The sequence below is a fragment of the Fodinibius sp. GM108 genome, assembly GCF_058386985.1.
In genome coordinates this window covers 1-57,671 of sequence record NZ_JBYEIR010000014.1, presented here as the reverse complement: position 1 = coordinate 57,671, position 57,671 = coordinate 1, and the positions used below count along the sequence as shown (strand labels likewise).

The 57,671-nt window shown below is 42.5% G+C and carries 46 protein-coding genes and 3 tRNA genes (1 of these 49 running past the window's edge); 23 read left to right on the top strand and 26 right to left on the bottom strand.

Translation table 11 applies throughout. The features are described from left to right. Together ACT3ID_RS18315 and ACT3ID_RS18310 are read left to right on the top strand one after the other, a co-directional pair. A protein-coding gene (locus ACT3ID_RS18315) for a TlpA family protein disulfide reductase (RefSeq protein ID WP_491543515.1) crosses the window boundary here: on the top strand, positions 1-1,424 show its 3' portion. 13 nt of this gene lie to the left of the window's left edge; only the last 1,424 of its 1,437 coding nucleotides appear in the window; the start codon falls outside the window, past its left edge; its stop codon occupies positions 1,422-1,424. A gap of 18 nt (positions 1,425-1,442) precedes the next feature. Next, on the top strand, positions 1,443-2,567 hold the full coding sequence (locus tag ACT3ID_RS18310) for a glycoside hydrolase family 3 protein (RefSeq protein ID WP_491543514.1): 1,125 nt from the start codon (positions 1,443-1,445) through the stop codon (positions 2,565-2,567). 154 nt (positions 2,568-2,721) lie between these two features. Here the strand turns inward: ACT3ID_RS18310 and ACT3ID_RS18305 are convergent, their stop codons facing one another. Both ACT3ID_RS18305 and ACT3ID_RS18300 read right to left on the bottom strand, forming a co-directional pair. After that, positions 2,722-5,490: an alpha/beta hydrolase family protein gene (locus ACT3ID_RS18305; protein ID WP_491543513.1), complete on the bottom strand. Its 2,769-nt coding sequence runs from the start codon at positions 5,488-5,490 to the stop codon at positions 2,722-2,724. A gap of 151 nt (positions 5,491-5,641) precedes the next feature. After that, the gene (locus tag ACT3ID_RS18300) at positions 5,642-6,532 is read right to left on the bottom strand and encodes a YihY/virulence factor BrkB family protein (RefSeq protein WP_491543512.1); all 891 of its coding nucleotides are present in this window, start codon (positions 6,530-6,532) and stop codon (positions 5,642-5,644) included. 128 nt (positions 6,533-6,660) lie between these two features. On the opposite strand from ACT3ID_RS18300, the gene ACT3ID_RS18295 reads away from it, so the two are divergent. The 3 genes from ACT3ID_RS18295 (at position 6,661) to ACT3ID_RS18285 (ending at position 9,771) form a co-directional block, all read left to right on the top strand. After that, positions 6,661-7,251, top strand: coding sequence for a DinB family protein (locus ACT3ID_RS18295; protein ID WP_491543511.1), 591 nt, complete (start codon positions 6,661-6,663; stop codon positions 7,249-7,251). 486 nt (positions 7,252-7,737) lie between these two features. Continuing rightward, positions 7,738-8,436, top strand: a complete 699-nt coding sequence (locus ACT3ID_RS18290) for a TetR/AcrR family transcriptional regulator (RefSeq protein WP_491543510.1) — start codon at positions 7,738-7,740, stop codon at positions 8,434-8,436. Positions 8,437-8,439: 3 nt separating this feature from the next. Continuing rightward, positions 8,440-9,771 carry an ABC1 kinase family protein gene (locus ACT3ID_RS18285; protein WP_491543509.1) on the top strand — a complete coding sequence of 444 codons (1,332 nt, stop codon included), beginning with the start codon at positions 8,440-8,442 and terminating at the stop codon, positions 9,769-9,771. Between the two features lie 299 nt (positions 9,772-10,070). Here the strand turns inward: ACT3ID_RS18285 and hflC are convergent, their stop codons facing one another. The 5 genes from hflC to ACT3ID_RS18260 all read right to left on the bottom strand — a co-directional run bounded on the left by hflC (position 10,071) and on the right by ACT3ID_RS18260 (position 16,701). Beyond that, positions 10,071-11,018 carry a protease modulator HflC gene (gene hflC, locus ACT3ID_RS18280; protein WP_491543508.1) on the bottom strand — a complete coding sequence of 316 codons (948 nt, stop codon included), beginning with the start codon at positions 11,016-11,018 and terminating at the stop codon, positions 10,071-10,073. A gap of 1 nt (position 11,019) precedes the next feature. Continuing rightward, complete coding sequence (gene hflK, locus ACT3ID_RS18275) at positions 11,020-12,042, bottom strand: FtsH protease activity modulator HflK (RefSeq protein WP_491543507.1); 1,023 nt, start codon at positions 12,040-12,042, stop codon at positions 11,020-11,022. Between the two features lie 58 nt (positions 12,043-12,100). Beyond that, positions 12,101-14,626 (bottom strand): PP2C family protein-serine/threonine phosphatase, encoded by a 2,526-nt coding sequence (locus ACT3ID_RS18270; protein ID WP_491543506.1) that lies wholly within the window; start codon positions 14,624-14,626, stop codon positions 12,101-12,103. An 866-nt stretch (positions 14,627-15,492) separates the two neighbouring features. Next, positions 15,493-15,954, bottom strand: a complete 462-nt coding sequence (locus ACT3ID_RS18265; protein ID WP_491543505.1) for a BrxA/BrxB family bacilliredoxin — start codon at positions 15,952-15,954, stop codon at positions 15,493-15,495. A 135-nt stretch (positions 15,955-16,089) separates the two neighbouring features. Beyond that, the gene (locus ACT3ID_RS18260) at positions 16,090-16,701 is read right to left on the bottom strand and encodes a superoxide dismutase (protein WP_491543504.1); all 612 of its coding nucleotides are present in this window, start codon (positions 16,699-16,701) and stop codon (positions 16,090-16,092) included. Positions 16,702-16,929: 228 nt separating this feature from the next. On the opposite strand from ACT3ID_RS18260, the gene sthA reads away from it, so the two are divergent. Continuing rightward, entirely contained in the window at positions 16,930-18,390 is a 1,461-nt protein-coding gene (gene sthA, locus ACT3ID_RS18255; protein WP_491543503.1) for a Si-specific NAD(P)(+) transhydrogenase, read from the top strand. Between the two features lie 396 nt (positions 18,391-18,786). Here sthA and ACT3ID_RS18250 read toward each other — a convergent pair whose 3' ends face one another. Both ACT3ID_RS18250 and aspS read right to left on the bottom strand, forming a co-directional pair. Beyond that, complete coding sequence (locus ACT3ID_RS18250) at positions 18,787-19,497, bottom strand: DUF429 domain-containing protein (RefSeq protein WP_491543502.1); 711 nt, start codon at positions 19,495-19,497, stop codon at positions 18,787-18,789. A 23-nt stretch (positions 19,498-19,520) separates the two neighbouring features. After that, positions 19,521-21,308: an aspartate--tRNA ligase gene (gene aspS, locus ACT3ID_RS18245; protein ID WP_491543501.1), complete on the bottom strand. Its 1,788-nt coding sequence runs from the start codon at positions 21,306-21,308 to the stop codon at positions 19,521-19,523. Positions 21,309-21,560: 252 nt separating this feature from the next. Here aspS and ACT3ID_RS18240 point away from each other — a divergent pair, with 252 nt between their 5' ends. Next, the gene (locus ACT3ID_RS18240; RefSeq protein ID WP_491543500.1) at positions 21,561-22,217 is read left to right on the top strand and encodes a response regulator transcription factor; all 657 of its coding nucleotides are present in this window, start codon (positions 21,561-21,563) and stop codon (positions 22,215-22,217) included. A gap of 253 nt (positions 22,218-22,470) precedes the next feature. Further along, positions 22,471-23,136 (top strand): M23 family metallopeptidase, encoded by a 666-nt coding sequence (locus tag ACT3ID_RS18235; RefSeq protein WP_491543499.1) that lies wholly within the window; start codon positions 22,471-22,473, stop codon positions 23,134-23,136. A gap of 212 nt (positions 23,137-23,348) precedes the next feature. Here the strand turns inward: ACT3ID_RS18235 and ACT3ID_RS18230 are convergent, their stop codons facing one another. From ACT3ID_RS18230 to ACT3ID_RS18220, 3 genes are all read right to left on the bottom strand, one after another. Further along, a complete protein-coding gene (locus ACT3ID_RS18230) occupies positions 23,349-24,503 on the bottom strand; it encodes a hypothetical protein (protein ID WP_491543498.1) in 1,155 nt (384 codons plus the stop codon). Further along, on the bottom strand, positions 24,496-24,993 hold the full coding sequence (locus ACT3ID_RS18225) for a hypothetical protein (RefSeq protein ID WP_491543497.1): 498 nt from the start codon (positions 24,991-24,993) through the stop codon (positions 24,496-24,498). Before ACT3ID_RS18225 ends, ACT3ID_RS18230 begins: the two co-directional genes overlap by 8 nt. A gap of 189 nt (positions 24,994-25,182) precedes the next feature. After that, positions 25,183-25,256: transfer RNA gene (locus ACT3ID_RS18220), tRNA-Met, on the bottom strand. Between the two features lie 202 nt (positions 25,257-25,458). Here ACT3ID_RS18220 and proS point away from each other — a divergent pair. The 6 genes from proS to ACT3ID_RS18190 all read left to right on the top strand — a co-directional run bounded on the left by proS (position 25,459) and on the right by ACT3ID_RS18190 (position 31,154). Then, on the top strand, positions 25,459-26,925 hold the full coding sequence (gene proS, locus ACT3ID_RS18215; RefSeq protein ID WP_491543496.1) for a proline--tRNA ligase: 1,467 nt from the start codon (positions 25,459-25,461) through the stop codon (positions 26,923-26,925). A 13-nt stretch (positions 26,926-26,938) separates the two neighbouring features. After that, positions 26,939-27,616 carry a hypothetical protein gene (locus ACT3ID_RS18210; RefSeq protein WP_491543495.1) on the top strand — a complete coding sequence of 226 codons (678 nt, stop codon included), beginning with the start codon at positions 26,939-26,941 and terminating at the stop codon, positions 27,614-27,616. Beyond that, complete coding sequence (locus ACT3ID_RS18205; protein WP_491543494.1) at positions 27,610-29,124, top strand: NAD(P)H-hydrate dehydratase; 1,515 nt, start codon at positions 27,610-27,612, stop codon at positions 29,122-29,124. The genes ACT3ID_RS18210 and ACT3ID_RS18205 overlap by 7 nt, the downstream gene beginning before the upstream one ends. Then, a complete protein-coding gene (locus ACT3ID_RS18200; RefSeq protein ID WP_491543493.1) occupies positions 29,121-29,540 on the top strand; it encodes a VanZ family protein in 420 nt (139 codons plus the stop codon). The genes ACT3ID_RS18205 and ACT3ID_RS18200 overlap by 4 nt, the downstream gene beginning before the upstream one ends. A gap of 122 nt (positions 29,541-29,662) precedes the next feature. Beyond that, the gene (locus ACT3ID_RS18195; protein ID WP_491543492.1) at positions 29,663-30,319 is read left to right on the top strand and encodes an energy transducer TonB; all 657 of its coding nucleotides are present in this window, start codon (positions 29,663-29,665) and stop codon (positions 30,317-30,319) included. Positions 30,320-30,500: 181 nt separating this feature from the next. Further along, positions 30,501-31,154: an energy transducer TonB gene (locus ACT3ID_RS18190; protein WP_491543491.1), complete on the top strand. Its 654-nt coding sequence runs from the start codon at positions 30,501-30,503 to the stop codon at positions 31,152-31,154. Positions 31,155-31,442: 288 nt separating this feature from the next. Here ACT3ID_RS18190 and ACT3ID_RS18185 read toward each other — a convergent pair whose 3' ends face one another. Together ACT3ID_RS18185 and ACT3ID_RS18180 are read right to left on the bottom strand one after the other, a co-directional pair. Further along, a complete protein-coding gene (locus ACT3ID_RS18185) occupies positions 31,443-31,871 on the bottom strand; it encodes an NUDIX hydrolase (protein ID WP_491543490.1) in 429 nt (142 codons plus the stop codon). Positions 31,872-31,873: 2 nt separating this feature from the next. Beyond that, on the bottom strand, positions 31,874-32,197 hold the full coding sequence (locus ACT3ID_RS18180) for a DUF1844 domain-containing protein (RefSeq protein WP_491543489.1): 324 nt from the start codon (positions 32,195-32,197) through the stop codon (positions 31,874-31,876). Positions 32,198-32,363: 166 nt separating this feature from the next. On the opposite strand from ACT3ID_RS18180, the gene ACT3ID_RS18175 reads away from it, so the two are divergent. Together ACT3ID_RS18175 and serC are read left to right on the top strand one after the other, a co-directional pair. Further along, on the top strand, positions 32,364-33,572 hold the full coding sequence (locus ACT3ID_RS18175) for a DUF1015 domain-containing protein (protein ID WP_491543488.1): 1,209 nt from the start codon (positions 32,364-32,366) through the stop codon (positions 33,570-33,572). Positions 33,573-33,598: 26 nt separating this feature from the next. Next, positions 33,599-34,678 carry a 3-phosphoserine/phosphohydroxythreonine transaminase gene (gene serC / locus ACT3ID_RS18170; protein WP_491543487.1) on the top strand — a complete coding sequence of 360 codons (1,080 nt, stop codon included), beginning with the start codon at positions 33,599-33,601 and terminating at the stop codon, positions 34,676-34,678. An 18-nt stretch (positions 34,679-34,696) separates the two neighbouring features. Here serC and ACT3ID_RS18165 read toward each other — a convergent pair whose 3' ends face one another. Continuing rightward, entirely contained in the window at positions 34,697-35,314 is a 618-nt protein-coding gene (locus ACT3ID_RS18165) for a rhomboid family intramembrane serine protease (protein WP_491543486.1), read from the bottom strand. Positions 35,315-35,443: 129 nt separating this feature from the next. Here ACT3ID_RS18165 and ACT3ID_RS18160 point away from each other — a divergent pair. The 3 genes from ACT3ID_RS18160 to ACT3ID_RS18150 all read left to right on the top strand — a co-directional run bounded on the left by ACT3ID_RS18160 (position 35,444) and on the right by ACT3ID_RS18150 (position 36,740). Beyond that, positions 35,444-35,515, top strand: a tRNA-Thr gene (locus ACT3ID_RS18160). Positions 35,516-35,556: 41 nt separating this feature from the next. Next, positions 35,557-35,979: a gamma-glutamylcyclotransferase family protein gene (locus ACT3ID_RS18155; RefSeq protein ID WP_491543485.1), complete on the top strand. Its 423-nt coding sequence runs from the start codon at positions 35,557-35,559 to the stop codon at positions 35,977-35,979. A 155-nt stretch (positions 35,980-36,134) separates the two neighbouring features. Beyond that, positions 36,135-36,740, top strand: a complete 606-nt coding sequence (locus ACT3ID_RS18150) for a septal ring lytic transglycosylase RlpA family protein (protein WP_491543484.1) — start codon at positions 36,135-36,137, stop codon at positions 36,738-36,740. A 69-nt stretch (positions 36,741-36,809) separates the two neighbouring features. On the opposite strand, the gene fsa is transcribed toward ACT3ID_RS18150, so the two are convergent. After that, positions 36,810-37,484 (bottom strand): fructose-6-phosphate aldolase, encoded by a 675-nt coding sequence (fsa, locus tag ACT3ID_RS18145; protein WP_491543483.1) that lies wholly within the window; start codon positions 37,482-37,484, stop codon positions 36,810-36,812. A 342-nt stretch (positions 37,485-37,826) separates the two neighbouring features. On the opposite strand from fsa, the gene ACT3ID_RS18140 reads away from it, so the two are divergent. The 4 genes from ACT3ID_RS18140 (at position 37,827) to ACT3ID_RS18125 (ending at position 45,803) form a co-directional block, all read left to right on the top strand. Beyond that, positions 37,827-38,969 carry an efflux RND transporter periplasmic adaptor subunit gene (locus ACT3ID_RS18140; RefSeq protein WP_491543482.1) on the top strand — a complete coding sequence of 381 codons (1,143 nt, stop codon included), beginning with the start codon at positions 37,827-37,829 and terminating at the stop codon, positions 38,967-38,969. Between the two features lie 17 nt (positions 38,970-38,986). Then, positions 38,987-42,259 (top strand): efflux RND transporter permease subunit, encoded by a 3,273-nt coding sequence (locus tag ACT3ID_RS18135; protein ID WP_491543481.1) that lies wholly within the window; start codon positions 38,987-38,989, stop codon positions 42,257-42,259. Positions 42,260-42,271: 12 nt separating this feature from the next. Further along, complete coding sequence (locus tag ACT3ID_RS18130) at positions 42,272-45,340, top strand: efflux RND transporter permease subunit (protein ID WP_491543480.1); 3,069 nt, start codon at positions 42,272-42,274, stop codon at positions 45,338-45,340. A 130-nt stretch (positions 45,341-45,470) separates the two neighbouring features. Next, positions 45,471-45,803, top strand: coding sequence for a YtxH domain-containing protein (locus tag ACT3ID_RS18125; RefSeq protein ID WP_491543479.1), 333 nt, complete (start codon positions 45,471-45,473; stop codon positions 45,801-45,803). Positions 45,804-46,075: 272 nt separating this feature from the next. Here ACT3ID_RS18125 and rpoC read toward each other — a convergent pair whose 3' ends face one another. From rpoC to ACT3ID_RS18075, 10 genes are all read right to left on the bottom strand, one after another. Continuing rightward, a complete protein-coding gene (gene rpoC, locus ACT3ID_RS18120) occupies positions 46,076-50,413 on the bottom strand; it encodes a DNA-directed RNA polymerase subunit beta' (protein ID WP_491543478.1) in 4,338 nt (1,445 codons plus the stop codon). 53 nt (positions 50,414-50,466) lie between these two features. Further along, on the bottom strand, positions 50,467-54,282 hold the full coding sequence (rpoB, locus tag ACT3ID_RS18115; RefSeq protein WP_491543477.1) for a DNA-directed RNA polymerase subunit beta: 3,816 nt from the start codon (positions 54,280-54,282) through the stop codon (positions 50,467-50,469). 181 nt (positions 54,283-54,463) lie between these two features. Continuing rightward, positions 54,464-54,835 carry a 50S ribosomal protein L7/L12 gene (gene rplL / locus ACT3ID_RS18110; protein WP_491543476.1) on the bottom strand — a complete coding sequence of 124 codons (372 nt, stop codon included), beginning with the start codon at positions 54,833-54,835 and terminating at the stop codon, positions 54,464-54,466. A gap of 54 nt (positions 54,836-54,889) precedes the next feature. Continuing rightward, positions 54,890-55,414 carry a 50S ribosomal protein L10 gene (rplJ, locus tag ACT3ID_RS18105; protein WP_491543475.1) on the bottom strand — a complete coding sequence of 175 codons (525 nt, stop codon included), beginning with the start codon at positions 55,412-55,414 and terminating at the stop codon, positions 54,890-54,892. A gap of 26 nt (positions 55,415-55,440) precedes the next feature. Then, on the bottom strand, positions 55,441-56,139 hold the full coding sequence (gene rplA, locus ACT3ID_RS18100) for a 50S ribosomal protein L1 (RefSeq protein ID WP_491543474.1): 699 nt from the start codon (positions 56,137-56,139) through the stop codon (positions 55,441-55,443). 15 nt (positions 56,140-56,154) lie between these two features. Then, entirely contained in the window at positions 56,155-56,586 is a 432-nt protein-coding gene (rplK, locus tag ACT3ID_RS18095; RefSeq protein ID WP_491543473.1) for a 50S ribosomal protein L11, read from the bottom strand. Between the two features lie 82 nt (positions 56,587-56,668). Next, complete coding sequence (nusG, locus tag ACT3ID_RS18090) at positions 56,669-57,235, bottom strand: transcription termination/antitermination protein NusG (RefSeq protein ID WP_491543472.1); 567 nt, start codon at positions 57,233-57,235, stop codon at positions 56,669-56,671. Next, complete coding sequence (gene secE, locus ACT3ID_RS18085) at positions 57,232-57,414, bottom strand: preprotein translocase subunit SecE (RefSeq protein ID WP_491543471.1); 183 nt, start codon at positions 57,412-57,414, stop codon at positions 57,232-57,234. Before secE ends, nusG begins: the two co-directional genes overlap by 4 nt. 23 nt (positions 57,415-57,437) lie before the next feature. After that, positions 57,438-57,510 (bottom strand) — tRNA-Trp (locus tag ACT3ID_RS18080). An 84-nt stretch (positions 57,511-57,594) separates the two neighbouring features. Further along, positions 57,595-57,671 (bottom strand): EF-Tu C-terminal domain-related protein (locus tag ACT3ID_RS18075; RefSeq protein WP_422447782.1); only part of this gene is annotated, 77 nt, incomplete at its 5' end.

Sequence of the window (57,671 nt, the reverse complement as noted above, 5' to 3'; positions counted from 1 at the left end):
GGCAATTACATCTATTGTTTCTTTTTCTTTTTATCTGGGGATGTAATCAAAATGATAATCTGCACATCACAGGTCAAATAGATTATGTTGGATCTGCTGATATCTATTTTTCAAAGCAGCCTGTCCACTATAAGTATGCCCCTAAAAAACATTTTTCGTTTAACCCCGATTCTGATGGCAATTTTGATCTCTCCATCCCAATTGATTCAACTCAACTTATAGATCTAAATGTTAATGATCAATCCTATCCTGTTGTAGCACAACCGGGAGAGGATATACAGATAACTATAACCCGCGCAAATTTTCCTGATTCTGTTACTATAAAAGGATATGCGGAATCATGGAATAAACGTTATACCTCTTACCGCAAAAAAATCGCATCCTTGCAGCAACAGATAGATGAAACGCTGTCAGATTTTCGTGATGGGGATGAAACCGATATCCCTTCTCTGTACAAAGAACGATATGAGATAGCCGGGGAACATTTTCAGGGTACACCGCTAAAGGCACTCTATTATAAAACCATTGGTGAATATCTCGTCAAACGGCTTGAAGAAATCAAATATCGTCGTGAAGACCCCAATTTTGATGCCTCCCAAACAAGAGAAAATATTCTTGATGAAGCCCGGGAGCTAAATTTTTTCTCCTTTGAATCGCTGCATGCCCAGCGCGCCGGTATCCGGGATTTTACTAACGCTTTTGCCAACACTTTTGGCGTTGCCGACAGTCTGGAAGAGGAATACGATCAAGAACTCACCCAATACGATGTTAAGCAGCTCGGCTATGACAAACTCGACTCTGTACGGACATCCGTGCTGCAACATATCGATGAACGAAAAGCCCTTGCATATTCCAAGATGCATCTAATTGCTGAACGCATCGGTGAAATGCCATTAGACATAGCTACGCCCAGTTACAAGCATTTCCTTGAAGAGTATGATGATTTCCCTGAATACACCTCTTTTTTGTCAACATTCTATGACCAAATTGAACGTGTTTCGCCGGGCAATCCAGCCATTCCCTTTTCGCTTCCCAACCAGAATGGAGAGATTGTAGAGATGGATGATTTTCGGGGCAGCTATGTACTTCTGGATTTTTGGGCAAGCTGGTGTATTCCGTGTCTTGATGAATTTCCACACATGAAAGAATTATATAACAAGTACTCACGCGATGAATTCGATATTGTTGCTATTTCTATTGAAGAAGACAGCCTGCGCTGGCGGCAGTCGCTGCAGCAATTTAATAATCCATGGCCACAACTGTATGGCGGAAATGGATTCCAGCAGGAAACGTTCGACGCATATGGAGGAGGCGGGATTCCATTCTACATACTTGTAGATCCCGAAGGCAATATTATTCGATATAATGATGCTCGTCCGTCATTTAATCTCCCAACTATTCTTGACAGCCTAATAACCCGATAACCCTTTTATATTCAATTCATGATTTCTAGATTACTAATTCTTCTTCTGCTCACTGGCGTATTATTTGCCGAAATCGCCTGCTCACAGGCAGAGTCTAATTCAAATAATGAGACTACACTCGATGAAAAAATTGGACAAATGCTTAAGATTGGCTTTCGCGGCATGGAAGTCGATGACACGAATCATATTGTCCGTGATATCCAACAATATCATTTGGGAGGTGTGGTGTTGTTTGATTACGATGTCCCACGCGATACCGCCTATCGCAATGTGAAATCACCCGAACAAGTTAAAACTCTGGTTCAGGATCTCAAGCAGTTATCAGAAATACCGCTTCTGGTTTCGATCGACCAGGAAGGAGGCCGTGTGGCTCGGCTCAAGTCCCGATATGGTTTCCCGGAGACTGTATCAGCGCAGTATCTTGGCAAACTCGATAATCCCGACAGCACACGCCACTATGCGAGGCAAACAGCAGAAACGCTGTCAGAATTAGGTATCAATGTAAACCTGGCTCCTGTTGTAGATATAAACGTTAATCCCGACAACCCAATTATCGGTGGCATTGAACGGAGTTTTTCTGGGAATCCTGAAACAGTGGTAAAGCATGCGAGCATCTACATTGAAACATTGCATGAGAAAAATATCATGACTGTGCTTAAACATTTTCCCGGACATGGAAGCTCCGAAAAAGATTCGCACCTTGGCGTTGTAGATGTAACCAAAACCTGGACCGAACAAGAGCTCCTGCCCTATCGTAACCTCATTGAATCAGGTTTAGCCGATGCTGTGATGACGGCTCATATTTTTAATACGAATATTGATCCTGAATATCCTGCCACCCTATCCAAGCCAACTATTACCGGTATTTTGCGCGATGACTTGAACTTTGATGGCGTAGTCATTTCTGATGATCTGATGATGGGTGCCATTCGCAAAGAGTACGGCCTTGAAACCGCTATCAAACAAGCACTGCTTGCAGGCGTGGATATTCTCTCTTTTGGAAATAATTCAATCTACGATGCAGATATCGTTCCCAAGGCGCACAAAATCATCAACGAATTAATTGACGATGGTGAAATTTCTCCAGAACGAATTGACCGCTCGTATCAGCGGATCATGGAATTTAAGGGCCGATTTAATTAGAATGATGCGTTATACGTAATGCGTGGTATGTTGTCCTGCCCTCGAATAGTTTGATTGCCCACACGGACCAAACTATATTAGGGATATTCACGTGATACGGGATCATTATTTGATTATGAATTACGTATCACGTATTACGCATCACTCATACAACCTATTCGCCTCGATATGGTACGCCATCGGTGATCCATTCCGGAGCTTCGGCTCCGCGCAGATAATGATCGAAATACTCCTTCATTTTTATGGCATAATCAAGACGGTTGCTGTATTCCTGCAGGTGGTGCGGCTCACCCCGATACTGTAGAAATATCGCATCTTTATCGAGCCGACGCATGGCTAAATACATTTCGATCCCTTGCTCCCACGGCACTGCCGTATCTTCGTCACCGAACATCATCAGGAGCGGTGTATTTATCCGATCCGCATAAAAGACCGGTGAATTTTCGAAATATCGTTCCGGGTACTCCCACAGGCTACCACCAATTCGGCTCTGAGTCTGCTCATACTGAAACTGCCGGGCCAGACCCGATCCCCATCGAATGCCGCTGTATGCACTCGTCATGTTCGATACGGGAGCTCCGGCAATGGCAGCATCAAAAATATCCGTCTGTGTTATCATAAAGGCGGTTTGATAGCCACTCCACGAGTGTCCGTGCAGCCCCAGCTTATCGGGATCGGCTATTCCCATCTCAATCAATTTCTGCACGCCTGGCACTAAACTTTTTGTGGATGTAAAACCGGGAGAACCAATTTCAAAGCGGATGTCGGGTAAAAATACCACATAATTGTCGCTCACCCACTGGGGCAGAGTGGGTCGGTCATCATTGGTAATGTTATTAAATTCATAGGCACGCTGTGAGAAGAAGCGATAGTAGTAAATCAGCACGGGATATTTCTTATCCGGATCGTAATTGTCAGGCTTAATGACCGCTCCCTGTATCGTACGTCCATCGTGCATGCTCTGCCAGTCGATCAATTCAGCTGTACCCCAGTTATAGGTATCATGCAAATCCAGATGGAGGTCGGTAATACGCTCAGTTTCTCCAAAGGTAATACCGTCGCTCACCCAAAAATTCGGATACTCGTCGTACTTTTCACGGCTGTAAATAAAGCGGTCCGCATCTTCTGCCTTGGCTATAAAATTATATTTGTGCTGGGTTTCCAGACGCTGCTCGGTGCCGTTCTCATCCAGCTTCAGATTATAAAAACCGTAGTATTTCTTTTTGTCGTAATAACCACGAACAAGCAATTCTTCATCCTCTCTGAATGTATCCCGTTCTCTGTCGGTGCGGATAATTCGGTAACTGATCTCCCGGTCACGACCATCTTCCGTCATATTTTCGGCGTTGCCATTTGCGGTTGAAAATTTCCAGATGTCATACTTGTCATATATCAGAATATTATCGTCACCAGTAGTCCATCCTGCTACAGAGTAACCCGGAACGTCGTACGGTCGATCATGATCTTCGTTATAGAACGGCACGTCCAGATCCTCAGTTAAATTTCGATAGACCTCATCCTCAACATTGTATAAGTGCCAATTTTTATCTTCATAAAAAACCACAAAATTTCCGCCGGGCGACAACTGAGCTCCGGACCGTAGTTTATCGGCAACTTTTTCTCGTTCCCCTGTTTGGAGATCCACTACATAATAGTCGCTGTAAAAACCATCCCAGGTCATCTCCTGCAGGTAGGGAACGCGAGAACTTCCCAGCACATAATCTTCATTTTGACTTATCGAAATGCCTGGCATTTCCCGATCAGCAAGCTGAACCCAGTGGTCACCTTCCACATGATATACAGCCCGATATGTCTGATTTTTTCTCCTGTTCCAGGTCTCCTTTTCATGAGTCTTAATCCGCGGGTCGTCGTAATGCCATACATCTGCCTCTTTTTCGGACAGAATCTGCTCGCGATCATAGATATCCATTTCGGCTTCTTCATTCTTTTCATCCTTGGAATCAAGATCCATCATCTCCTGCGGCATCAATCCAAAGAACAGCCGGTCTCCATCGTCGGTCCACTCGAGGTTAGTGTTTGTTCGAAGTGTCCATCCGTCATTAATATCGGCTGCAGATATTAGCTGAGAGGTTTCATCGCTATCGGCATCCCAAACCTGCAGGTTGGCATCCCCGGCCTCATATGCCGTATCCAAAGCCGCCTGAGTAAATGCCAGGCGCCGGTTGGTATCATCCCAGCTTATATTATCGAACAAGCTATTTTCCTCTGATAAAATTTCTTTTTGTTCGGACGGTCCATCCTCTAAATCGCGATAATAAAGTCCGTTCGAAGTACCACTTGAATCCACAACCGAATAAACCAGGTAGTTCGACGTACTGTCAAACTCCGCATCGGTGACAAAATTGATTTGATGCTCTTCGCCGGAATCCAAATTACGCAGTACAAACCCTGACCCGATATGGCTGTTATCGCTTTTCTTTTTGTCAATCTCTTCTGACGGATAAAAATGGATAGCCGCCCACTGTCCGTCGTTGGAAAATTTAAACGATCTCACGCTGTCTTTTTTGATACTGTTCCCACTGGATGTATTCAAGAGCGCAAGTCCCCGACGCAGATTATCATTTTCTGCTTTCAACTGATCTTTCAGTTTCGGTTGAAGATATGCGCCCATCCAGTCTCCGCTTCGGCTTATTTTGGGATTATCACCCAGCTCAATCGTATACTCAGTGCCATTATCAATGTGACGTACACGTACTTCACCGTCACCTCGATCAGGCCACACACTGTAGGCCAGCCACTCTCCGTTGGCTGATAATTCAGGATCATCAATGTCTTCCCACTTCATCACATCCTCAAAGGTAAGCTGTTGATTTTGGGCTTCAGCGGATAGCGGGAATGATAAAATTCCAAGGATGAGTATGGATAATAAATAAAAATATGAAATTCGATTGCTGAACTGCATAATTATGGTTGAGTTAATGTTTGAAGAAATTTCTTCACTGATTCATTGATAGCCCAGGTGTTAACGCCTGGGCTATCGAAAAAGTAACTATAAGCAAAAAAGTGGCAATAACCACAGTATGAACTATATTCTAATTCTATCAGAATCAGGCCTACTCCTCGTACCATTCATCTTTAAGGGTAGCATTCCAATAAGTATTGATTTTACCTCCGTACCGACTAGTATACACCTGCGTAAATATGGCACCTATAAGCACTACCTGCACATTGTAATACATCCAAATAAGAAAAATGACAAATGATCCGGCGGCCTTATAGGTCGGTTCCAGATCTGCCGCGCCGAAATACCAGTCCACAAGCGATTTACCAATCATTACTAAAATAGTAGTAACAAGAGCGCCTACTGCAAGATCACGTATGCGCACGTTTATATCGGGTAGTATTCTGAACATTGCAGAAAAAAAGGAAAAGGCAAGAATCATATTCAACAAGGTATTACCAGCCTGCATCAGAACAACATTTTTGTCTCCAATTAAGGAAACAAGTAAATTTTCCAATCCATATATCAGGCTTTCTGAAATAAGACCCGCAAGAAAAAGGAGGCTCAGGGAACCAATAAAAATCAATCCTTTTAACCGATCCCACAGAATAGACCAGATTGTACTTATTTGAAGATTCGTAACTCCCCAGATCTTGTTGAGAGTGCTTTTAATTTGAGCTAACAAAGTGGTAGCTCCAAATAAGAGCGTAATCACGGCAATGACCGTAGACCATAATCCCGAGGCACCCTGGCTCGTGGATTTAACCAGATCATCTATTGAATCGGTCAACTCGGGCCCTACAATACCTTCCATCGTTTGATGAAACTCTGCCTCTCCCATTTGCTCACCTAAAACAATACTGGTCACCCAGATTAAAATGATAACCAGCGGAGCAGTTGAAAATATAGCGTAAAAGGCAATAGCGGCTCCGTGCAAACCAAGGCTAAAGTTTGCTAATCGGTTATAGGTTTCTTTTAACAATTCTAGAATTTCGTTCCACATTTGTGACTAATCTCCGATGAAGTTATTGTATGGTAAAAATGCTGTGATTATTAAGTTACGGCATAACAAATTGAAAGCAATGAGCATTTTGTACCAGCTTATTTTTCTAATTTCATAAATCCTGAATCATGGAATCAAAATTCAGCTATCAATGGTATATCAATAAATTTAATGAAGCCAAAGATGAGGCCGAAAAATTCATTTTGTCGGTAGATGAAGCGGTATTTTTGCAGCCACCTGAGGAGGACCGTTGGAGTATTGCTGAGATCTACAGTCATTTAATTAATTATGGAGACCTGTATTATAGCAATTTATCTGAGGCAATTGACAACACCCAAAAAGATACCAGCAACTTGCAGCAATCATTTCAACCGCGTTGGCTCGTCAGAAAAATAGTGTCGTTTTTTGAACCGCCTTACAAAATGAAGTTAAAAACGGTCAAAGCTATGAAACCAGATCCCGTATCAGACTATGACCGCCTGGAATTACTGGATGAATACATAAATCTTCAAGATCGATTCATTACTCAATTGGAAAAAGCTCATCAGCGCCACATTGATCTAAGCAAAGCCAAAATGAGACATCCCATGATCTCTTTTATTAAAATGACGCTTACCGAATGCTTTGCCCTGGCCGAGGTCCACCAGCGCCGCCATCAATGGCAGGCAGTACAGACACTACAAGTGTTAAATACTCGGCGAGAACAAACCAATATCTGACGATGAAAACTACAGAGGGGGAAAACAGAGCTTCACAGAGATAACATACCTTCTGTGGTAACTCCGTGCAACTCTGCGGTTTAAACTAAACCCAATTTTTATTAACCACAGAGAAATCAGAGGAACTCTCACAGAGTTGTGCAGAGAGATCTTTTCTCTGGATCCTTAGGAGTAAAATCCTTCCGGGTCACAGAGTGATATGGCTACTGCTTTGTGCTTATACCCCTCGTCCGTCCAGTCGTCGGGGCCAACACTCCCCACGAGAAAAATTTTGGATACTTCGACTCTCCCTCCTTAATTCCACTCAAAAAAAATCGCGGAGCTATCCAGGAACTATCATCCTCTGTGAATACCTCCGTGCAACTCCACGGTTCATGTGTACGTAAATTTTTACTAATGGCCCGAGGGAATTTAATAGCACTTCGTGATTGTTTAATTACAAAACAGCGCGACTGTATAATCAGTTAATAACCAGATTCATTAATTATGGATACTTTCGATCCGGAAAAATTTGAAATCAAATTTGCAATTGCTGATGCCGCCACGGATCTGTATATCGAAGGTGGCGGACATTTCTGGATTAGAGATGCGGCCGAAAGAGTTGATATTGATCCTGCTGAGGTTTTTAACTATTTCCCAGATAAAAAGTCCATTCTGCAATTTTACTATGCTTCTCTCGTTATCCGATACGAAGCAATGGTCGATGAAATTGAAGGATTCGAATCATATACCCTCAGCGAAAAACTTTCGAATTTTGCTTATGTTAGTTTTGATATGCTTCGGGAAAAAGAGGCGTTTGTCGAAGCAACGTTCGAGGATCTAATCCTGAGGAGTTTTACCAAAACGGATTTTGAAAAAGAAGTTGAACGACTTACTAAACATTTTATAGAAAGTGACGAGCAGTTATCAATAGGTTCTGCTCTTATCCAAAACAAATGTGCTTACAGCCTCCTGCGACGGCAATACCTGGAGCTGGTTCGGTTTTGGCTTAATGATACCACCGAAAATAAAGAGCTCTCGATGGAGCTTACCGATAAGCTGACCAGTTTACTGCAAGAACTATTGTATAATAATATTCTGGACAAGGGATTCGACCTTGCTAAGTTTATGGCTTCCAACAGAGAAGCTTTTCTCAAAAATATCCCGATTGTAAAACAATTCTATTCTAACATTGAAATACGATAATTTATGAGCGACAATTTTCCTTCATCCAAACTTGAGCGCGGTAAAATCTTTGCAAAAACCGGGCTCAAAGTAGGTACAAACTACGCCAAGCGATATCTTAAAAAATCAGTCGGCAAGAAAGAGACCGAAGAAGAAGGCAAAAAATTTCATTCTGATAATGCGCGGCAGGTGTTCAACGAGTTTACAAAGCTGCGCGGCACAGCTCTGAAAATTGCCCAGTCTCTGAGTATGGATGAGGGCATGTTGCCCGAAGAGTTTGCCGAGGTAATGAGCGAAGCCCAGTACAGTGTACCACCGATCAACAAGGCTCTGGCACGATCGATTATAAAAAAAGAATTGGGCGATTATCCTGAAAACCTATATGCCGACTTTGACTCTGATGCCATCGCTGCAGCATCCATAGGCCAAGTGCATCAAGCACGGCTTAAAAATGGACAAAAAGTGGCGGTTAAAATTCAGTATCCCAATGTGCGTAACACCATCCATTCCGACATGGCTATGGCTAAGACATTGATAAAGCGTATCACAAAGCGCGGCGCCAATCTCGATGAGTATTTTGATGAGGTAGAATCAACCCTGATGGAAGAAACAGATTATGAGCAAGAGGGTAAATATATTACTCATTTTCACCAGCGTTTCAACGATGAAGATATTGTGACGCCGAAATGGATTAAGGAGTTATCATCCCAAAAAGTACTTACCATGACGTTTGTGGAAGGTCAGCACCTTAAAGAGTTTTTGTCTACAAATCCGTCGCAAGAAGAACGTGATCACTTTGGCCAGCTGTTGTGGGATTTCTTCCACGACCAGGTCGAACAGCGGCATTTTATACACGCTGACACGCATCCCGGCAACTTTTTCTTTCGGGAGGACGGGAAGCTGGGTGTTATCGATTTTGGCTGTGTTAAGAAATTTTCTGAGGAGTTTACCCAGAACTATATGCGGCTTTTGCCCACTCACCTGGAGCAAGATGAAGATAAGATCCGTCATCTTTATACTCAGCTGGGAATTGTTAAAGAGAATCCTGACAATCCCAAAAAAGAAGAGGAGTTTTTCCAATTCTGTAAGAACTATGGCAACACATTTGCCCAGCCCTATATGGAGGATGAGTTTGATTTTGGCAAGGCAAATTTCAAAGAGAAAATCAACAAATACGCCAAGGAAATGCCGATCATGAATGAGCCACGGGGCGACAAGAATTTCATCTACAGTACAAAAGTGCACTTGGGGCTGTACAGCATATTAATGAAGCTGAAAGCAAATATCGATACGCGCCGAAGCAAAGAGGTCACTAAAAAGGTACTGAATGAAATGAAACAGGAAGAATCTCTGTAGTAATCGCCCTAACCGCATTTCTCACCAAGAAATTTGGTTTTCAGCAAGGCAAAAGAAAAATGGCAGCGGAAACATACTGTAGTATGTTGAGCACGCTATTTTTTCCTTTAACGCGGCTGAAGGCAAATTTCGAAGTGTTTTACACATTGTTATCATTTTCTGTTTCTAAATACTGATGTAACTTAATGTGTATCATAAGGTTACATAATTATACCATAAATATTTGTGAGAAATGCGGGCTAAATAAGAAAGCCCGCAAAGTAACAACCTTGCGGGCTCAAAAACTATAGCTTTTTGTTTTAATCCTGGATATCGTTTAGGTATCGGAAGAAATCGCTGTTTGTGGATAAAATAAGGGATGTTTGCTTGTCGAAAGCTTTGCCATACGACTCCATAGAACGTGTAAAGTCATAGAGCTCACGAGCGGCATTCGATTGGTTGTAAGCTTTAGCATAGATAGCCGTTGCCTTGGCATCTGCTTCACCGCGGATCTCTTCGGCTTTTCGAAAAGCGTTCGACTGGATCGACTTTAGTTCACGTTCTTTATCTCCATTTATGCGTGCTGCTTCGCCTTCTCCCTCGGAGCGGAATTTGTCGGCGATACGATTCCGTTCACTAATCATTCGATCGTATACTGTTTGTCGCACGTCTTCTACGTAGTTGATGCGTTTGAAACGAAAGTCCAGGATTTCAAGTCCTAATTCTTCTGCTCGTTGATTACCTAACTGCTGAATTTCTTCTTGCAGCTCATCACGTCCTACAACAATTTCTTCCAGCGAATCCTCCACAATCTCTGTTATGGTAGCTCCGGATTCCGGATCGCGATTTGTTGACCGCACAAGCTCAACCAAGTCATGGGATGCTATAGCATTCCGTGTCTCTCCATCCAGGATATCGTCCAGCCTGGACTGAGCTCCGGATTCATCGCGCAGTCGCTTAAAGAATTGAAGCGGATCAGTTATTTGCCAGCGTGCATACGTATCCACAAAAATGAATTTTTTATCTTTCGTGGGGACCTGGTTGCGGTCACCATCCCATTCAAGGTAACGCTTGTCAAAATAGTTTGCTCGCTGTACAAACGGAATCTTCATCTTCATACCCGGATCGGTAACCGCTTCACCGATAGGTTCGCCAAACTGGGTAATAATAACCTGTTCAGTCTCATCTACGATATAAAATCCATCAAGACCAATAAGAATTGCAATACCCAGAACAACCAGTACAGTTATGTTTGTTAAATTTTTCATCTTAATTTCCTTGTTGATTTGAATTCGTATTCGGCTGGTTTACTTCTATGCCATCTGTCTGCATTTGAAGCAATGGCAATACACTATTTCCATTTTGATCGGTGACGATTTTATTGCCCATTTCAGGTAAGATCTTCTCAATCGTTTCAAGGTAAATACGGCGCTTGGTAACTTCGGGGGCTTTCATGTACTCACGATAAAGCTGATCAAAACGCGATGCCTCACCTTCAGCACGATTTACGCGATCGATTGCGTATCCTTCTGCCCGCTGTATCGTTTCTTCTGCCTGCCCCTCAGCCCGCGGTATTACTTTATTGTAATCGGATTTGGCCTGATTTATTAGAGTCTCCTTCTGTTGCTGGGCTTCATTAACATCGTTAAAAGAAGGCTTAACAGGATCAGGCGGATTAATATCCTGAAGTACAATCTGTTCAATTCGTAAGCCGGATTCATACTCATCAGCCATTTCTTGTATCAACTTCTGTGCTTCAAGAGTCACTTCTGCTCGCCCCACCGTAAGCACTTCATTGACTGTTCGGTCACCTACAATCTGGCGCATTGCTGATTCCGAAATATCACGCAGTGTTTGTTCGGCATTTCTAATCTTAAAAAGATAATTATAGGGATCGGTCACACGATACTGCACTACCCACTCTACATCCGCCAAATTGAGATCTCCGGTGAGCATTAATGACTCATCAGTGTAACCTTGTTTTTGATATTCAGAACGGACGCCGGAACTTGTTGTACGATAACCGAATTCGTGTTTCAACTGTCGTTCGATAGGTACATAACGCACCTCTTCGACAAAAGGAACCTTGAAATTTAATCCGGGATCTGCCGTCCGGGTAAATTCACCGAAACGGGTCACAATTCCCACCTCTTCGGGATTAACCGTAAAAAAGGAGGAGAATGCTATAACAATCACAAGCGCACCCAGCACTATTAGCCGGATATGCTTGCTCATTTTTTTGAGTTGAGGCGGCATATTCATATCCATGCCGGAAAAATTATTGTTAGCCATTAGTACTTATGTTTTGATTAGAAAGAAAAGAATTGCCTTAACGAAAAAACTAAATCCCTTAAACTTTAAGGCATATTATAGTGGTATCATCAGCCAAATGATAGTCGCTGAATTTTTGAATTTGTCTTTTGATATCCATGGAAATTTCGTTGCTCGAATGGCTGTCGGTATCCAATTTTTCGACCATATTTATAAGATTATCAAATCCAAAGCGTTCTCCTTCTGGATTTACTGCTTCGGGCAATCCATCGGAATAGAGCAAGAGGAAATCGCCTTCTTGCAGCGTAACTTCCATTGGTTCATAGTCAACCTTGTCGCGGACACCGAGCGGATATTTGGGCTCCGGAGTATAAATAAACTCCGCCTTTCCATCTCGCTTAAGTATCGGCAAGCAATGACCGGCATTGGCAACACGCAGTGTTTTGCTGGAAATAGCATATTGTGCAATAATGCAGGTAATAAATGTTTGTCTGTCGGTGCGGGTATATAAGGTGGGGGTAATCTCTCTGAGAATGGCTTCTGGTGCATCCCGATGGAGACGTGAAAGCAACAGACCGCTTGTAAATACGGCATGCATAGCCGCTTTCATGGCTTTGCCTGACACATCAGCAATCGTCATGTTAAGAAATGGGCTGTTAGCCGATCCATTGGTACTGACGATATAATCAAAATAGTCGCCTCCCACTTCGAACGATGGCATAAAAAAGCCATAAACATCGATTCCCTGCACCGAAGGCGGCTGCAACGGCATAAGTTTAAACTGGCTCTCACGGGCAATCTCAATCTCTTTCTCAACACGTAAATGATTGGCCATTCGCTCTTGGTATTCGGGAATATATCCCCCCATTTCTGAAACAGAATCGCCATATCTATAAGCGATAAAACCATAAATCAAGGGGATGCCAAGGATAAAAAATTGCGCCCATGAGATATAAGCGACATCTAAACTTGAAGATCCCCAGTATGGCATAATCATAAGAATAGCTGCAAATACCCACCAGCCTGTAGAAACAGTAAACAACCCGCTGTGTTCTAAAGCAAAAATAATTACGATCGAAATAACAGCAAATATTATAATATCATACCACTCGGTACCAACGATTTCGACCATTGGTCCTATACCTGCAAACAAAAAGCCGAGTAGCACTATACCAGCTCCATAGAACAGCCATTTATTAGTTAGTTTTGATCGCAGCAACCCAAGTATGATTCCTATATGTCCCAAAACAATTAGCCAACTATTCAACCACACCGAAATGTTGATAGTTAGCAGTTTAGGCTGCATACTGGCTTCAGTAAATCCAGACTGGCTGTCCGCTTGATAATATTCGATGCCAAGGAGATAAAGTGATACCGCAAAAAGGCCAAGCATAGCTCCAGCCAGGGCATATCCCCGAAGAAGCCCTTCTCCGGTTTCGTGAAAGAAAAATCGTTTTTGCCAAATAGCATCAAAAAGATGAAGCTGCTTCTGATTTTGACTGCGCGCTATAGCTTCCCAACCGATATATCCCAGCGCTCCATAAAGACCAATAGCCGCGGCAAATATTATACTATTAACAATAAAAATAGCTTGACTGGTAGCATTTAAAAAATCCCCCGTCATATTCATCAGGTAAAATATGCGCCATCCCAACGAGGCCAGAGCCAGGCTAATCAGTATGAAAATTGCACGCCGCCATTCTACCTGCCCTTTGTTGATATACTTGATCCCTATAAAAAATACCAGAATCGCCAGGATTGCCAGCGATCCAAACATACTAATAAGATCAAGGTTGGAAATGGTATTGCCAGACTCCAATTCTTCCGGTTCATAGGTATCTAGTGCTTCAAAGTTTTCGATTGATACGCCATACCGGACATCAGCCATATTCGGACGATTGGTTTCACGAATAATAGGTTTTACCTCGAGCGAAATTTCAGCAGGAGTATTAACATCAGGGCTGCTTTTTGTCCATTTAAAAACCATATTATTGCCTACACTCCGATCAGAAAAATTAAGCGGCGCCTGCCTGAATCCCGGCTCCCGTGTAATGACGGTATCTTTTACATCAACAAAGTTGAGCTCATAATCCGTAAGATTATAGTTCAAAATACCTTCTACGATATGAGTAGCTATAGCAAAAAGTGAATCACCAGCTACAAATGTAGGATTATTGTTCGTTTCATAGGATGAAATACGACGCACCTTCCCCTCCTGATCAAATTGCAGGTCTAATCGCCCCAGATCATCCATAATATTGTCCTGGATAATTTTGTCGTCATCATCCTGGGCTACTCCTATACTAACTTTCCATCCTGTCAGGTTTACTCCCTGCGCATTAAGGTCTGCAGCCCGTAAATCTTCATCTGAAGAATCCTTCAAAGATTTATAATAGTTGATATGCTGTGTGCGTCTCGTTCGCAGGTGTAGAGAGTCGGTGGAAAAACCCAGCTGATTGGCAAGTGCAGCAGTTTTTCCCTCTATTGTTGACCGGCTTTCCTCAACTGGGGCACGACCATTAAAGGAAACCGTAGGATACAACACAAAGAATGTTGCAAACCCTATTATCCCTAAAAATAACCAATATGTTAATCGTTGCCCCATCTATTGTATAAACTTACCTGTAGTATATCACTTGAATTTTGAGATTTTAGATTAATAAAAACAAATAGTTAGCCTTAGCTTCAAGTAGCTACTCAAAGTTATAATTTAACTTCAAATATACCATGCTACACAAAATAACCCTACGGATTTTTTCCGTTATTGTTGCTCTTGTTAAACTTGAGCAGTGGTGTATATGGCTAATACGGACGTGCTAAAAATCCGCAAAACTTACTCGAAATCTATATCGTGCCGTACATACTTGATTATTTGGTAACAAGAAGGACATGTGCGCCCAGAACTAGTTACCCAAACCTGCAATTGTATGACGGGACAGATCAGCAAAAAGTTGACCACCCGAAAAACTGCACCAAGTTTTCGACTCGCGCGCTCTCGTAGGTTATAGCTCAACCTCTAATAATTTTGCCTATGCCGATTTACTACCAGGCCTGCATCAATATATCCTGTTTCCATCTCTGGCCCGAAGTATATCCTGTTCGTTATAACAGACAAGCAATATTTCGCAATCAACTTTCAGCTATCAGCTACTATGCTGACTTTTTACTGGGGTACCTTTTCCAAGTTACTGCTTTCCGTCACAATTAACTACTGCCTTTCAATGATATTAGAAATTGAAAGCAGGCTTTTTTGAATCTGTCGAATTCCCCTAACTATATTCCTCAATACCCCTTTTGGACCGAAAAAAGTTGGGCTACCACTATTTATATTTGTGGTCCTGAAGGTAAACTGGCTAAACCAAAGGAGTGAAAATTAAAAGCAGGACAAGAAATTGATTCTCCTAAATAAAGAAAGCCGATGGCAATACCACCATCGGCTTTATAAGCTTCACCAAAAAGTAAAAAGCGTTCTTAACTTTCCTGTTCTTCTGTTTCTTCTTCGCCGTCAAATGCTTTGAAAACCATCTTAAGATCATCTGCGATATCCACTTTCGTACGTCCTTCGATACGATGGCGGGGTATCATGGCTTTAATTTCTCCATCTTTAAAATAGGCAAACGCAGGAGACGACGGCGGATATTCGCTAAAATATTCACGGGCCCGGGCCGTAGCTTCTTTATCCTGTCCGGCAAATACAGTTACCATATGGTCAGGCTTAACATCTGACTCATCCAGCGCCAGCTTAACACCCGGACGTGCATTTCCGGCAGCACATCCACACACTGAATTGATAACCATTAGCATCGTACCTTCATCATATTCATCCATGGCACGATCTACATCTTCAACAGTCTTTAGTTCTTCAATACCGAGCTCGGTTAATTCTTCACGCATCCACGAGACATCGGGTCCTCCTCCTAATCCAAATTGCATAAGTAAGTGATTTTATTCCGCTTTTTTGCTTAAGGGTTATTGTAACAAGTAATTATGAAGTGATGAAGTAGAAAAAGCACTTCGTATAAAGGTACGAAGTGCTTTTCCTTTTGTAAACATTATATACTCCCGGAATTAGGTAGCATCATTGTAATACTCATTCACTTGATCCCAATTCACCAGATTCCAGAAGTTTTCAACGTACTTTCCACGTTCATTCTGATAATTCAGATAATAGGCATGCTCCCAAACATCGACACCTAAAATTGGAGTCAATCCATTCATATAGGGACTATTTTGGTTAGCCGTAGAAAGCACTTCCAAGCTGCCATCTTTAGTTACGCACAACCAGCCCCATCCTGAACCAAACTGACCGGTAGCTGCATTATTTAATTTTTCCTTAAAATCACTAAAGCTACCGAACTCTTCATCAATAGCTTCTGCAATTTCACCTGTAGGCTCTCCGCCGCCATTAGGTGAAAGAATAGTCCAGAACAACTTGTGATTGGCATATCCACCACCGTTGTTAATAACCTTTTGGCGGATATCCTCGGGCACTTCTGTTATGCGCTGCAGTACATCTTCAATAGGCATATCTTCAAACTCTTCATGACCTTCAAGCGCAGCATTTGTTTTATCAGTGTAACCTTGATGATGTTTGGTGTGATGGATCTTCATCGTGCGCTCATCGATATGCGGTTCAAGCGCATCGTAATCGTAGGGTAAATCTGGTAGTTCGTAAGCCATAATTATTGCTGTTTTAAATTTGAAATAGTTAATAAATAATGTCGTATAAGCACTAGGGTGCAGCATCTTAAAATATAGGCACCTTAGGTAACACATCAATCAAAATTATTTTGCTAATCGTTCCATATTCGATTCTTTACATTCATTATTAAAAAATGAAGAAATGGTTCTCAATTTCTCCTATTTTATTCGTTCAACTAATAATCATTGGTAGTTTTTTCAGTTGTTATGGATCGAGATTACGATGTAATAATTATTGGCAGTGGACCTGCAGGCTTTTCGTGTGCAATGCAGAGTTCTAAATTTGACAAACGGGCTTTGGTTGTTGAATCACATAAAGAATTTCTGGGGGGCACATGGATTAATTCCGGGACCGTACCCAGCAAGGCTCTTCGTGAAGCAGCTAAAACAATTCTCAACTTTAATGAGCAGTTCAGCGATCAGGCAACGAAAAAGCCTTATGAACGGTTCCAGATGGCGGATCTGCTAAAGTACAAGCAGGAAATCCTGGAGAAAGAAAACCGGAAGGTGAAAAATGACTTGATTAAAAACAAGGTTGATGTTGCGCGAGGCTACGGCCGCCTTGTTGATGAACATACTGTTGAGGTACAAACACATTTTGGATCAACAGAAACATATACTGCAGATTATATACTGCTGAGCACTGGGAGTCATGCCCTGAAGCCGGAAAAATTTGAAATTGACAACAACAAGATCTTAGACTACAAATCGATCCTGGATATAACCCATATTCCAAGGCGGCTTACCATTATTGGATCGGGCGTTAACACCATAGAATATGCTACCACGTTTGCTGCTCTTGGAACACGCGTGACTGTATTAATTGAAGAAGAGGATTATCTAACTTTCCTGGATCATGAAATTAAGGAAGAGCTCAAAAAGTCGCTGGATGACAAGGGCATTAGAATTAAAACTGATATTGCTATTCAGGAGGTCGATTTTAATCCCCTGCGCAATTATACTGAAGTTAAGTTTATAAGCAAAGATGACAAAGAACGGCTACAAGTCATCGAAACGGAACATGTGCTCTTTTTGGGCGGGCAAGAACCCAGCGTGGATAATATTGGCCTCGAAGAAACAGGTATCGAAATTAGTAAGGATGGTTTTATCGAGGTTGATGATACATTCCAAACAAATGTGAGTAGCGTATATGCGGCAGGTGATGTTATCGGATTTCCACGATTAGCTTCCGCTTCATTTACACAAGGACGTCTCGCGGCTTGTAACATGTTCAGCATTCCGGCACTGGATGTACCTGAAGAGATCCCATTTAGCATTTATGCTATTCCCGAAATCTCGAACATTGGCCTTACTGAACAGGAAGCCGAGGAAAAGGGATTAGATATAACAGTGGGACGGGCATACTTTAAGAATATTGCCAAAGCGGATATGACCAATCACGATGAGGGAATTCTAAAGCTGGTATTTGAAACAGATTCCCTTAAGCTATTGGGCGTTCATATTATTGGAGATGAAGCAGCAAATCTTATTCATTTGGGACAATCTGTAATGTCATACGGTGGTGATATTCGGTATTTTATTCAACATGTGATGAATTATCCCACCTTAAGTGAAGCTTATCGCATTGCTGCTTTTAATGGTGTCAATCGCGTGTACAAGGCCGGGGTCAAATACAAAAATATTCTTGAGAATAAGAAGGCTGAGTAAATGCATTCGTTCTTTTAGCATCCCTGAACGCTGGTAAAAACCGTGTTAATTCTGATTCTTCCTGCCGCGCGAGATCCCGCGTCGGAGCGCGGGATGACGTCAGTGGTGGGATATTAGTTTTTCCCTCTCTGGTATTCTGCCACTCCTTTTCTACCTTGACAGAAATCCTACATAACGCCCATAACAGCCAAAAAATCTGTTTAGCACGAGCGGACGCTCGCGCTATAACCGACTTCCTCATTACGAAGCTCCTGCTTCGTAACGGTCAATGAAGGAGCTTGGGAATGAGGTAGGTTAAGGTTCGGGCTCCCTCACAACTGGGAAACTGGCTATGTCTTCGTTTCGCATCAGAGGTACGTAACGAGATCAAGATAAGCGGCTAAATCTCTCTATTTTCTATACGTAGTGAATAGCCATCGGTAATCCAGTAGGATCTGTTGGTGGATCATCAGGCAGCGTCTTAATTTCCCCATCAACGGAACGCAACGCGAACAGAGCCAGAGCCATCGCATCTACAATATCATCTTCATCAACCTGGTTACGCCGGTATTCTTCTTTGATATCACGGAAAAAATCATCGGCATATTTGCTCTGATCCTTTAACAGACCCAGCCGGTGACGTAATCCTTTTTTGGTAGCTTTTTTCTGTAAAATCGAGTTATTACCGTTCAGGATGCGAAACAACAACTCCGGATGACTCTCAAAAATTTTGTCCCGCAGTTCTTCATTCTCCTGCAGATACCGATCTACCGTTTTAATATTGGGCATTATATTCCACGATTGTGTGGATATTTTTTTGCCCGTAATTTCGAAACTGGTCATTGACGCTTCGGCATACGTAGGCGCATATAAGGCCGGACGAATAGGCGGATTAAAAACACTCGCCTCGTAATCAGGTCCCAACACATCGCGAAGCTCTTCATCACATTCGCGCACGTACTCATCTTCGGTCAGCCCGATAGGGACATCAATAAAAATACGATCGAACTCTTCGAAATATTCGCCTAGCTCTTCGTCTGATTCAAGCAGCCAATAGCCGGCATTCTCATCATCCAAACTTATAGCGATCCAACCAGCACGACAGCCGTCTATTCCTAATGTTTTCAAAATATTTAGTTCGTCTTTAGTTTTTATTCTTCCGTTTCAGAAACGCTCTTCTTAAGCTCTATATGCAGCTCATCAAGCTGCTCCTGATCTACATAATCGGGACTGTTATCCATCAGGCTTTGTGCTTTCTGATTCTTTGGGAAGGCAATAACATCCCGAAGACTTGTACCTCCTGCCAGGATCATAACGATTCGATCGACGCCCAGGGCAATTCCACCATGCGGCGGTGCGCCATACTTGAACGCTTCCAGCAGAAAACCGAATCTGTCTTGTGCCTCTTCTTCATCGATACCCAACAGCTCAAACATCTGTGTCTGCAGTTCCCTGTTATGGATACGGATCGATCCCCCGCCAATTTCATAGCCGTTGAGCACCAGGTCATAAGCCCGCGAACGTACCGATTCCGGATCATCATCGAGCTTGTCAATATCCTCCGGATGTGGAGCTGTAAACGGGTGATGCAGCGAATGATACCTGTGATCTTCACGGCTATACTCTACCAGTGGAAAATCGGTGACCCATAAGAATTTATATGCATCCTTATCTATAAGATCATGTTCTTCTCCCATCATCAAACGCAACTTGCTCATCTGTTTATATACATCAGGCGACGGACCGGCCAAAATAAGCACCAGATCTCCCATTTCGGCATCCGCTCTTTCGACCATTGCATCCACCGTTTCATCTTTAAGGAACTTTTCGACACTGCACTTTACACCATCCTCTTCATTCAGCTTGATATAAATTAATCCCGCAGCGCCTGTCTCCTGCTTAACGCGTTCTGTCAAGCGGTCGATTGCACCGCGTCCCATATCACCCTGGCCCGGCACTGTAATTCCCAGTACCGCTCCGCCTTCTTCAACCGTGTTGGAAAAAATATTGAATTCAGAATCTTTAACCAGATCAGAAAAGTCGGCGAATTCGAGACCAAAACGCGTATCCGGTTTATCGGTACCATAGGTTTTCATCGCCTCTTTGTAGGTCATTCGCCTGAACGATGTCTCAATTTCTTCATCTGCCGTATCTTTCATGAGTTTTTTCATGAGTCCCTCAGTAGCTTCCATGACATCCTCCTCATCCACAAACGACATCTCCATGTCGATCTGCGTGAACTCTGGCTGACGGTCAGCACGCAAATCTTCATCGCGAAAACATTTCACGATCTGGAAATAACGATCAAAACCTGATACCATCAGCAGCTGCTTGTATGTCTGCGGGCTCTGGGGAAGTGCGAAGAACTTGCCTGGATTTACGCGACTTGGTACCAAATAATCACGGGCCCCCTCCGGCGTACTTTTCATCAGTACCGGAGTTTCAACTTCAAGAAAATCATTCTCGTGAAAATATTCGCGTGTGGAGCGGTAAAAATTAGAACGCAATATCATATTCTTTTGAATATCCGGTCTGCGCAGATCAAGATAGCGATACTTCAGTCGCAGCTCTTCGCCGGTAGCAATATCTTCTTTAATCTCAAAAGGAGGCGTCTCGGCACGGGAATAAATTTTAAGCTCCGTTACACGAATTTCGATGCCGCCGGTCGTTAACTCCGGGTTCACATTTTCTTCGCCACGCTCGTCAACAATTCCTTTAATGCCGATTACATACTCATTACGAAGATCCTCAGCTTTTTCATGCAGTTTTTTATCCGTTTCATAAAATACGATTTGTGTAACACCATACCGATCTCTGAGATCTACAAAAATAACTCCTCCCAGATCACGACGATTATCAACCCATCCCTTCAGGATAATTTCTTCGCCGATCTTTTCGGTTGTAAGTTCTCCGCAATTGTGGGTTCGTTTCCACTCCATATATAGTAACTGTCAATAAGATTCAAAATCATTTTAGAAGCTTGGAAAATAAGTATTATGATAACCAATCGCCTAACCGAAATTTGCCTTTCAAAGATTAGAGAATTATTAAAAATTAATTTCCTTATACTCTTTTTCATCCTTAATATAATTATCTACATCGTTTCCCTTATTGCATAGCTTTACTTAACTTATTTGAACATCACCTACGGGGAAAACAATTAACTGAGATGGCAAAGTAAGGGATTTATTATGGCCTCCATTTCCGTTCTTATTGCCGATGATCATGAAATTGTGCGGTTTGGTATCAGCACATATTTGTCATCATCAGACGACATCGAAATTGTAGGCGAAGCCTCAACGGGAGAAGAATGCATCCATTTATTTAAGGAAGAAAAGCCCGATGTTTGCCTTCTCGATATAGGCATGCCCGATAAGAATGGAATAGAAATTGCCCGCTTGATCCGTGAGCTTGATACGGATACAAAGATCCTGATCCTGTCTATGCACATCAACAAACAGATCTTAAACGATGCACTTGAAGCGGGCATTAACGGATACCTGTTAAAAAATACGGACAAGTCAGATATCTTAAATGGAATTCGGGCTATTATAAAAGGACAACAGGTTTACAGTGATCCGATTTCGGACCTGATGAAAGAATCCTTCCTGAATCGAAATAATATTCAACATACTACGGGGGGGAATACGGAATTAACAAGTCGTGAATCTGAGATATTGCAACTTATTGTGCAGGGATTCACGAGCAAAGAGATAGCTCAAAAATTGTATATCAGCCCTCGTACTGTTGACACTCACCGGGCCAATTTGATGGAAAAACTGGAGCTCAATAACATTGCTGATCTAGTACGATATGCCATCCAAAACGAGCTTGTCTCAACGAATTAAGGGAACTACGTAAAATTACGTAGACAAAATACCAATTAATAGCTATTGTCCTTCAGTCCGCAGTCAATTAAGTTTATAAGTGCAAATGGGGTAATAGCCGTCTGTAGATGATATTTAGCAGCTATCTGTGACAGGATAGCTGCTAATTTTTTTTACCCCATTCCTATCTTCCTGACCACGTAACATCATCCCACTCTGCTCGTAGTCGATACTTGTTCACGAGAACCAACAATCCTTCAAAATTTTGTGAATCATGTATTCGATCAATATAGATAAATTGACATCTATTGCATTTTTACTACTAACACTGACATTATTTTTACCGGTCGATCGCGCAACGGCCCAATATGGTCTTGCCGATATTGAAGATGATACCCTTACCAAATCAGTACTCATACATCCACCCATCGAAACCGAAGATAATGAATTAATCGTCTCCCGGGAACATATGTATAAGTCACACTTGCAATTAGGGGATCAGCTGGGGCGTGATTTTGTAATTACGCGCATTGGTGAAAATGGAACTATGGAAGTTTTTGAAAGTGACGGCTCAGAGAATGGGGATTATTTTGCGTGGCAAAAAAATGTATTGGCTCCATTTCATGGTGAAGTCACAAAAGTAAATCATCCCGAAAGAACCAACAAACCTGGAAATATGGACAGAGAATCGGCACCGGGAAGGATTCATATCAAAAATGGAAATGGGGTCGTCGCACTCTTTGTACACGTGCGTGAAATTGCAGTTGAGGAAGGCGAAACCGTAAAACCTGGTGATGTAATCGCTAAAGTTGGTAACAACGGCATCTCTCGCGGCCCCCATGTACATATTGGCGCCTGGAAAAATAAGACGCCACTACAGATACAGGTGGATTTGTATGCGGCGGAAAGAGACCTAAAGAAAACGAAGAGCACAAATTAACGTATTCAGAGTGTGGAAAAGGGTTCCAGGGCATGAGAAAACTAACTCCTCATGCTAGGCATATGCATACAATAGAAAAAGAAGAATTAATTGAAATTTAAGAAAAAAAGATCATCAAATAGCACATGAAAAATTATTGGAGGGTTGCTACTACATTAGTAACACTAATTTCTTGAGGCAGATTCAAATGACTTTAAATTTTGAAAGCCAGATTATCTCCTTCGAAAATAAAACAATCCTCGACTGATTGTTCTATTAATAATAATTTTATATGCAGAAAATAGTGCTACAATAAATGCTAGTGACATGACTAAATATTTAATAAAATATTGTGGATTATCGGAAAAGGGAAGCATAATAATTTCAAGAAGCCCAAAAGAGAATAGAAGTTCGCTTGATGGGAAAAATATAAAGTAAATATAAATGCTCCAATATATCAGCAGTGCTATCACTAAATTTTTAAATGAAACTAACTGATTTATAAAATTTAGATTTACTCTCTTTTTTAGATAATCCCATTCTATAAAAAGTAGGTAAACAACCATCAAAGATAGAAAAGCAATGTTTAGCATGAGCAAGTTTGCACAATGAAAAATCACTCCAATGAGTAAATAGAATTTAAATGTTTTTTTATTGAAAACGGCTATGAAAAATGATAACTCAAACGTAACTGCCATGATATCTAACAGTTCCCAAAAGTAAGGATTCGATATTTGAATAATCTTGGGTAGTAAAAGAGCCGGATTTTCTGAAATATACATTGCATTTACAATCCAGTTTCTCACCCCATGGGTACTGATATTGAAATCCAACCAATTAAACGCTTTTGCATATCCGGCAGTGAAATATCCAAACCCTAACAGTAATGCTAATAAAAAGACTGGTAGACCTGTATATTGGGATGACGTGTCATCAACATTAGAATTTTTCTCATCTAGTGATAGTTTTCTTCCCCACCCGGAAACAGACATTATTAGAGGTGTAATAACGAACAGAATATTATGATCTATTTTTCCAAATGAATACTTAAAAGAAAATCCAATAAGCCATAAAAGACTCAAAAATAAAGACGTCCATACCGTTTTATATCCGAAAAGCAAGAATATAGCTAATAAAATAATGCTGAAATCCAGTAAAAAAAGGATCTCAAACGAGGGGAAACCCTGAAAAAAACTTGCTAAACTATAGGTAGGAGGATCAAAGAAAATATCTGGGTTGGCATGAATCCAAGAGAAAATGGGGATTCCAAAAGTTAAAAGATATAATGCAAAACTAATGCGATAGAGAGCCAAACCATACTCACCAATGCAATATTTATTATGGATAAGTTGGCCAAACCAATCAGATATTTTTTTCAACTTACTCATTCACAGTTAAATCGAGATTAGCAATAGTTAAGATTCGTTTTGTCCGTATGGAATCTATTGTATTATCAGAGAGATAGATATTATAGCTTACATTTTTAATTTCAAGTTTTCGAACCTTACTTATAGAAGTTATCTCCTTCAACTTTTCCCGTAACCAATCTTTGCCTTTAATTTTATCTTTAGGATCAAAAATATCTTGCCTACTCAAGTTCATTATATTCCGTGTTATATGGAATGAGTAGTCAGCAGGTACCGTATCAAATAGATCAAATTGTTTTACTTTTTCTTCTCTGCCATCGATGGAATGAGCAATGAATTGATAATTGGAATAAGATATTCGGTCCTCATCTTTAATTATTTCACCGCCACCAGGAAATAATATTAATGGATATGGCTCATCTTTTGCCTCAACAAAATACAACTGGGAAAAGAGACCCAAGATAAGAATAGTAACAAGCAGCGTATCTGTACTTCTTGTTTGTAGGTCCATTGATGTATTAGATATATACTTAAAAGAATTGGTAACATATCATTTTTTACATATGAATCAAGGGGAACCATAAAAGGTAAACAAGAAGAGAGTGTTGGAAAAACGTTTCAAGATATGGGAGGAGGATTGCCAACAACAAACAAAAAATCCCTAAGCAGCTGTCATTAGCCACTTAGGGATTTTATACAGTAGCGTGGGGCGGAATCGAACCGCCGACCTCCGGGTTATGAATCCGACGCTCTCACCAACTGAGCTACCACGCCATATCGGCAATCAAGAGTTGCCAAATATAAGGCAATTATTATTAAAAATTAAGTCTCGGTTCACTATTTTTTAGCTGGTTCCAATGCGGCCTTAAAATCTCGTCAGATTTATTCCTCACATCTTTTTTTGAGGCTCATAGAAATCACCTTATTTTCCAGCTTACTAATTTAAAACCGATAGTTTTACAATTTCCTACTTCTCATGGCTAAGAAAATCACGGAACGAGACGAAGATTTTTCCCAATGGTATCAAGATGTAATTCGCGAAGGCAAACTGGCCGATCATTCGCCGGTGCGCGGTTGCATGGTTATTCGTCCCAACGGCTACGCGCTTTGGGAAAATATGCAGGATGCACTGGACCAGATGTTCAAAGATACCGGTCATGAGAATGCATACTTCCCGCTTTTTATTCCAAAATCATTCCTGTCGAAAGAAGCTCAGCATGTAGAGGGTTTTGCCAAAGAATGTGCGGTTGTTACCCACAGCCGGCTGCAAAATTCCAACGACGGTGTTGAAGTGGATCCTGATTCGCGGCTGGAAGAAGAACTAATTGTTCGTCCCACTTCGGAAACAATTATCTGGGATTCATACCGCAACTGGATCCAATCGTATCGCGATTTGCCAATCCTCATTAACCAGTGGGCCAATGTTGTCCGGTGGGAGATGCGGACCCGGCTGTTCCTGCGAACGATGGAGTTTCTCTGGCAGGAAGGTCACACGGCTCACGCTTCCAAAGAAGAAGCGGTGCAAGAAACACACCAAATGCTTGATGTCTACCGCACATTTGCCGAGGAATATATGGCAATGCCGGTAAAAACGGGCGTCAAATCAGAATCTGAACGTTTTGCCGGCGCCGTGGATACGTACTGTATCGAAACACTTTTGCAGGATAACAAAGCACTTCAAGCGGGTACCTCACACTTTTTAGGGCAAAATTTTGCCAAGGCTTTTGATGTAAAATTCCAGAGCTCGGAGGGTGAACACGAATACGTCTGGGCTACAAGCTGGGGCGTATCTACGCGGCTTATCGGCGGACTTATTATGACACATTCCGATGATCAGGGACTGGTGTTGCCTCCCAAGCTGGCGCCTAACCAGGTTGTTATCGTACCGATCTGGAAAAGTGACGAAGAAAAAGAAGCAGTTTTGAACTACTGCGACGAAATAATAGATGAACTCAAAGCGCTTAATATCCGCGTCAAGCTGGATGATCGCGAAAATATGAGTCCGGGCTGGAAATTTAATGAGCACGAAGCGGCCGGAATACCGTTGCGACTGACTATCGGTCCGCGTGATCTGGAAAACAATAATGTAGAACTTGCCCGTCGAGACACGCTCGATAAGAATATCGTCACCCGCGAAGGCATTGCATCCAAAGTTGATGAACTGCTTGATACCATCCAGCAAACGCTGTTTGATTCTGCAAAAGAACGTATCGACAATAATACGCATGTCGTCGATTCCTATGACGAGTTCAAAGAAGTCATCGAAAATGAGGGTGGCTTCGTTTACGCCCACTGGGATGGCACGGTCGAAACAGAAGAGAAAATCAAAGACGAAACCAAGGCTACCATTCGGTGCATCCCGTTAGAAGATGGCGAAAAAGGAGAATGCATGGTCACGGGAGAGCCTTCTGAACAAAAAGTTCTTTTTGCTCGTGCCTATTAAATAAGATTGCTACATGGCACAGTCACCGGTTGACAGCTCGCTCAACATATTAAAGAGGTTTGGCGAAGAAGGACTGGCCCGCCTGCTATCTGATTTGGGCAACCCCCTGTTTATGCCTCCGGTGGTTTTGGTGTTCACCTCCTTCTTGTTGGGACAAACGCTGGCGACTACGCTCCAGGTTTTTAGCATAGCTTTACTTTGCTACACCATCTTACCCTTTGTGCTCACGCTTTACCTGCTAAAAAATGGTATCATAACGTCACTCGATTTACCGATACGCCACACCAGAACTGTATTGTATGCTTTCTCTATAGGCTGTGCCACTGTGGCAAGCTTCGCAATTTACAGATACATCCCTACAGCCCACCCTTTTCTTCTCACACTGTCACTTGTATTCCTGATCAATCTCAGCATCGCATTCCTGCTTAATCTCAGGTGGAAAATAAGTGTTCATTCAGCATCGGTGGCCGTGGCCGGTACTGTGTATGCAGCAGTTTATTTTCTGGGGATTTCAGAATTTGCCGTATTCACAATTATTTTATCATTGTTGCACCTTTTGGTACTTTTACCTTTAATGGTCTGGGGACGCTATCACCTGAAGGCACATTCAGCAGGTGAACTGATCGGCGGAACTTCCTCAGGCATTATTTTGACGATACTTGAGATCATATTCATTCAACAGTTATGGTAACATCATCATTACGAGCTCCGCACGATTATTATTTATTGGATTCCGACCTTAGTCGCCGCGTCGATGAGCGCACCATAGAAGAGATGGAGATCAACGGCTTTACATTGATGGAAATTGCCGGATCATCGGCGGCAAAAATAATGCTCCGAGATCATGATTTATCACATGGCATTTACCTCTGCGGCAAAGGAAACAATGGCGGCGATGCTCTGGTGATAGCACGATATTTACTACAGCATGACATTAAAGCCACGGTAGTTTTTTTGAGCGGTACAGACCTTTCTCCCGATGCGCAAAAAAATTACCGGCTGTTGCAAAAGTTCGATACTCAAAATGGCCTCACTGTATTTGAATCCTGGCAGGATTTTAAATCGCCCTCAGATTATGATTTTGTTGTCGATGGTATGCTTGGCACGGGACTTACCAGTGATCTTCGGGGAGATTACACGGATGCCGTCGAATGGATCAATCGCCAAAAACAAACTGTTTTTGCCGTAGATATACCAACAGGTCTCCACGCCGACTCCGGGCAGGTTATGGGGGCGGCCGTCAACGCCAGCCGCACTTTTGCTTTCGGAAGTAGAAAGCTAGGGTTTTACCTGAACGATGGTCCATCATTAACAGGCACCGTTGACTATTGCGAATTGCCCTTTCCAAATCACTACAAAGAAAAATGTACTACCTATTTACTGGATGAAAGCTGGATTCCGATCGAATCCCCAACACCCGGCAGGCACAAGTACGATTCAGGCGTTCTTTATCTTATAGCGGGATCCGAAGGATTAACGGGAGCAGCCATCATGGCGGCGCAGAGTGCCTGGGCCGAGGGATTGGGCGCTGTCATTGTCATCTGTCCAAGAGGCATTCTATCTGTCTTCGAACATCAGCTTCCTGCTATCATAAAGAAACCCGTTGGCAGTCATGACGATCATTATTTCAAAAAAGAACATGCCGATGAAGTACTTGATATCATCCGGGAAAAAGAAGGTACCGTTCTTTTCGGTCCCGGACTGGGGAGAAACGAAACAACAATTTCATTTACCGAACACGTCCTTTCACAAAACACAGCTGATACCGTTATTGATGCGGATGGGTTGTGGTGTCTTTCACAGATAGATGAATGGGAAAAACCCGAACAATCAAACTGGATTTTAACACCACATCCCGGTGAATTAAAACAGCTGACAAATGCTGATACCTCACCCGACGATCAACGTCTTAAAACCGTTCGCAATTTTGCGAAACAGCAGAACGTTACGATCATGGCAAAAGGGATGCCGGGTATCATAGGAACATCAGACGGCAGCTGCTATTTAACAAGCTATAACACCCAATATTTTGCCCGCGCCGGCAGCGGCGACGTTTTGGCTGGTAAGATCGGTGCTTTTTTTGCTCTCGGAAACACAACGGATCGCAGCTCTGCAATGGGGTTACTACGTGGAAAACAAAAATTAGACTCTTATCTAAATCATAATAAGGGATTACCTGAACCCAAAGATTTTATATGAATTTTACTTCTTCGGTTTATTCGTTCTTTGCAAGACACAGTTATCTGTTACCGCTCGGAATCGTAAGCCTTACTCTTGCCACTTTGGCGCTCACCCTGATGCCAACGGATGCCATGATTGAGAGTAAACTCTGGAGTTATGACAAACTGGGCCATATGGTATTGTTTGGAAGCTGGAGCTTTACCCTGGGTTTGTATTTCGAGATCAGGAAATCCGTTTCTGTAAATTTATGGATTGTTTTTGCCAGTGGATCCGTTTTCGGACTACTCATCGAGATCTTACAACACGTGCTTCCTTTACAGCGTCAAGGTGATCCTGTGGACTTTTTATTTGATATCCTTGGATGCCTCGCGGCTATCTGGTTATTAAAGCAAATAATACCTGACAAATCTGCCAATCCCTGCCCTTCAAACTAAAATCAATCTACATACTAGGAGAAGCATATCCTCCGTTAGCTACCATAGTTAATTCTTTTATAGAATAGGAATTTATATAAATCAATTAGTATATTGATCGATAATTCTAAAATTTTAAGGATATGCGAAACAAACGAAAAAAACCTAGTGCTGATTTACGCACATACTATACAATCTTTATGCAGTTTGGGCTAATTGCTGTACTGTTGATTTTTATTGTCGCAATGAAAGTTGATTTAAGGACAGAAAAGCAGGCACAAAATCTGATCCAGGAACAGGAAGTCATCAAAATGGAAGATGTTATTCAAACTGATCAGACTGAACGTCCACCACCCCCACCGCGGCCGCAAATACCTGTGGAAGTTCCCAATGATGAGATTATCGAAAATGAAATCCTGGATATAGACGCTGAACTTAGCTTAGATCAAAAGCTGGAACTTCCTCCTGCTCCCCCTGAAGAAGAAGAGGAAGAAGAAGATTTCTTTGTAGCTGTCGAACAAATGCCGGAACTAATCGGAGGATTAGCTGCGCTGCAGAAAAACATCAAGTACCCGGAAATGGCCCGTCGAGCGGGTATTGAAGGACGAGTAATTGTGCAGTTCATTGTTAATGAAGATGGTAGCATAGAAGATCCGCGAGTTATCAGAGGCATTGGCGGCGGGTGTGACGAAGAAGCCCTCAGAGCAGTTGCAAAGGCTAAATTTAATCCCGGACGCCAACGCGGTGAACCGGTTCGTGTTCAATATAGTTTACCCGTGATCTTTCAGCTTCAAAACTGATTTTCTTTGATATTTTTGTAAATATAAAGGCGTGCCATCAGGTACGCCTTTTTTTATTTTGGGCTAATAAATGTTAAAGGAAACAAAATCTATTTTTTCACGTTAATGGAGTGGAGATTATGATAAATTCTTTGTTTACTTAGGAACCAAATAATTTTTTCCAATTAATGCGAAATTGATTATGAATTCTGAAAGGAAGAAACCAAAGGCTGACCTCAGACAATACTACACGGTCTTTCTGGAAGTAGGTCTAATTGTAGTTCTCTTGATTTTTATTGTAGCAATGAAGGTCGAGTTTGTATCCGAAAAACCGGATACTGATTTAACTGAAGAACAGGAAGTCGTAGAGATGGAGGAGATAACACAAACAGAACAGGAAGAAGAACCTCCGCCCCCTCCACGACCACAAGTGCCTGTGGAAGTTCCTAATGATGAGATCATTGAGGACCAAGAAATTAATCTCGATGCTGAAATGGATATGGATCAAAAGCTCGAGATGCCTGATCCCCCTGAAGAGGAAGAGGAAGAAGAAGATTTCTTTGTTGCCGTTGAAAACATGCCCGAACTTAAAGGTGGGCTAGCCAGTCTACAGAAAAAGATTAACTACCCTGAAATGGCCCGGAAAGCCGGTATAGAAGGAAAAGTTATTATCCAGTTTATTGTTAATGAGCAAGGCGAAGTTGAGGATCCGAAGGTAATTCGGGGCATTGGCGGCGGTGCTGACGAAGAAGCATTGCGTGTTGTAAAACAGGCTGAATTTGAACCCGGCCGCCAGCGCGGTGAACCGGTTCGTGTTCAGTACAGTTTGCCGATCACCTTTCAGCTGCAAAACTGATATTGATAGCCAAGAATTTAAGGGACATGCGTAACAGCGTGTCCCTTTTTTTATTTTAAAGATCTTTACAAATCCCTGACATGAGATGCCGTCGTGAAAGCTTTCGGGATGAGATCTTCACACAATTGCTCTTTAAAATCTAATTACTGATTTTCACTAAGGCTTCCGATAGCTCAGGCGTTAACGCCTGGGCTCCCTATTTTTGCAACAGTCCCTGATCCGTTCAGACAGAGTAACATGGTTTAGCAAATCCATTTTAATTTCTGCGTGCTTCGTTATTCCTTAAGCTCAGAATTTTTCGACATACTCTTCTTCAAAAGACTGGAGCACATCAACTAAATTATCATATCCAACAAATGATTTTGCTTTTGAGAGTGGAGCCCAACGGACCTCTTCAATGTCTTCTTCGGTTTGTGGATGGAATTCTTCAGGGTTGGCACCTAGCCTCATTGCAAACCAATGAGTTGTTTTGCCAAATCGATTACATCCCTGTTCATATTCATGATATGTTTCTATCAGCTGTTTTGTTATAACAGGAAGGGTAGATAAGCCCACTTCTTCAGCTACTTCCCGAACAGCACATTCACGCACCGACTCCCCCTCTTCAACTTTGCCCTTGGGCAGATCCCAAACGCCACGTCTAAAAATCAGCAGTACGTGTAAAGAATCTTCCTCTTTTTTGTATACGACCCCTCCTGCCGCTGTTACCGGGACCAAAACTATTCCTCTTCACTTTGATCAGATTCACCTTCTTTTTCTTTCTCTTCGGCATAACTGACTCTCAGCTTATTAAGTGTTTCGGTCAAATAACTGCTCAGTTTCTCGGGAAGATTCCCCTGGGTGTATTCTTTCAGCATCAAGAGGGTATCAATCGCAAATTTTGCCGACTTTAACTCCCGTTCTGTTTCTCCCGTATTTGGATTCTCAGCTTTTCCCATACCCATCATTGCTATCTGTTGATGCTGCTGAACCAACATCATAAACAGAAGCTGTTGTTGTTCGTCTTCGGATAAGTTATCTCCGTTAAAGTTCATCTGATCCATAGTAATATTTTTATTTGCTATTGATTGTAAAATACAATGTTTGCTTCAAAGAATTAATTTATAGCAGGTCCTAAAGTTATCAAAATTGCTCTTTAAATATTGTAAACATCCAAGTACCTTAGTAAGCCTGATTTCGAAATTAAATCCTATAATATTTTACTGACTAATGGCAACATTACACCCATTCAAAGCCTGGAGACCCGAACCTGAAAACGTAGAAGAAATTGCCTGTGTTCCTTACGATGTTGTAAGTGTAAAAGAAGCTCGTACCTTAGCAAAAGGTAAACCAAAAAGTTTCTTACATGTCGTTCGCCCGGAGATTGATTTGCCGGAAGAAACGCATCCTCATGATGACAGTGTATATCAAAAAGGAGCTGAAAATCTGAAGAAGTTTTTAAGTGATGGCACATTCGAACAAGATATAGCTCCACATGTTTATATCTATCAACTCATAAGAAATGGACAGCCACAAACGGGTATCTTTGCCTGTGTATCAGTCGATGATTATGACAACGAGGTAATTCTTAAACATGAGCTTACACGTCCGGCCAAAGAGGATGATCGCACCCGGCATATTCTTACTCAACAAGCCCATGCCGAGCCGGTTATGATCACATATAAGGATGACCAACGCACGGCAGAACTTATTGAGAAAACAATGCAGCAGGATCCGCTCTTTGATTTTGAGGCCGATGACGGGGTTGTCCACAGACTCTGGAAAACGAAGAACATAGTAGAGTTTGTAGAAGCTTTTAAGTCTATTTCGCACTTATATATTGCCGACGGACATCACCGCTGCAAGAGTGCTTCACGGGCGGCAGAACAAAAGCGATCTGAAAATGAGAATCATACCGGAAGTGAAGAATACAATTTCTTTCCCGCGGTTATATTTCCGATGTCTCACATGAATATCCTGGCATACAACCGTGTCATACACTCGATACCGGATAATTTTCTAAATACCCTGCAAGAAAATTTCAACCTAACAGCAGGTGCATCGCCGGAACCCTCTCAAAAGGGAGATATCAGCATTTTTATTGATGGAAAATGGTACAGCATGGAATTGCCAATCAATGGAAATCCAAATAGTGCAGAACAACTTGATGTTTACCGACTGCAGGAATTTGTTCTTTCACCACTGCTGAATATCGATGATCCACGGAGAGATGAGAATATATCATTTGTAGGAGGCATCAGAGGTACTGAAGAACTTGAAAAGCTCGTAAATAATGATCAGGCTGACTTGGCTATCAGCATGTATCCCACGAGCATTGAAGAACTTGTCGCAGTATCCGATGAAGGTCTTTTAATGCCTCCGAAATCCACTTGGTTTGAACCCAAACTACGATCGGGACTACTCGTTCACACTTTTTAACTCTAATACATTTAACCATTAATAATATGAAACGCGTTCACAATTTTAGCGCCGGACCTGCTACATTACCACTTGAAGTTCTGAAAAAAGCCCAGGAAGAGCTGGTTAATTTCCAAGATATGGGGCGTTCTGTAATGGAAATTAGCCATCGTAGTGCCCAATACACCGAAATTGATCATCAGGCGAAATCACGGCTCCGTGATCTGCTTGACCTGGGAACTGATTTTGAAATTATGTTTCTACAGGGTGGTGCAAGCTCACAGTTCATGATGGCTCCGTTTAACTTTTTGGGAGAAAATGAGACTGCTGACTATATAGATACCGGCCGCTGGTCGAATAAAGCTATTACAGAAGCAAAAAAGTTCGGGAACGTACACCGTCCGTTCAGCAGTAAAGAAAATGGCTACGATAGAGTACCGGTAGATTCAGAACTAAACTTCAGCAACGATCCTGTATACGTTCATTTTACCTCAAATAACACCGTTGCCGGCACACAGTTTCCCGAAGAACCGGAAACGAATGGAATACCGCTGGTTTGTGATGCGTCCTCTGATTTTCTTTCTAAGCCCATTGATGCATCCAGATATGGGATTATTTACGCCGGAGCTCAAAAGAATGTTGGTCCTGCGGGAGTGACCATCGTAATAATACGCAAAGATTTTCTGGAGAAAGCCGACACTGAAGGTGTGCCCACTATCCTTCAATATCAGACACATGCCGAAAAGATATTTAACACGCCGCCGACATTTAATGTTTACATGGTAAACTTAGTACTTGAATGGATTCAGAAAAAAGGCGGCCTCTCTCACTTCAAAAAGTTTAATAAAGAGAAAGCGGCATTAGTATACGATGAAATAGATCGGGATGAATTTTATCGTGGTGCCGTCCAAAAAGATTCGCGGTCGCTGATGAATGCGACATTTCGACTGCCATCGGAAGAACTCGAGAAAAAGTTTCTATCCGAAGCTGAAGAGCATGATTTATACACGTTGAAAGGTCATCGGAGCGTCGGAGGTGTACGTGCAAGCATGTACAACGCCTGCCCCATGGAAAGCGTGGAAACGCTCGTGGACTTTATGAAGGATTTCCGCAGTAAAAACGGATAATTTGCCCTGACTACTGCCTCAAATTAATCCGAACACAGTCATAAAGTGAGTCATCATATCGGGCACAAAAATCATAAGATATAGAATACCCCAGACAGCTCCGGCGATATGAGCCTCATGATTGATTTTACCACGAGGCTGTTTGCTGGCATAAATGCTGTAGATTAAATACAGGATAGCAAATACAAAAGCTGGTATGGGGATCGGTATTAAAAGGAGATAGATATTATCCATCGGGTAAAGAAAAATAAATGCAAATAATACCGATCCCACTGCGCCGGATGCACCCAGTGTAGCATAGTTGGGATCATCTTTAAATTTAATAATCGATGGTATTCCGGCTACGATTAATCCCGATAAATACAATCCGAGAAAATAAATGCCCCCAATTTTCAGCTCCATAATCGGACCAAAGAAATAGAGGGTAAACATGTTCACAAACAGATGCCCGACATTGGCGTGCAAAAAACCGGAGGTTAATAGCTCGTACCATGTTTTATTCCTAACGGTGCGATACGGTTTGAGATAACCAAACTCGATTAAACGGGGGTACATATACAAAGCAGCCAGCGATACCGTTACATTCGCTGCAACGATGAAAAAAGTAACCGGGTAGTTTGATATATAGCTTTCCATAAATATCTAAATTTAGTCACTGAAAATAGACAAGAGAACCTTCGAACGCTAATTTTTACGGCGATTAAGTTATTTTTATATGCACTTGCTAAGGAAGTACGATACTGGTTATATTTGACCACTTATTATGCCGGCGTAGCTCAGGGGTAGAGCGATTCTCTCGTAAAGAATAGGTCGCTGGTTCGAATCCAGTCGCCGGCTCAAATATTTTTCACTACCGTACCTTTCTTTATGATATAGTTATGAGTTCTTCACCTGACACTGCATATTTATTTGTGTATGGAACTTTGCGCAAGGAAATAAATCATCCTATAACAGATTTACTTGAAAAGTATACGGTTGAGGTGAAGGAAGGGACGGTTCAAGGCAAATTATTCGATGCCGGTTCTTTTCCGGCAGCTATAACATCTGATAATAATTCAAATATCATTCATGGTGAGCTTTATAAAATAAAAGACCCTGAGTCTGTTTTTCAATACCTGGATCCCTATGAAGGATACAGTCCGGATCATCCATCTCAAAGTTTGTTTGTCAGAAGAAAAATATCTGTACAAACTTCAAACAATTCAAAAACCGCCTGGATCTATCTGTATAATAAATCTGTTGACCGCCTGTCAGCTATTCCTGAAGGTGATTATCTATCTTTTCACAATAAAGTCACTTAGGATTTATAATTGAAAGAAACTGTGGATTTTGTGGCTCCTCAAAAATATATTGTTCCCGTAATGTTCAGCAAATACAAAAACAGAATTTGCGATACCTTCTCTTTCTAACATTAGTATTTAGTTTATTTCTTACCTCTTGTGGTACAACATCACGGATGGGAGAAAAACCCCAAAAACCAGAAAAAAAAGATCTTACCGAAGCATCGGGGAAAAAAATTGAGGAAGGAGTAGCCAGTTGGTACGGACCTAACTTTCATGGTAAGCTAACAGCAAACGGCGAAAAATATGACATGTATGGAATGACCGCCGCACACCGAACTCTTCCCTTCAATAGTATCGTCAGGGTTCGTAATCTGGACAATGGTAAATCTGTGGACGTTCGCATCAATGACCGGGGACCGTATGCCAAAAATCGTATTATCGATCTTTCTAAAAAGGCGGCTCAGGAAATTGATATGATAGACAGGGGCACCGCCAATGTGGAGCTACTATTGCTGGAGGGTGAAATTGATGAATCCCGCATCACGGATCTTAAAGTGCCTACCTATACAGTCCAACTTGCTTCTTATACTAATAAAACTCAGGCTTTTAACCATTCACGAAAAATCCGCGGATCCCGAGTTGAAACAATCCGGATGGAAGATCAAACAGTATATCGTGTTTACTTTGGATTATATGTGGATGAAAATAATGCCCGTAAAAAGAGAGATGAGCTAAAGCAACAAGGGTTTGAAGGATACGTTAAACAGATTCAAAATTAACTGCCGGGAAATAAAAAAACCTGACAGGAATTACACCCCGCCAGGCTCAAAAACTTTTTTAATAATAATTTATTCGCCCACTTCTTTAGCATTCACTTCTTCCTGCAGAGAATCCCAATCAGCCAAGAACTTCTCGAGTCCTCGATCGGTAAGAGGATGATGCAGAAGCTGATCGATAACACTAAGTGGCATTGTTGCTACATCGGCACCCAGACGTGCTGCTTCAAGCACATGCATCGGATGACGGATACTTGCCGCCAAAATCTCTGTATCAAACTCATAGTTCTCATAAATCGTGACGACGTCTTCAATAAGCTGCATACCGTTACTCGAAATATCATCAATGCGGCCAATAAAGGGTGATATGTATGTTGCTCCCGCCTTGGCAGCCAGCATAGCCTGCGTACCTGAGAAACAGAGTGTACAGTTCGTCCGAATGCCTTCATCTGACAATGTTTTAATAGCCTTTATTCCGTCTTTAATAAGCGGAACTTTAACCACCACATTATCAGCAATTTTTGCCAGATGACGAGCTTCAGCTACAATCTCATCATATTCTGTTGAAACGACTTCTGCAGACACATCGCCTTCTATCATGTTGCAAATTTTTGCGATATGTCCCTCAAAATCAGCTACACCAATTTTAGCGCATAAACTGGGATTGGTAGTTACTCCGTCCAATACGCCCAAATCATTTGCTTCCTGGATCTCATCGAGATCAGCAGTGTCAATAAAAAATTTCATATTAGCTAGGTGGATTTATATAGTTATTTTAACTTGCTTCTAAGATAAAAAATTTTGAGTCTTTTTCTTAAATTAAGCCTTCAAATTTGACTATTCTCCCATCAAGTATATAGTAGGTATTGTGGCCATTGTAAAAAAATATTAATCATTCCCATTTCTTGGAGTTTATCAGATATCGGTGAATCATTGCTCTAAGTCACTCGTACTAAGAGAGTTGCTCATAATCACCCAATAAAAATCAAGCAAGTGAAACATTTACAGTACTGTAGTTTAATATTATTTGCTCTTTTAATATTCCAGGCCTGCGGTGGAAATCCTGAAAATTTCAATCGGCCGGGTGGTATGAATCAAGAAAATCCCGGCACCAGCGTTGAAACTGTTACCGCTCAGCAAACTGATATTTCTAAACAAATTAAATCCTACGGAAATGTTCGGGCACAGGAAATTATTGAAATAACGCCTCAGATTTCGAACCGCGTCACGGAAATTTATGTCGATCTTGGAGATACTGTACAACAGGGCGATGTATTGGCTAAAATCTATGACGCCCCCTATCGCGATCAGTTTGAACAAGCAAAATCTTCGCTGGAACAAAGCCGGTCTTCTTATGTTCGTGACAGCCTTCAATTTCAGCGGCAAAAAGAGCTGTATCAAAAAGATTTGATTAGCGGTTCAGAATATGAAGAAGCCAAGGCCACGTTTGAAAGCAGCAAAGCACAACTCCAGTCTTCGCGGGCAAGCCTCACCGAAAGCCGAGAAAATTTAAATAACACCGAAATTACTTCGCCAGCTTATGGCGTAGTGCTTAGCCGTGATATTTCGGAAGGCGATGTTGCTTCTACCGGCCAGGTGGCATTTGAAATCGCAAATTTAATCGGGTATCAGGTTCGCGTTTATCTTCCGTTCGAAGAATGGCAAAATGTCAAAATTGGGCAACCTGTAAACTTCACGATTTCTAACCAATCAGATATAAGCAGTAGAGGACGTGTCACGCAGATAAGTCCACAGCTGGATCCTACAACCGGGCTCGGCGAAGTTGTTATCAGTCTTACCGAAGATGCCCAATCTATTAGCCAGGGTGTATTAGTGGAGGCCTCTATTAATGTTGAAACCCGAAAAGATGCAGTGGTAATTCCGCGCGCTTCGCTCATTGAAAATGTACAAACACTTATTGAACCCGAATCTAATACGATACAACTTGAGCGCACTTATTCAGCTTTTGTTGTTAAAGATGATACACTGGCTGTACAAAATGAATTGAGATTGGGTATTGAGCAGGGAGACCGTATCGAAGTGCTTGAGGGAATAGACCCCGGCGACGAAGTGGTTATTACCGGCCATAACAGTCTTACAGATAGCAGCAAAGTTCGTGTAGCCGGACAAGAACGATTCCGAGAGTCCCCTGAAGTGCCTATTGGAAACACAGGTAATGGTGCTTCCGAAAATGAGGATACCAATTCTCAAGATACAAGCTCAACTTCCTAAAATAGATTGCATAATTTATGAAAGTTTTAGCACGAAAAGCAGTTGAGCGGCCGGTCACATTTTTCATGACCAGCCTTATCGTTATCGGATTTGGTCTTTTCGGACTATCAAATTTAAGGCTTGATCTTTATCCTGATGTAACCTTCCCCACAATTACTGTTTATACAACCTATGAAGGGGTTGCACCGGGTGATATGGAAACGCTGATCACACGTCCTATTGAGGAGGCTTTGGGAAGTATTAGTGGAGTACGCGAAGTTCGCTCTTCATCCAAACAGGGTGCTTCAGTAGTAAAGTTAAAATTTAACTGGGGTACGGATCTGTATATTGCCGAATCGGATGTGCGCAAAGAGCTCGATGCTGTCCGCCGGCAAATCCCCGATGACGCCGAGCAACCTATTGTATTTTCGTATGATCCGAACCAGGAACCGGTCATGGTTCTTACACTTACTTCAGAAATCCGAAGCCCCCGTGAGATAAGAACTATTGCCAAACAAGAGCTTGAACAACATCTGGAGCGTATTCCGGGAGTGGCTTCGAGCGAAACTGCCGGCGGATACGAACGGCAAATAAATATTGATATCAGCAATGAGCAGATGCGAACGTATGACATAAGCATCTCGACTATTGCCAATAAGCTACAACAAGAAAATATACAAATTCCCGCTGGTGAACTGGTTGAAGGGCGTACTATATACTCCCTGCGAACTATTGGGGAGTTCCAAAATATAGACCAGATCCGAAATACCATTATTGCCGTAAGAGATGGCAAACCTATTCGATTGGCAGATCTAGCCGATGTGGAGGATGGTGTGGCACAACCTATCGGCAATGTTCATGTCGACGGGAACGACGGCGTCATTATTAACCTATATCGCCAGAGTGATGCTAATGTAGTAACAACAGCCAATGCCGTTTCTAATCAGCTCGATAGCCTGAAAGATATTCTTCCAAGTGATGTCAAAGTGGATATTCTTACCAATAAGGCAGAATTCATTGAAACGTCGATTGACAATCTTTTACTGACGGGGTTACAAGCCGTTATTCTGGTAGTTTTAATTTTGCTTGCCTTTCTTCGAAGCGGGCGCACGGCACTTATTATTGCTATCTCCATTCCGGTCTCAATTATTGCCACTTTTAGTATCATGGACTGGACGGAATTAAGCCTGAATATTATTTCCCTCTCGGGGCTTACCCTGGCTGTAGGTATGGTTGTGGATGATGCGGTGGTTGTACTTGAAAATATATTTCGATTTAAAGAAGAGGGACATAATCGAAAGAAAGCCGCCATTTTCGGCGCACAAGAGGTTGCTGTACCGGTTGTAATTTCTACATTAACAACCCTTGTCGTTTTCATCCCAATTTTATTTGTCCCCGGTATAGCTGGATTTCTTTTCCGCGACCTTGCACTGACGCTATCATTTGCACTTTCGGTATCCTCAGTTGTTGCACTATCACTCATCCCGATGATGAGCTCTCAAATATTGGATACCAGCGATGAGGATCAGAAAAAATCCGATTCATATCTGAGACAACTGCTCGACTGGAGCCGCGGAAACGTTTTCAAACGATTGCTGGCTTCTCCCCTCCTGTTACTAGGTGCAATCGTCTATCCTCTTGTTTGGCTGTTTAAATTTTTGGGACGAGTAATCGGATCGTTCTTCGGTGATACTGTTGGACCTGCCATAACCGGTTTTCTGGATCGTATAGAACAGCGTTATAGATCTACGCTTGACAAATATCTGCACCACAGTAGTATGGTTGTAGCTTCGGCTGTCCTGCTGTTTTTAATTACACTGCCAATATTTAATTTTTTGGGCGGCGAATTTTTCCCAAAGGTCGATGACAACTCGTTTATCCTTGATGTTCAAAGAGAGCCCGGTGTGAGCTTGTTAGAGCTCGAACGCAGCATTTCACAGGTTGAAGGTGTTATTAATGAGGAAGTGCCTGAAACCCGACTGGTTGTATCAGATTTCGGAGATAAAGAAGGAGTTGAAGGAGCCGATAATCCGGGTGGATATCAAGGTACGGTGCGGGTTGAGTTAGTCCCTCAGGAGCAACGTAATCGCAGTGAATCCGAAATCGTTGCTGGCTTGCTGGATAAACTGGAAAGCATACCCGGTGCCGATATCAAGGAGATACAGCAGGATCCGCTAAGTCCCGAAGGTGAAAGTGGAATGGTTGTTCAAATCTACGGTTATAATCCCGAAGAAAAACAACAGCTGGCGGAGGGTGTCAAAGAAAGATTACGCCGAATAGACGGCATTGTAAATGTTTTTAGCACAGCCGATCAGGGACGTCCCGAGCTACGTGTCACCATGGATCGCGAACGTATTTCCCGGCTCGATATGAGCACTTCTGATGTAGCTAACAAACTGGGTAATGCCGTTCGGGGAAATCTTGCAACCACATATGTAGATCAGGGTATAGAGTTTGAAGTACTTGTTCAGCTAACAGAGATTGAAAAGACATCAGTTTCTGACCTGCGGAATCTCCAGATAGAAACACCATCAGGTGACTGGATGCCTCTTTCAAATCTTGCTCGAATTGATCGATTCAGCGGTCCCACAAATATCCTTCGGATAAATCAAGAGCGTGTTACCGAAGTTACTGCTGACTTGTCCGGTATAGATCTTAAAAATGCCAGCTCTTTGGCCCGTAACGAACTTGAAACGATAAACTGGCCGGAAGGATATCGTTATGAAATTGGAGGTTCTGCCGAGGATCAACAGGAATCTTTCTACTATTTGATCATTGCTTTTATCATTGCTGGTATTCTCACTTACATGGTGATGGCATCCCAGTTTGAAAGTCTGATGGAGCCTTTTATTATCATTTTAACTATTCCGTTAGCTTTAACAGGTGTCTTACTGATCCTGTGGCTTACTGCTACCTCTATCAGTGTAACTTCGATGGTGGGATTAGTTCTGCTATCTGGTATTGTCGTTAATAATGGTATTGTGATGATCGATTACATCAAGATTCTGCAAGCTCGGGATTTCTCACGCCACGAAGCTATTGTTGAGGGAGCCACACGGCGCTTGCGACCGATTCTGATGACCGCATTCACGACTATTCTGGCAATGGTGCCTTTGGCTTTGGAATTGGGCTCGGGTTCAGAAACCTGGAGCCCAATGGCACGCACAGTCATCGGCGGACTTACGATGTCAACAATCTTAATGTTGTTTGTTGTGCCATGCCTTTATAACCTTATAAATACAATGGTAGAAAAATTGGGTTTTGATTCCGTCCATAAAGAAGATCCATTACTTCAATCTGATATTTCGTAATACTACTTTGTTATGAAAAAGTATACCGTAGCCGGACGTGTTTTAAAACGACCTATTACCGTAATCATGATTACGCTGGTAGTCATCGGGTTTGGAATGTTTGCTCTTTCCAATCTGAAGATTACCATGTATCCTTCCTTTAACATTCCCATTCTTGCCATTCAGACCTCCTACAGTAATGTGGCTCCCGAGGATATGCAAAATTTGATTGTTGAACCTATCGAAGGTGCTGTTTCATCTGTAGAAGGGATTGAAACGCTGGACTCAAATATCAGTAAGGGAAACGCTTTTATTATTCTACGACTGCACAATGGAGTTAACATACGCAACACAGAACTAAAAGTCCGGGAAGAGCTCTCACGCATCCGCAACGAGTTGCCCACCGAGGCTATGGAGCCGGTTATTTTCCAGTTTGATCCGGATAATTTCCCCATTATGCGTCTGAGTCTTGAAGCTGATAACAAAGGGCTTGATGAACTTCGTGAATTAGGAGTTGATTTTATCGAACCGCGTATTGAACGGTTACCCGGTGTAGCATCAGCCGACACCCGGGGTGGACTTGTCCGTAAAATTTTTATTAATGCAGATCCGATGTCACTGGCTCAACACCGGCTTGTCCCTTCGGATATAGAATCGGCTTTGCGTTCAAACAACCAGGAAGTACCTGTTGGTCAAATTGTAGCCGGCAAGAACAGCTACAGTGTTCGTGCACAATCGCTGTATCAAAATGTGGATGAAATCCGACAGACAATTATAAAAACGACTGACAATAATATTCCAATTCGTGTTAGAGACGTTGCAGAAGTTGAAGACAGCTTTGAAGAAATTAGTACGCTTGTTGAAATCAATGGCAAAAACAGTATCACGCTGGACATCCAAAAAAAATCTGATGCAAATACTGTTGATGTAGCTAATTCAGTGATCGATCAACTCTCTTCAATCAATGCCAATTTACCGGATGGCGTAAATTTACAAGTTCTAACTAATGACGCGGATAATGTAGAAAACTCGATATCTAACCTTTCCCAGTCTGCTTTGGCTGCCTTAGTGGTCGTTGTTATTGTTCTCCTCATATTTTTGGGAGGCTGGAGAATTTCATTTGTTGTTGCGACTTCAATTCCGGTTTCAGTTACCGCTAGTTTTGCCGCAATGTATGCAGCCGGGCTCACCCTTAATATCCTTACTATTACAGCCCTGGCGTTGGCTATTGGTCTCTTGGTAGATAATGCGATTGTAGTTTCAGAAAGTATTGCCCGTAAATTAGAAGAAGGACTCCCAAAAATGCAGGCTACCCTTGAGGGAACCAATGAAGTTATAGGTGCACTTTTGGGAGCAACACTGACAACACTTGGGGTTTTTGTTCCTATTATTGGAATATCAGGCGTTCAGGGTCAGTTTTTTGCCCAATTTGCTTTAACAATCAGTATTACTATTGCTATTTCTTTTGTTGCATCAATTATTTTGGTTCCTGTCCTTTCCCTCCTTCTTTTGAATAAGGAAGAATTTCAGCGCCATAGCTCTTCTTTTAAAGCTATACACAAGCTTGAAAACTTTTATGAAAAGTCACTTCGGTGGATCATGTTTCGCAAATGGACCGTTGTGATATTTGTAGGCCTGCTATTGGGGGGAACATATTACTTGTTCAATAACCTGGATTCTGAGTTTTTTCCACAATCCGATACGGGAGAAGTTACTGTTGATGTTGATCTTCCATCTGGTACAAAATTGGTTAAAACAGCAGAGGTTCTCCGTAATTTTAGTGATACAATTCAGCAAAAAGAAGAAGTTGAAACAGTACTTACACAAATCGGTCAGCGCGGGTACAACACTCGTACCAATACCGGTCAAATAAATGTCACTCTTGTAGATGTTACTGAACGGGATATCAGTACCAATAGTTTTTCTGCACAATTGCGGCGTGAGCTCCAGGCACCCGGTGTGGATGTGAATATTCGAGGTGCCGGAGGCAGTTTCGGAGGGTTTTCTCGCGGTATTCGTCTCAGTCTGGTTGGACCAGATATGGAAGTACTCCAGGCTATCTCCAACAAAATCGAAGTTGTTATGTTGGCCGACTCAAATGTCATATCCGTTGATAATGGACGCACAGATCCCACACCCGAACTTCAATATCATGTAGACAGGCAACGCATCAGCCGGATGGGGAGCTCGCTGAATGAAGTAGCTACTTCGCTCAAGACTCAAGTTCAAGGTACACGAGTTGGCTACTTGCGAGAGGAAGGTCGGGAAGTTCCAATTGAAGTACGAGCTAACAGAACAGCACTAACAAACCGCCAACAGTTATTTGATCTCGAACTAGTTCAGGTTGACAGTCAACGCGTTCCGGTAACAGCGCTTGGCAGATTCGAAAGCATGGAAGGTGTTGACGGTATTCAACGCCGGGACCGAGAAACAGTTCTCGATGTAAATATCGAGGTTGATGGTTCTCCCAGTGAATACCGGCAAAAAATCATAGATGTCATACAACAAGAGGTAGTCTTACCAGAGGGGTACCGATATGAATTTACCGGAGGAACGCGTGATGCACAAGAAGGCTCTAATGAAGTGATGTGGTCGCTACTTTTTGCTATCCTGTTGACATATATGATCATGGCCTCACAATTCGAAAACTTCCGCGATCCATTTATCATATGGTTTGCCATCCCATTAGCTTTCTTTGGCGCACTTGTAGGCTTATGGATCTTGAATACTCCGCTAAGCGCCACAGCCTATATCGGTATGTTTATGCTGGTTGGTATTATCGTAAATAATGGCATTGTACTTGTTGATTACATGCACCTTTACAGCAAGTACAATGAAAAATCTGATTCGCTTTTTAACAACGTGATTGAAGCATGTAAACGAAGGCTTCGACCAATATTATTGACGGCACTTACTACGATCTGCTCAATGATACCGCTGTCGCTAAGTATCGGAGCAGGAGCCGAAATCTGGGCTCCGCTGGCTCGAGCCGTTATTGGTGGGTTATTCTTTGGGTCTATACTAACGCTCTACGTAATTCCCGCTTTTGTAATGGGAATCAGCAAGAAAAGACGTGATGCTATTAAAGCTCACAAGAATTAGAAAATGATTTTGAGCCACTGTTTTTAAATAAGCAGAGTAAATTGCATATTTAATAAACTCAAATCATTAAATTTAACAGTAATAAAACTACAATTTCATTGAAAAAAGCTACGGCAGACAGGAGAATATTATGAGCAAATCAAAAGATTTTACACTCGGATTATTATCAGGTGCATTAGTTGGTTCGGTAATTGCCCTCTTATACGCCCCCGACAAGGGCAGTAATACGCGCGATGTAATTTCATACAGACTTAGTACATATCTGGATGAACTTACTCATCTGATCGATCGCCTTTCTGATGAAAAAGCAGCCATCTCGGATGCAAAACGTAAAGGAGATCTGGTTGTAGAGGATGCCAAACATCGTGCAGAGGATCTTATCAATGAGGCCGAAGAACTGCTACAATCCATTGAGGAGACTAAGAAAGCATCTGATAAAACAAAATCTAAAGATAACGATTAACTACTTACGGCTATTATAACAATTAAGGCCTCTTTCCCAATTGGAAGGAGGCCTTTTTCATTGGCATTCCTGATTACACAACGTGAATTGAGACTAATATCGGTTTATACATTGGTAAAACTGATTTTATAACTAGGAAATAAGGCTGACCAGACTCCAGAGGTAAGATAGTCTCTGTACCATTTCTAAGTTCTAAGTCTCTTTTTAATAAAAAAAGCGCCTGACCGCTAGGCCAGACGCTTATATATCAATTCATCTAAAAACAATGAGTGCTACGACTCATCCTCTTCAGCTTCAGCTTTCGCCTTTTCCTCTTCTTCCTCACCATTTGGTTCTCCAGCTCCGCTAAGCTCTTCAAAGACTTTTGCAACTTCTTGCTCTTCTTCGTCAAGCTCAGTTTTCTTGCCAACGATAAGATCATCGTACTTGCGGAGACCAGTACCGGCAGGTACTCGGTGTCCAACAATAACGTTCTCTTTAAGGCCTTGAAGGTTGTCCTTCTTGGCTTCGATGGCAGCCTGTGTAAGAACCTTGGTTGTCTCCTGGAAAGAGGCCGCTGAGAGCCAGCTTTCAGTTGAGAGAGCTGCACGTGTAATTCCAAGCAGTATCGGCTTAGAAATTGCCGGCTCGGCTTCACGTGTCTCAATCTCTTCTTTACCGTCCCTTATAAGGTCATTATTAATATCCCGAACTTCTCGGCGGTCGAGTATTGTACCTTGCTTAAGATCACTGCCGCCTGCATCCGTGACAACATACTTGCCGATAAGCTCATCATTCTTGTTATTGAGCTCAAATCGGTCAACCTTGTCGCCTTCCAGATACATTGTATCACCGGGATCAGTTACTTCGACTTTCTGCATCATGGTGCGGACAATAGTCTCAATGTGTTTATCATTGATTTGCACACCCTGCAGTCGATATACCTCCTGAATCTCATTCACGAGGTAAGACTGCACCGCATATGGTCCGAGAATATTCAGGATTTCTTCAGCTGGTATCGTACCGTCAGAAAGTTGCTGGCCGGCTTCTACATAATCATTTTCCTGAACAAGAATGTGCTTGGACAGTGAAATGAGATATGTTTTTTCAGTTTTACCGTCCTTACTTTCGACGATAACTTCCTGCTTACCTCGTTTACGTCCGCCCATTCGAACAATACCGTCAATTTCTGATACGGCAGCAGGCTCACTTGGCGATCGAGCCTCAAACAGCTCTGTAACTCGCGGCAGACCCGCTGTAATATCTTTCGATTGACCGGTAGTACGCGGAATCTTAGCCAGAACTTGTCCGGCAGAAACCTCTTGTCCGTCTTCCACAACAATATGTGTATCAACGGGCAGTGTTTTTTCTCGTACGCGGTCATCATCACCTTTCACCAGCAATGTTGGGATAAGCGAACGATCTTTTGAGTCAATCACTACTTTCTCGCGGTGACCGGTTTGAGAGTCGGTCTCTTCAGCGAAGGTGATATCTTCCATGATATCTTTGTACTCAACCTTACCGTCGATCTCAGCATAGATATTGGCGTTATAAGGATCCCAGGTACAGAGCGGAACTCCTTTTGGAACTTCATCGCCCTCTTCAACCAAGAGCTCGGAACCGTAAGGCACGTTATAGCTGATAAGCTCTTTACCTTCTTCATCCATAATCTTGATTTCACCGGCACGACTGAGGACAACATCATGAATCTCTTCACCGTCATCGTATTCAACAACGCGCATGTTTTCGAACTCAACCTTACCTTCGAACTTCGCTTTATGCTGTGATTCAGACTCCATTCGAGAAGCCGTACCACCAACGTGGAATGTTCGAAGTGTAAGCTGCGTACCTGGTTCACCAATGGACTGTGCGGCTATAACACCTACTGCTTCACCTACTTGTACCATGGTACCACGAGACAAGTCTCGTCCGTAACACTTAGAGCAAACACCGCGCTCGCTTTCGCAGGTAAGTACCGAGCGGATTTCAACTTCTTCAATAGAAGTTTCAGCGATACCCTGTGCTACCTCCTCATCAATCATCTGGTTAGCTTCACAGAGCAGTTCATCCGTAATCGGATCATAAATATCATGCAATGAAACACGACCCAAAATACGATCTTCGAGACTCTCAATAACATCTTCGTTATCTTTGAGTGCCTTCATCTTAATTCCGCGGAGGGTACCACAGTCTTGTTCGTTGATAATGATATCCTGCGAAACATCAACAAGACGTCGTGTCAGATAGCCGGCGTCAGCTGTTTTAAGAGCTGTATCGGCCAGTCCCTTACGAGCACCGTGCGTGGATATAAAGTACTCAAGTACTGTCAATCCTTCTCGGAAAGAGGAGAGAATCGGATTCTCAATTACCTCATTTCCTTCTTGTTGCGAGCTCTTCTGAGGCTTCGCCATCAGACCCCGCATACCGCCGAGCTGACGAATCTGTTCTTTTGAACCACGAGCACCAGAATCAGCCATCATAAATACCGGGTTAAATCCGTCTTTATCAGCTGTCAGTGCTTCAAACAAGGATTCAGAAACCCGGTTTGTAGTGCTTGTCCACTTGTCAATAACCTGATTATACCGCTCGTTGTCGGTGATAAAGCCCATTTCATAACGTTCGGTAATTTCCGAGACCTCATCTTGTGTTTTCTCAATGAGCTTCTGTTTCTCATCAGGCACTACAATATTCTCCAGACTAAATGACAAGCCTGCTATAGTAGATTGCTCGAAACCAAGCTTCTTCATGTTGTCCAGAAACTCGGCAGTTCGAGATGTTCCCACCTTATAATGGATGTCACCGATAAGAGAACGAAGTTGTTTCTTTCCGAGGGTTCGATTGATAAAGCCCATCTCATCGGGCAAAATCTTATTGAACAATACTCGACCGGTAGTCGTCTTTATAATCTCATAGCCTTGTGACTCATCCTCGTTAGGTATTCGAAGATTAATCTTTGCATGAAGATGCAGGCGATCCCGATCGTAAGCAATCAATACCTCATCAGGGTTGGCAAAAGTCTTACCTTCGCCTTTCTGGTCACTGGCCATCTTGGTCATATAATAGATACCCAATACCATATCCTGCGATGGCACGGCAATCGGTCCACCGTTGGCAGGGCTAAGAATATTATGCGAGCCAAGCAGTAATACAGAAGCTTCGAGCACTGCATCATGACTCAACGGTACGTGAACAGCCATTTGGTCACCGTCAAAGTCAGCGTTAAAGGCCGGACAAGAAAGCGGATGCAATCGAATGGCTTTCTCTTCAATCAGTACCGGCTGATATGCCTGGATACCAAGCCTGTGCAATGTTGGAGCACGGTTTAACAGAACCGGATGGCCCTGAATCACATGCTCAAGAACCTCCCAGACAATTTTATCTCTGCGATCTACAACTTTCTTCGCAGATTTTACTGTCTTCACATATCCGCGCTCAATTAATCGGCGGATAATGAAAGGTTTATATAATTCTACTGCCATCTCTTTGGGCAGACCGCATTGATTAAGTTTCAGCTCCGGACCTGCTACAATTACAGAACGGCCGGAATAGTCAACACGTTTACCAAGCAAGTTCTGTCGGAAACGACCGCTCTTTCCTTTCAGCATATCGCTGAGAGATTTCAGCGGTCGGTTGTTATTCCGTACGGCGTTAGATTTTCGTGAGTTGTCATACAGTGAATCAACCGCTTCCTGCAGCATTCTTTTCTCGTTACGCAGGATTACATCAGGCGCCTTAATATCAATCAGGCGCTTCAGGCGGTTGTTACGTATGATTACCCGTCTATAAAGATCATTCAGGTCGGATGTCGCAAAACGTCCACCTTCAAGAGGAACCAGCGGTCGCAGTTCCGGAGGAATAACCGGAATTACGCTCTGCACCATCCATTCCGGACGGTTTTCAGTATGCTGATTAGCAGCACGGAAAGATTCAATAACCTGCAGACGCTTCAACTTCTTCTTCTTACGCATCTGCGAAGTTTCATTCCGCGCCTCATAGCGGAGGCGATAAGCCAACTCATCAAGATCTTGCGTAGCAAGGAGTTCTTGGATGGCTTCAGCACCTTCTTTGGCCCTGAACTTATCTTCATTTTCGTCATCCATCTCCCACTGATCTTCGGGGAGCTGTTCCTGGATGTCGTAATATTCTTCTTCAGAAATCAGGTCGCCTTTTTTATACCCAAGATCACGGGCGACACCTGGATTCATTATTACATACGTCTCATAGTAGACAATCTTCTCAAGATTTTTGGAAGAGTATCCAAGGAGATATGCAAGTTTATTGGGCAATGACTTGAAGTACCAGATATGTACTACGGGCACAGTAAGGGAAATATGTCCCATACGTTCGCGCCGAACAGCTTTTCTGGTTACTTCAACGCCACACCGGTCACATATAATCCCTTTGTAACGGATTCTTTTGTATTTACCACAGTGGCACTCGTAATCTTTAACCGGACCGAAGATCTTTTCACAGAAAAGACCGTCCATTTCCGGTTTAAAGGTACGATAGTTGATGGTCTCAGGCGTCAACACTTCACCATGCGACCGAGACAAAATGGTCTCTGGTGACGCTAGTGAAATACCAATTTGATCGAAGTCTTTTGAGACTGTTAATGTATTAGTAGTCGGCAAGGAAGTACCTCCGGATTGACTTTATTTAACAGTAGAAAATTCTGTTGTTGTAATTAGTCGATGTGGATTTCTAGGCCAAGTCCCATCATTTCTCTTAGTAATACCTTAAAGGATTCTGGCACATCACCTTCAGGCAGGTTTTCACCTTTTACAATGGCTTCATAAACGCGCGATCGGCCTTTTACATCGTCGCTTTTAACAGTGAGCATTTCTTTCAGGATATTTGAAGCACCATATGCGTACAGTGCCCATACCTCCATTTCACCGAGTCGCTGTCCGCCAAACTGAGCTTTACCACCCAGCGGCTGCTGCGTAATCAGTGAGTATGGACCAATGGAACGGGCATGCATCTTATCCTCAATCAAGTGATTGAGCTTGAGCATATAAATGTATCCAACAGTAGATTGCTGATCCATGGGTTCACCTGTACGACCATCGCGCAATGTCACGCGTCCGTCACGAGGCAGCCCTGCTTCCTCCATCTTTTCTTTGACTTGTTCTTCTGTTGCTCCGTCAAAGATGGGTGAAGCAAATTTAACACCCAGCTTTTTGGCAGCCCATCCTAAAATGGTCTCATAAATCTGACCAAGGTTCATTCGGGATGGTACACCAAGTGGATTCAGGCAAATATCTACAGGTGTTCCATCTTCCAGATAAGGCATATCCTCTTCCGGAACAATTTTCGCAATTACACCTTTGTTACCGTGGCGCCCAGACAGCTTGTCTCCAACCTGCAGCTTACGCTTTTTGGCAACATAGACTTTGGCCTTTTGAATAATACCTGCAGGCAGATCGTCGCCTACCTGAATCTGATATTTTCGGCGTTTTGCCTCTGTGTCGATTTCACGGCGCAGTTCACGATAATTTTTGAACAACAACCTCACGTGCTCTACCAATTCTTCATCAGTAGCCCACTGGATGTTTTCATTGATATTTACCGGATCCAGCTCTTCAAAATCAGACTTACGGTATTTTTCTCCTTTAGGGATGAGTTCTACGCCGTTGAAGTCATATACACCGGGTGAAGTCTTGTCTCTCAGCAAGGTGTAGAGTTTATCAACCATCTTGCTGTTAAGATCATCGACTTTTTCCTGATGACGTTCATTCTCAAGCTCTACCTGTTTCTTTTCTTCTTTACGCGAAATCTGTTCATCGCGTTTGCGGCTAAAGAGCTTGGTATCAATAACTGTTCCTGAAACTCCCGGTGGTACCTTCAGTGAAGCGTCTTTAACATCTCCCGCTTTATCACCAAAGATAGCCCGCAAGAGCTTCTCTTCCGGTGTAGGATCGGTTTCGCCTTTAGGCGTAATCTTACCTACCAAAATATCACCAGGATTAATTTTTGCTCCTACCCGGATAATACCTTGTTCATCGAGATCCTTCGTGGCGTCTTCACTGACATTCGGTATTTCGCGCGTTAGCTCTTCTTCTCCACGCTTTGTATCACGAACTTCCTGTTCAAACTCTTCGATATGGATTGAGGTATAAATATCATCCTGAACAACACGTTCGCTGATAACAATCGCATCTTCAAAGTTGTATCCTCTCCAGGGCACAAATCCTACCAAGAGGTTTCTTCCAAGAGCAAGTTCACCCTGATCGGTTGCACAACCATCGGCAAGCGTTTGCCCTTTCTTGACCTTATCACCAACCTCAACAATCGGTTTTTGATTGATGGTAGTATCCTGGTTGGTACGGTCAAACTTCGTGAGCTTGTATTTTTTGACTCCTTCATCAAAATAACACTGTTGCTCCATTTCAGTGCGATCATACTTCACATGGATCTCTTCTGCACTTACGTAAACAACTTCGCCATCTTCTTCGGCAGTGATAATTGCTCTTGAGTCTTTAGCAGCCCGGTGCTCGAGACCTGTTCCAACAAATGGAGCTTCCGGTCGGAGCAGCGGTACTGCCTGACGCTGCATGTTTGCTCCCATAAGGGCTCTGTTCGCATCGTTATGCTCTACAAATGGAATCAATGCAGCTGCAACGGATGAAATCTGATTTGGCGATACATCCATAAATTCAACTTCATCAGGATTTGCCAAACCAACCTCTCCATCACGGAAACGGGAGAATATATTTTCATTTTTAAACACTCCTTTTTCATCGAGCGGTGCATTCGCCTGTGCAATAATGGTTTCGTCCTCCTGCTCTGCAGAAAGATATTCAATATCCTTTGAGGCTTTACCGTCCTCAATTTTTCTGTATGGTGTCTCCAGGAATCCGAAATCATTTACTTTAGCATGCACACAAAGCGAAGTAATCAAACCAATATTCGGACCCTCGGGTGTTTCAATCGGGCACAAACGACCGTAATGTGTATAGTGGACGTCACGAACCTCAAAACCAGCACGCTCACGCGTCAATCCACCCGGTCCAAGTGCAGACATTCGACGCTTGTGCGTCAAGGTCGCCATCGGGTTGGTTTGATCCATAAACTGTGACAGCTGGTTAGTGCCAAAGAATGTATTAATGACCGATGAAATGGTTCGGGCATTAACCAGATCCTGTGGCGTCAACTGCTCGGCATCGCGAGAGTTCATTCGCTCTTTGATGGTACGAGACATCCGGGCCAAACCAATAGAAAACTGCTGTCCCAGCTGCTCACCAATGGTACGGACCCGGCGATTGCTCAGGTGGTCAATGTCATCAACCTGCGACTTCATGTTTTTAAGCCGGATAACCTCTTTGACGATGGCTACGATATCTTCTTTAACGAGATATCGAGTATCCATATCAACATCCAGCTTCAGTCGCTTATTCAAGCGATATCGACCGACTTCACCGAGATCATACTTTTTATCGCTGAAAAATAATCGCTCAAGCACCTGTCGTGCCGTTTCGGGATCTGGCATTTCACCGGTACGAATCTGCTTGTAAATTTCGCCAAGTGCAGATTCTTCATCATGAGTAGGATCTTTGCGGAGCGTATTCATAAAAACATCACGCTCAGAATCTTCCGGCTCTATTTCCTGAACACGAACTTTATCGACGTCTGCTTCTTTCAAAAGCCCATAATCATCTTCTTCAAGCTCATGATCTATCTCCAGCAGAACTTCGCGTGTTAGTGCTTCAGTAACTTCTCCGGTATCATCATCGACAACTTCTTCCATCTTCTCTTCGACGATATCAACCGCCAGACGTTCTCCGACAAGTTCTTCATTGAACTGCTTTTTAGACTCCAGATCTACCACTTTAGAATATCCGAAGAGATTAAACAGCTCTTCGTCAGTTGAATAACCCAGAGCACGCAGTAGCGTTGTAAATGGAACTTTCTTTTTACGGTCTATATAAGCCCACAATACATCCCGAATATCGGTAGAAAATTCGATCCATGACCCCTTAAAAGGAATTACACGTGCATTATAAAGCTGTGTACCGTTGGGATGTTCATTGGTGCCAAAGAAAGGACCAGGCGAACGATGCAATTGACTTACAATAACACGCTCAGCACCATTGATAATGAAACTACCCTTGTCCGTCATCCAGGGCAGATCTCCCAAAAATACTTCCTGCTCAATTGTTTCCGTTGTTTCGTCGTCATCATCAACCGCAGAAAGTCGAAGCTTGGCTTTCAAGGGCACTGCATAGGAAAGCCCACGCTCCTGGCATTCTTTCATGCTGTATTTCGGAGTATCCACGCTATAATGCATGAATTCCAGGATATGGGTTTCCCTAGAATCCTGTATGGGAAAGTTGTTATTGAATATTTTCTGCAGCCCCTGATTTTTACGATCTTCAGGTGCTACATCCAGTTGTGTGAATTGCTCAAACGATTCTAACTGGATATCCAGAAAATCAGGATAATCCAAGACATGTTCTGTACTACCAAATGATAAGCGGTCGGTGAAAGGTATTTTTTCCATTTTACTCTGTTTACTCAAAAGGAACCTCTCCTTTAAAATTAATTAGATGGTGATGAGCCGAATTTGCCGCTTTGAAAACACTTCGGAATAAAGCGAACTTTAGCTATGCAAATAAGACGCCAATAGCCAATACCGTATATACGATATTGGCTAGTAGCAAATAAAATATGTTGATACTTAATTACTTAAGTTCAACTTCAGCACCTGCATCTTCAAGCTGCGACTTAAGGTCTTCAGCCTCTTCTTTACTGATGCCTTCTTTAACAGGATTTGGCGCATTATCCACCAGCTCCTTGGCTTCTTTAAGCCCAAGACCTGTTATGCTGCGTACTTCTTTAATGACAGCAATTTTCTTATCGCCGGCACCAGTCAGAACAACATCGAATTCTGTTTGTTCCTCTTCTCCGCCGCCTTCGCCGCCACCAGCAGCAACAACTGCGCCAGCAGATGCAGGCTTGATATCGTATTCTTCTTCTAGAAAGTTAGCGAGTTCGTTTGCTTCTTTTACACTTAAGTTAACTAATTGTTCAGCTAATTCTTTAACGTCAGCCATTTGTTTATTTCTCCGATTGATCTTTGAATTGAAAAATTCGTGTGTTAATGTTAATTATTCTTCGCCTTTTTCGGCGATTGTTTCAAGGGCTCCGGCCACATTCTGTCCGGGAGCTTGTAACGCACCAACCACATTGGAAACGGGAGCAAGCAAGAGACTAACAATGTCTCCGATAATCTCGCTCTTTGACTTCATTGCAGCCAATGTATCCAGCTCATCCTCACCGTAATAATCTCCATCGATGATTGCAGCCTTAAACTTGGGCTTTTCCGTTTCTTCATACAGTTTCTTAATCACTTTTGCGGGTGCGGCAAGCTCTTCTTCAACAAAGGCAAAGCCATTTTGCTCTACTAGGTGGGGATACAGTTCTTCATATCCACCAACCTCGTCCATGGCTCGTTTCACCAAGGTATTTTTATATACCTTATATTTAATGTCGCCTTCGAAGAATTCGCCACGCATTGTGTTGATTTCTTTTACTGACATGCCTGAATAATTGGTGATATAGACAGCACCGGCGTTATTCAGATCTTCAGTAATTTTCTCAACAGTCTCTTTTTTTTCTGCTAATGTTGGCATTGTTCGGTTTTCGTATTGTTAAACTTCTATGCAGAAATTATGGATGAACGACTTAAAGGGATACTTGGTCCCATGGTCGAGCTCATAAATGCACTTCTGATATATAAACCTTTAGCAGAAGCGGGTCTGAGCTTCATCACTGTGCGCAAAAATTCTAACACATTTTCACGAAGTTCACTGGCATCGAAGCTAACCTTGCCAATTGAGGCGTGCAGAATACCATACTTATCTACACGGAAATCAATCTTACCGGATTTTGCTTCTTCGATTGCATCAGCAACATCGTTTGTTACGGTACCACTCTTGGGATTAGGCATAAGTCCACGAGGTCCCAAAATGGGTCCCAGCTTACCTATCTTGCCCATAACATCCGGAGTAGCAACAATGACATCTACGTCAGTCCATCCATCTTCAATTTTTTCGATATACTCGTCGAGACCTACATGATCTGCTCCGGCCTCAGCGGCTTCCTCTTGTTTAGCTTCATTTACCAAAGCTAAAACACGGACTTCCTTACCCGTACCATGCGGCAGGGTTACAGATCCGCGCACCATTTGATCGGCATGCCGGGGATCAACCCCCAGTCGTAAATCCAAATCAACTGATTCATCAAAATTAGCCGTAGAGGTTTTCTTCACAAGATCACAAGCTTCCTCCAGAGTATATTCCAACTCGGGATCAATGAGCTCTGCGGCCTCTCGATATTTCTTTCCTCGTTGTGCCATAAATTAATTCACCTTCTATTTATCTCTTTGCACTCGAAGCCCCATGCTTCGTGCAGTCCCTGCAATCATCTCTGCAGCATTCTCAATCTCGAAAGCGTTGAGATCCTGCATTTTCTGCTCTGCTATCTCTTTGCACTGGGTCCAGGTAACCTCTCCAACTTTTGTTCGGTTTGGTTCTCCGGAACCTGATTCAATTCCAGCAGCTTGTTTAAGCAGTACTGCAGCAGGTGGAGTTTTAGTTATGAATGTAAAAGACTTATCCATGTACACAGTAATCTCAACCGGAATAATTGTCCCGGCTTTATCCTGTGTAGCAGCGTTAAAAGCCTTACAAAACTCCATTATGTTAATTCCAGCCTGACCTAAAGCAGGTCCAACCGGAGGAGCAGGATTTGCCTGTCCTCCACGAATTTGGAGCTTAAGTACTTGATCTACTTTTTTTGCCATTTTAATTTACTGCTTGTACTTATATGTTATTTGCCGCGTAATAGCTCACTTTGCATCCGCCAGCCGGCGGATTAATATTTGGTCAAGTTGCAGGTTCTACCTGGTTCACACCAACTTCAACCGGGGTCTTTCGACCGAAAATACTTACCAGAACACGTAACTTGAGTTTTTCAGTATTAACCTCTTGTACGGTTCCATCAAAATCTTTAAAAGGTCCATCAATAACTTTAACAATATCTCCTTCGTCATAGGGAATCTCAATCTTGCCCTCTCCCTCTTCAGCTCCTTCGCCTTCACGGACACGTCCCAGAATTCTATCAACTTCAGACTTCCGAAGTGGCTTAGGAATGTTGTCCGTTTTACCACTTTTCAGAAAACCAATTGTTGAAGGAGCTCCTTGTATCAGGTTATTTACTTCTTCATCATATTGCGTTTTTAGTAAGATGTATCCCGGGAAAAAATTCTTCTCCCGCGTGCGTTTTTTACCAGATCTAATTTCAATAACAGTTTCAGTCGGAATCAGTACTTCCTTAATTTTATCTTCCAGCCCCTGCATTTCTATCTCACGGTCCAAATACCGTTTCACTTTTTTTTCGTGGCTGGAAAACACACGAACTACATACCAATCATATTGATCTTCTTGTGTCATTGATAGATGGCCTCTAATATCGTGCTATATACTTGATCTATTGCAAAAATAAATGCAGACAACAGAATTGTAAAAATTACAACTATAATCGTGTAATCAACCAGCTCATCCTGATCTGGCCAGGAGACCTTTTTCATCTCCTTGCGTACATCTTCTAAGTACTCTTTAATTTTATTCATGAATCTGAATCAATTCTAACTTGCACGGGTGGAAGGACTTGAACCCACAACCTTCGGTTTTGGAGACCGCTGCTCTGCCAATTGAGCTACACCCGTAAATAACGACAGAATAGGAGCTATATTCCTATTCTGTCAGCATTTTTTAATATAACAGTAGTGTAGTACTGTCTCGAAATTAAATTATTCAATAATTTCGGTTACGACGCCGGCGCCTACGGTGCGGCCGCCTTCGCGGATCGCAAAACGCAGCCCTTCTT

Excerpts from the sequence above, each read along its gene's own strand:
- rplJ (WP_491543475.1), bottom strand. The coding sequence starts at position 55,414 with ATGCCAACATTAGCAGAAAAAAAAGAGACTGTTGAGAAAATTACTGAA.
- ACT3ID_RS18140 (WP_491543482.1), top strand. The coding sequence starts at position 37,827 with ATGAATCAAGAAAATCCCGGCACCAGCGTTGAAACTGTTACCGCTCAG.
- serC (WP_491543487.1), top strand. The coding sequence starts at position 33,599 with ATGAAACGCGTTCACAATTTTAGCGCCGGACCTGCTACATTACCACTT.
- ACT3ID_RS18200 (WP_491543493.1), top strand. The coding sequence starts at position 29,121 with ATGAATTTTACTTCTTCGGTTTATTCGTTCTTTGCAAGACACAGTTAT.
- ACT3ID_RS18130 (WP_491543480.1), top strand. The coding sequence starts at position 42,272 with ATGAAAAAGTATACCGTAGCCGGACGTGTTTTAAAACGACCTATTACC.
- rplK (WP_491543473.1), bottom strand. The coding sequence starts at position 56,586 with ATGGCAAAAAAAGTAGATCAAGTACTTAAGCTCCAAATTCGTGGAGGA.
- ACT3ID_RS18175 (WP_491543488.1), top strand. The coding sequence starts at position 32,364 with ATGGCAACATTACACCCATTCAAAGCCTGGAGACCCGAACCTGAAAAC.
- ACT3ID_RS18265 (WP_491543505.1), bottom strand. The coding sequence starts at position 15,954 with ATGCAATTTGGATTAGGAGGAGGACCCGATGTCTCGTGGATGCGTGAA.
- ACT3ID_RS18125 (WP_491543479.1), top strand. The coding sequence starts at position 45,471 with ATGAGCAAATCAAAAGATTTTACACTCGGATTATTATCAGGTGCATTA.
- ACT3ID_RS18165 (WP_491543486.1), bottom strand. The coding sequence starts at position 35,314 with ATGGAAAGCTATATATCAAACTACCCGGTTACTTTTTTCATCGTTGCA.
- ACT3ID_RS18205 (WP_491543494.1), top strand. The coding sequence starts at position 27,610 with ATGGTAACATCATCATTACGAGCTCCGCACGATTATTATTTATTGGAT.
- rplL (WP_491543476.1), bottom strand. The coding sequence starts at position 54,835 with ATGGCTGACGTTAAAGAATTAGCTGAACAATTAGTTAACTTAAGTGTA.
- ACT3ID_RS18155 (WP_491543485.1), top strand. The coding sequence starts at position 35,557 with ATGAGTTCTTCACCTGACACTGCATATTTATTTGTGTATGGAACTTTG.
- ACT3ID_RS18150 (WP_491543484.1), top strand. The coding sequence starts at position 36,135 with ATGGGAGAAAAACCCCAAAAACCAGAAAAAAAAGATCTTACCGAAGCA.
- nusG (WP_491543472.1), bottom strand. The coding sequence starts at position 57,235 with ATGACACAAGAAGATCAATATGATTGGTATGTAGTTCGTGTGTTTTCC.
- ACT3ID_RS18295 (WP_491543511.1), top strand. The coding sequence starts at position 6,661 with ATGGAATCAAAATTCAGCTATCAATGGTATATCAATAAATTTAATGAA.
- hflK (WP_491543507.1), bottom strand. The coding sequence starts at position 12,042 with ATGGCTAACAATAATTTTTCCGGCATGGATATGAATATGCCGCCTCAA.
- ACT3ID_RS18135 (WP_491543481.1), top strand. The coding sequence starts at position 38,987 with ATGAAAGTTTTAGCACGAAAAGCAGTTGAGCGGCCGGTCACATTTTTC.
- proS (WP_491543496.1), top strand. The coding sequence starts at position 25,459 with ATGGCTAAGAAAATCACGGAACGAGACGAAGATTTTTCCCAATGGTAT.
- ACT3ID_RS18310 (WP_491543514.1), top strand. The coding sequence starts at position 1,443 with ATGATTTCTAGATTACTAATTCTTCTTCTGCTCACTGGCGTATTATTT.
- ACT3ID_RS18225 (WP_491543497.1), bottom strand. The coding sequence starts at position 24,993 with ATGGACCTACAAACAAGAAGTACAGATACGCTGCTTGTTACTATTCTT.
- ACT3ID_RS18240 (WP_491543500.1), top strand. The coding sequence starts at position 21,561 with ATGGCCTCCATTTCCGTTCTTATTGCCGATGATCATGAAATTGTGCGG.
- ACT3ID_RS18285 (WP_491543509.1), top strand. The coding sequence starts at position 8,440 with ATGAGCGACAATTTTCCTTCATCCAAACTTGAGCGCGGTAAAATCTTT.
- ACT3ID_RS18190 (WP_491543491.1), top strand. The coding sequence starts at position 30,501 with ATGAATTCTGAAAGGAAGAAACCAAAGGCTGACCTCAGACAATACTAC.
- ACT3ID_RS18260 (WP_491543504.1), bottom strand. The coding sequence starts at position 16,701 with ATGGCTTACGAACTACCAGATTTACCCTACGATTACGATGCGCTTGAA.
- ACT3ID_RS18180 (WP_491543489.1), bottom strand. The coding sequence starts at position 32,197 with ATGGATCAGATGAACTTTAACGGAGATAACTTATCCGAAGACGAACAA.
- hflC (WP_491543508.1), bottom strand. The coding sequence starts at position 11,018 with ATGAAAAATTTAACAAACATAACTGTACTGGTTGTTCTGGGTATTGCA.
- ACT3ID_RS18235 (WP_491543499.1), top strand. The coding sequence starts at position 22,471 with ATGTATTCGATCAATATAGATAAATTGACATCTATTGCATTTTTACTA.
- ACT3ID_RS18230 (WP_491543498.1), bottom strand. The coding sequence starts at position 24,503 with ATGAGTAAGTTGAAAAAAATATCTGATTGGTTTGGCCAACTTATCCAT.
- sthA (WP_491543503.1), top strand. The coding sequence starts at position 16,930 with ATGGATCGAGATTACGATGTAATAATTATTGGCAGTGGACCTGCAGGC.
- fsa (WP_491543483.1), bottom strand. The coding sequence starts at position 37,484 with ATGAAATTTTTTATTGACACTGCTGATCTCGATGAGATCCAGGAAGCA.
- secE (WP_491543471.1), bottom strand. The coding sequence starts at position 57,414 with ATGAATAAAATTAAAGAGTACTTAGAAGATGTACGCAAGGAGATGAAA.
- ACT3ID_RS18305 (WP_491543513.1), bottom strand. The coding sequence starts at position 5,490 with ATGCAGTTCAGCAATCGAATTTCATATTTTTATTTATTATCCATACTC.
- ACT3ID_RS18210 (WP_491543495.1), top strand. The coding sequence starts at position 26,939 with ATGGCACAGTCACCGGTTGACAGCTCGCTCAACATATTAAAGAGGTTT.
- aspS (WP_491543501.1), bottom strand. The coding sequence starts at position 21,308 with ATGGAGTGGAAACGAACCCACAATTGCGGAGAACTTACAACCGAAAAG.
- ACT3ID_RS18270 (WP_491543506.1), bottom strand. The coding sequence starts at position 14,626 with ATGGGGCAACGATTAACATATTGGTTATTTTTAGGGATAATAGGGTTT.
- ACT3ID_RS18195 (WP_491543492.1), top strand. The coding sequence starts at position 29,663 with ATGCGAAACAAACGAAAAAAACCTAGTGCTGATTTACGCACATACTAT.
- rpoB (WP_491543477.1), bottom strand. The coding sequence starts at position 54,282 with ATGGAAAAAATACCTTTCACCGACCGCTTATCATTTGGTAGTACAGAA.
- ACT3ID_RS18290 (WP_491543510.1), top strand. The coding sequence starts at position 7,738 with ATGGATACTTTCGATCCGGAAAAATTTGAAATCAAATTTGCAATTGCT.
- ACT3ID_RS18300 (WP_491543512.1), bottom strand. The coding sequence starts at position 6,532 with ATGTGGAACGAAATTCTAGAATTGTTAAAAGAAACCTATAACCGATTA.
- rplA (WP_491543474.1), bottom strand. The coding sequence starts at position 56,139 with ATGGCACAACGAGGAAAGAAATATCGAGAGGCCGCAGAGCTCATTGAT.